The sequence below is a fragment of the Rothia sp. HMSC065C12 genome (genome assembly GCF_001812085.1).
GTDB lineage: Bacteria > Actinomycetota > Actinomycetes > Actinomycetales > Micrococcaceae > Rothia > Rothia mucilaginosa.
In genome coordinates this window covers 57,672-115,342 of the sequence record NZ_KV807670.1, presented here as the reverse complement: position 1 = coordinate 115,342, position 57,671 = coordinate 57,672, and the positions used below count along the sequence as shown (strand labels likewise).

General features: G+C 57.9%; 50 protein-coding genes and 2 tRNA genes (2 of these 52 cut by a window edge). 15 read left to right on the top strand and 37 right to left on the bottom strand.

The genetic code is table 11. The features are described 5' to 3' along the window. From HMPREF2836_RS00720 to HMPREF2836_RS00710, 3 genes are all read left to right on the top strand, one after another. On the top strand, positions 1–426 hold the final stretch of the coding sequence (locus HMPREF2836_RS00720) for a tyrosine-protein kinase domain-containing protein (RefSeq protein WP_070616748.1). 1,047 nt of this gene lie to the left of the window's left edge; 426 of the gene's 1,473 nt are visible here — the last part of the coding sequence; its start codon lies beyond the left edge, outside the window; it ends in the stop codon at positions 424–426. 112 nt (positions 427–538) lie between these two features. Further along, entirely contained in the window at positions 539–1,396 is an 858-nt protein-coding gene (locus HMPREF2836_RS00715; RefSeq protein WP_070629153.1) for a nucleotidyltransferase family protein, read from the top strand. Next, complete coding sequence (locus tag HMPREF2836_RS00710) at positions 1,393–1,701, top strand: PqqD family protein (protein ID WP_070629050.1); 309 nt, start codon at positions 1,393–1,395, stop codon at positions 1,699–1,701. Before HMPREF2836_RS00715 ends, HMPREF2836_RS00710 begins: the two co-directional genes overlap by 4 nt. An 83-nt stretch (positions 1,702–1,784) precedes the next feature. Here the strand turns inward: HMPREF2836_RS00710 and HMPREF2836_RS00705 are convergent, their stop codons facing one another. The 11 genes from HMPREF2836_RS00705 to HMPREF2836_RS00655 form a co-directional block, all read right to left on the bottom strand. Next, positions 1,785–3,032: a glycosyltransferase gene (locus tag HMPREF2836_RS00705; protein WP_070629048.1), complete on the bottom strand. Its 1,248-nt coding sequence runs from the start codon at positions 3,030–3,032 to the stop codon at positions 1,785–1,787. 12 nt (positions 3,033–3,044) lie between these two features. Continuing rightward, positions 3,045–3,992, bottom strand: coding sequence for a glycosyltransferase family 2 protein (locus tag HMPREF2836_RS00700; protein ID WP_070507832.1), 948 nt, complete (start codon positions 3,990–3,992; stop codon positions 3,045–3,047). 64 nt (positions 3,993–4,056) lie between these two features. Continuing rightward, positions 4,057–5,106, bottom strand: coding sequence for a glycosyltransferase family 4 protein (locus tag HMPREF2836_RS00695; protein WP_070616737.1), 1,050 nt, complete (start codon positions 5,104–5,106; stop codon positions 4,057–4,059). 168 nt (positions 5,107–5,274) lie between these two features. After that, on the bottom strand, positions 5,275–6,603 hold the full coding sequence (locus HMPREF2836_RS00690) for a hypothetical protein (protein WP_246822786.1): 1,329 nt from the start codon (positions 6,601–6,603) through the stop codon (positions 5,275–5,277). Then, positions 6,603–7,727: a glycosyltransferase family 4 protein gene (locus HMPREF2836_RS00685; RefSeq protein ID WP_070629047.1), complete on the bottom strand. Its 1,125-nt coding sequence runs from the start codon at positions 7,725–7,727 to the stop codon at positions 6,603–6,605. Before HMPREF2836_RS00685 ends, HMPREF2836_RS00690 begins: the two co-directional genes overlap by 1 nt. Positions 7,728–7,744: 17 nt before the next feature. Beyond that, positions 7,745–9,988 carry an N-acetylneuraminate synthase family protein gene (locus HMPREF2836_RS00680; protein WP_005508905.1) on the bottom strand — a complete coding sequence of 748 codons (2,244 nt, stop codon included), beginning with the start codon at positions 9,986–9,988 and terminating at the stop codon, positions 7,745–7,747. 90 nt (positions 9,989–10,078) lie between these two features. Further along, the gene (locus HMPREF2836_RS00675) at positions 10,079–10,807 is read right to left on the bottom strand and encodes an acylneuraminate cytidylyltransferase family protein (RefSeq protein WP_070629045.1); all 729 of its coding nucleotides are present in this window, start codon (positions 10,805–10,807) and stop codon (positions 10,079–10,081) included. After that, on the bottom strand, positions 10,807–11,907 hold the full coding sequence (locus HMPREF2836_RS00670) for an RNA-binding protein (protein ID WP_070616731.1): 1,101 nt from the start codon (positions 11,905–11,907) through the stop codon (positions 10,807–10,809). The genes HMPREF2836_RS00675 and HMPREF2836_RS00670 overlap by 1 nt, the downstream gene beginning before the upstream one ends. Beyond that, the gene (locus tag HMPREF2836_RS00665; protein ID WP_049327938.1) at positions 11,898–12,896 is read right to left on the bottom strand and encodes a CgeB family protein; all 999 of its coding nucleotides are present in this window, start codon (positions 12,894–12,896) and stop codon (positions 11,898–11,900) included. The genes HMPREF2836_RS00670 and HMPREF2836_RS00665 overlap by 10 nt, the downstream gene beginning before the upstream one ends. A 259-nt stretch (positions 12,897–13,155) precedes the next feature. Next, entirely contained in the window at positions 13,156–14,076 is a 921-nt protein-coding gene (locus HMPREF2836_RS00660) for a glycosyltransferase family 2 protein (RefSeq protein WP_070616729.1), read from the bottom strand. 103 nt (positions 14,077–14,179) lie between these two features. Next, a complete protein-coding gene (locus HMPREF2836_RS00655; protein WP_070616727.1) occupies positions 14,180–15,997 on the bottom strand; it encodes an ABC transporter ATP-binding protein in 1,818 nt (605 codons plus the stop codon). Between the two features lie 309 nt (positions 15,998–16,306). On the opposite strand from HMPREF2836_RS00655, the gene HMPREF2836_RS00650 reads away from it, so the two are divergent. Continuing rightward, positions 16,307–17,437, top strand: coding sequence for an arsenate reductase/protein-tyrosine-phosphatase family protein (locus tag HMPREF2836_RS00650; RefSeq protein ID WP_070629043.1), 1,131 nt, complete (start codon positions 16,307–16,309; stop codon positions 17,435–17,437). Positions 17,438–17,573: 136 nt separating this feature from the next. Here the strand turns inward: HMPREF2836_RS00650 and HMPREF2836_RS00645 are convergent, their stop codons facing one another. The 3 genes from HMPREF2836_RS00645 to HMPREF2836_RS00635 form a co-directional block, all read right to left on the bottom strand. Continuing rightward, positions 17,574–18,554, bottom strand: coding sequence for a ribose-phosphate diphosphokinase (locus HMPREF2836_RS00645; protein ID WP_070629040.1), 981 nt, complete (start codon positions 18,552–18,554; stop codon positions 17,574–17,576). 20 nt (positions 18,555–18,574) lie between these two features. Continuing rightward, positions 18,575–20,029 carry a bifunctional UDP-N-acetylglucosamine diphosphorylase/glucosamine-1-phosphate N-acetyltransferase GlmU gene (gene glmU / locus HMPREF2836_RS00640; protein ID WP_049352072.1) on the bottom strand — a complete coding sequence of 485 codons (1,455 nt, stop codon included), beginning with the start codon at positions 20,027–20,029 and terminating at the stop codon, positions 18,575–18,577. 87 nt (positions 20,030–20,116) lie between these two features. Further along, positions 20,117–20,187, bottom strand: a tRNA-Gln gene (locus HMPREF2836_RS00635). Between the two features lie 234 nt (positions 20,188–20,421). Here HMPREF2836_RS00635 and HMPREF2836_RS00630 point away from each other — a divergent pair. The 3 genes from HMPREF2836_RS00630 to HMPREF2836_RS00620 all read left to right on the top strand — a co-directional run bounded on the left by HMPREF2836_RS00630 (position 20,422) and on the right by HMPREF2836_RS00620 (position 23,821). Continuing rightward, positions 20,422–22,251, top strand: coding sequence for an ABC-F family ATP-binding cassette domain-containing protein (locus tag HMPREF2836_RS00630; RefSeq protein ID WP_070629038.1), 1,830 nt, complete (start codon positions 20,422–20,424; stop codon positions 22,249–22,251). A 150-nt stretch (positions 22,252–22,401) separates the two neighbouring features. Next, entirely contained in the window at positions 22,402–22,884 is a 483-nt protein-coding gene (locus HMPREF2836_RS00625; RefSeq protein ID WP_070629036.1) for an acyltransferase, read from the top strand. A gap of 1 nt (position 22,885) precedes the next feature. Then, positions 22,886–23,821: a glycosyltransferase family 2 protein gene (locus tag HMPREF2836_RS00620; protein WP_070629034.1), complete on the top strand. Its 936-nt coding sequence runs from the start codon at positions 22,886–22,888 to the stop codon at positions 23,819–23,821. Positions 23,822–23,939: 118 nt separating this feature from the next. Here the strand turns inward: HMPREF2836_RS00620 and HMPREF2836_RS00615 are convergent, their stop codons facing one another. From HMPREF2836_RS00615 to rsmI, 7 genes are all read right to left on the bottom strand, one after another. Further along, a complete protein-coding gene (locus HMPREF2836_RS00615) occupies positions 23,940–25,133 on the bottom strand; it encodes a glycosyltransferase (RefSeq protein ID WP_070614635.1) in 1,194 nt (397 codons plus the stop codon). A 77-nt stretch (positions 25,134–25,210) separates the two neighbouring features. Further along, a complete protein-coding gene (locus tag HMPREF2836_RS00610) occupies positions 25,211–26,227 on the bottom strand; it encodes a 4-(cytidine 5'-diphospho)-2-C-methyl-D-erythritol kinase (RefSeq protein WP_070614636.1) in 1,017 nt (338 codons plus the stop codon). A 68-nt stretch (positions 26,228–26,295) separates the two neighbouring features. Then, entirely contained in the window at positions 26,296–27,168 is an 873-nt protein-coding gene (rsmA, locus tag HMPREF2836_RS00605; RefSeq protein WP_070614637.1) for a 16S rRNA (adenine(1518)-N(6)/adenine(1519)-N(6))-dimethyltransferase RsmA, read from the bottom strand. A 456-nt stretch (positions 27,169–27,624) separates the two neighbouring features. Next, on the bottom strand, positions 27,625–28,446 hold the full coding sequence (locus HMPREF2836_RS00600; RefSeq protein WP_070629032.1) for a glycosyltransferase family 25 protein: 822 nt from the start codon (positions 28,444–28,446) through the stop codon (positions 27,625–27,627). Between the two features lie 11 nt (positions 28,447–28,457). Further along, positions 28,458–29,282: a glycosyltransferase family 25 protein gene (locus HMPREF2836_RS00595; protein ID WP_236146153.1), complete on the bottom strand. Its 825-nt coding sequence runs from the start codon at positions 29,280–29,282 to the stop codon at positions 28,458–28,460. Positions 29,283–29,556: 274 nt separating this feature from the next. Further along, a complete protein-coding gene (locus HMPREF2836_RS00590) occupies positions 29,557–30,630 on the bottom strand; it encodes a TatD family hydrolase (protein ID WP_070629030.1) in 1,074 nt (357 codons plus the stop codon). Positions 30,631–30,680: 50 nt separating this feature from the next. Beyond that, positions 30,681–31,610, bottom strand: coding sequence for a 16S rRNA (cytidine(1402)-2'-O)-methyltransferase (gene rsmI, locus HMPREF2836_RS00585; protein ID WP_070629028.1), 930 nt, complete (start codon positions 31,608–31,610; stop codon positions 30,681–30,683). A 184-nt stretch (positions 31,611–31,794) separates the two neighbouring features. Here rsmI and HMPREF2836_RS00580 point away from each other — a divergent pair, with 184 nt between their 5' ends. Then, positions 31,795–33,441, top strand: coding sequence for a dolichyl-phosphate-mannose--protein mannosyltransferase (locus tag HMPREF2836_RS00580; RefSeq protein ID WP_070629025.1), 1,647 nt, complete (start codon positions 31,795–31,797; stop codon positions 33,439–33,441). 120 nt (positions 33,442–33,561) lie between these two features. Here HMPREF2836_RS00580 and HMPREF2836_RS00575 read toward each other — a convergent pair whose 3' ends face one another. The 3 genes from HMPREF2836_RS00575 to HMPREF2836_RS00565 all read right to left on the bottom strand — a co-directional run bounded on the left by HMPREF2836_RS00575 (position 33,562) and on the right by HMPREF2836_RS00565 (position 35,708). Next, positions 33,562–34,896 (bottom strand): DUF1461 domain-containing protein, encoded by a 1,335-nt coding sequence (locus tag HMPREF2836_RS00575; RefSeq protein WP_070629024.1) that lies wholly within the window; start codon positions 34,894–34,896, stop codon positions 33,562–33,564. Positions 34,897–35,043: 147 nt separating this feature from the next. Beyond that, positions 35,044–35,271, bottom strand: a complete 228-nt coding sequence (locus HMPREF2836_RS00570) for a DUF3499 family protein (RefSeq protein WP_070614652.1) — start codon at positions 35,269–35,271, stop codon at positions 35,044–35,046. A gap of 20 nt (positions 35,272–35,291) precedes the next feature. Continuing rightward, positions 35,292–35,708 carry a WhiB family transcriptional regulator gene (locus HMPREF2836_RS00565; RefSeq protein ID WP_070629020.1) on the bottom strand — a complete coding sequence of 139 codons (417 nt, stop codon included), beginning with the start codon at positions 35,706–35,708 and terminating at the stop codon, positions 35,292–35,294. A 662-nt stretch (positions 35,709–36,370) separates the two neighbouring features. Here HMPREF2836_RS00565 and HMPREF2836_RS00560 point away from each other — a divergent pair. Continuing rightward, entirely contained in the window at positions 36,371–37,174 is an 804-nt protein-coding gene (locus HMPREF2836_RS00560; RefSeq protein ID WP_070629019.1) for a TIGR03089 family protein, read from the top strand. A gap of 107 nt (positions 37,175–37,281) precedes the next feature. On the opposite strand, the gene HMPREF2836_RS00555 is transcribed toward HMPREF2836_RS00560, so the two are convergent. Then, positions 37,282–37,899 carry a GtrA family protein gene (locus HMPREF2836_RS00555; protein WP_070629018.1) on the bottom strand — a complete coding sequence of 206 codons (618 nt, stop codon included), beginning with the start codon at positions 37,897–37,899 and terminating at the stop codon, positions 37,282–37,284. A 339-nt stretch (positions 37,900–38,238) separates the two neighbouring features. On the opposite strand from HMPREF2836_RS00555, the gene HMPREF2836_RS00550 reads away from it, so the two are divergent. The 3 genes from HMPREF2836_RS00550 (at position 38,239) to HMPREF2836_RS00540 (ending at position 41,188) form a co-directional block, all read left to right on the top strand. Continuing rightward, positions 38,239–39,429, top strand: a complete 1,191-nt coding sequence (locus tag HMPREF2836_RS00550) for a 5-(carboxyamino)imidazole ribonucleotide synthase (RefSeq protein ID WP_070629017.1) — start codon at positions 38,239–38,241, stop codon at positions 39,427–39,429. A 99-nt stretch (positions 39,430–39,528) separates the two neighbouring features. Next, positions 39,529–40,167 carry a 5-(carboxyamino)imidazole ribonucleotide mutase gene (gene purE, locus HMPREF2836_RS00545; RefSeq protein WP_070629016.1) on the top strand — a complete coding sequence of 213 codons (639 nt, stop codon included), beginning with the start codon at positions 39,529–39,531 and terminating at the stop codon, positions 40,165–40,167. A gap of 19 nt (positions 40,168–40,186) precedes the next feature. After that, entirely contained in the window at positions 40,187–41,188 is a 1,002-nt protein-coding gene (locus HMPREF2836_RS00540) for a lipid II:glycine glycyltransferase FemX (RefSeq protein WP_070629014.1), read from the top strand. Positions 41,189–41,339: 151 nt separating this feature from the next. On the opposite strand, the gene glpX is transcribed toward HMPREF2836_RS00540, so the two are convergent. Next, complete coding sequence (glpX, locus tag HMPREF2836_RS00535; protein WP_049355000.1) at positions 41,340–42,347, bottom strand: class II fructose-bisphosphatase; 1,008 nt, start codon at positions 42,345–42,347, stop codon at positions 41,340–41,342. Positions 42,348–42,764: 417 nt separating this feature from the next. On the opposite strand from glpX, the gene HMPREF2836_RS00530 reads away from it, so the two are divergent. Together HMPREF2836_RS00530 and HMPREF2836_RS00525 are read left to right on the top strand one after the other, a co-directional pair. Continuing rightward, positions 42,765–43,484 (top strand): carbonic anhydrase, encoded by a 720-nt coding sequence (locus HMPREF2836_RS00530; protein WP_005508935.1) that lies wholly within the window; start codon positions 42,765–42,767, stop codon positions 43,482–43,484. 224 nt (positions 43,485–43,708) lie between these two features. Further along, positions 43,709–45,115, top strand: a complete 1,407-nt coding sequence (locus tag HMPREF2836_RS00525) for a class II fumarate hydratase (protein ID WP_049338717.1) — start codon at positions 43,709–43,711, stop codon at positions 45,113–45,115. 133 nt (positions 45,116–45,248) lie between these two features. Here the strand turns inward: HMPREF2836_RS00525 and HMPREF2836_RS00520 are convergent, their stop codons facing one another. The 5 genes from HMPREF2836_RS00520 to mca form a co-directional block, all read right to left on the bottom strand. Next, entirely contained in the window at positions 45,249–46,520 is a 1,272-nt protein-coding gene (locus HMPREF2836_RS00520; RefSeq protein WP_246822785.1) for an MFS transporter, read from the bottom strand. 417 nt (positions 46,521–46,937) lie between these two features. Continuing rightward, on the bottom strand, positions 46,938–47,444 hold the full coding sequence (locus HMPREF2836_RS00515) for an NUDIX hydrolase (RefSeq protein ID WP_005506863.1): 507 nt from the start codon (positions 47,442–47,444) through the stop codon (positions 46,938–46,940). Between the two features lie 126 nt (positions 47,445–47,570). Then, the gene (locus tag HMPREF2836_RS00510) at positions 47,571–48,098 is read right to left on the bottom strand and encodes a prepilin peptidase (protein ID WP_005508942.1); all 528 of its coding nucleotides are present in this window, start codon (positions 48,096–48,098) and stop codon (positions 47,571–47,573) included. Between the two features lie 146 nt (positions 48,099–48,244). Next, positions 48,245–49,054, bottom strand: coding sequence for a polyprenyl diphosphate synthase (gene uppS, locus HMPREF2836_RS00505; RefSeq protein WP_070629009.1), 810 nt, complete (start codon positions 49,052–49,054; stop codon positions 48,245–48,247). Positions 49,055–49,334: 280 nt separating this feature from the next. Further along, a complete protein-coding gene (mca, locus tag HMPREF2836_RS00500) occupies positions 49,335–50,306 on the bottom strand; it encodes a mycothiol conjugate amidase Mca (protein ID WP_070614677.1) in 972 nt (323 codons plus the stop codon). 432 nt (positions 50,307–50,738) lie between these two features. Here mca and greA point away from each other — a divergent pair, with 432 nt between their 5' ends. Further along, positions 50,739–51,236 (top strand): transcription elongation factor GreA, encoded by a 498-nt coding sequence (gene greA, locus HMPREF2836_RS00495; protein WP_049355875.1) that lies wholly within the window; start codon positions 50,739–50,741, stop codon positions 51,234–51,236. Positions 51,237–51,384: 148 nt separating this feature from the next. Here the strand turns inward: greA and ilvA are convergent, their stop codons facing one another. The 6 genes from ilvA to HMPREF2836_RS00465 all read right to left on the bottom strand — a co-directional run. Beyond that, positions 51,385–52,638 (bottom strand): threonine ammonia-lyase, encoded by a 1,254-nt coding sequence (ilvA, locus tag HMPREF2836_RS00490; protein WP_005506856.1) that lies wholly within the window; start codon positions 52,636–52,638, stop codon positions 51,385–51,387. Positions 52,639–52,848: 210 nt separating this feature from the next. After that, positions 52,849–54,075, bottom strand: coding sequence for an AI-2E family transporter (locus tag HMPREF2836_RS00485; protein ID WP_070629006.1), 1,227 nt, complete (start codon positions 54,073–54,075; stop codon positions 52,849–52,851). A 172-nt stretch (positions 54,076–54,247) separates the two neighbouring features. Next, positions 54,248–55,255, bottom strand: coding sequence for a Bax inhibitor-1/YccA family protein (locus HMPREF2836_RS00480; protein ID WP_070629004.1), 1,008 nt, complete (start codon positions 55,253–55,255; stop codon positions 54,248–54,250). A gap of 197 nt (positions 55,256–55,452) precedes the next feature. After that, positions 55,453–56,337: a Cof-type HAD-IIB family hydrolase gene (locus HMPREF2836_RS00475; protein ID WP_083309134.1), complete on the bottom strand. Its 885-nt coding sequence runs from the start codon at positions 56,335–56,337 to the stop codon at positions 55,453–55,455. Positions 56,338–56,643: 306 nt separating this feature from the next. Beyond that, a tRNA-Leu gene (locus HMPREF2836_RS00470) sits at positions 56,644–56,717 on the bottom strand. A 289-nt stretch (positions 56,718–57,006) separates the two neighbouring features. Then, a protein-coding gene (locus tag HMPREF2836_RS00465) for an NAD(P)/FAD-dependent oxidoreductase (protein WP_049355866.1) crosses the window boundary here: on the bottom strand, positions 57,007–57,671 show its 3' end. 721 nt of this gene lie beyond the right edge of the window; 665 of the gene's 1,386 nt are visible here — the last part of the coding sequence; the start codon falls outside the window, past its right edge — the gene reads right to left on this strand; its stop codon occupies positions 57,007–57,009.

Below are 57,671 nucleotides of genomic sequence, written 5' to 3'. Positions count from 1 at the left end.
GGCGATTCGAACCTCTTCGTCCTGCCCGCAGGCCGCATCCCCCCGAACCCCTCCGAGCTTCTGGGCTCGGATAAGATGCGCCAGCTGATCAACGAGCTCTCCGAAGAGTTCATCGTGGTCGTCGACGTTCCGCCGCTGCTGCCCGTGACCGATGCTTCGCTGCTCTCCCACTCGGTGGATGGCGTAATCCTCGTTGGTTCTATCGGTCGAAGCCACCGTGAGCAGATGACTGAGGCTGCAAGCACCCTGAAGAAGGTCAACGCTAACCTCTTCGGTATGGTTCTGAACCGTGCACCCCGTAAGGGCCTGGGTAACTCCTACTACGGCTTCGGTTACGCAAGCTCGTACGTCGGTTACTCCACCTACTACGGTTACAGCAAGGACGGCGACAAAAAGTCGTCGAAGAAGTCCTCGGCTAAGAAGTAATAACGTAATTAGCGCCCTAAATCATAGGGAGCGACTTAGGGCGGGATGGGCAGTATTTTCTGCCCATCCCGCCTTATACTTATCTGGTATACATGTGCACCGAAAGGCTATTGTGACCACTCACTCACCCAATACCCCGGAGCCGCAGACCACTCCTCTTGCGGCACGGATTCGGCTTGCGCACGCCTACTTCCAGCGGATTGCCGACATGCATTCCATCGATATTCTGCATGTCAAAGGCTACGCTTTCTCCCAGGAAATTTACCGCAAGGGCAGGTACAGCTCCGATGCCGACCTGCTCGTCCGTCCCTCTCACGTGGACCGCTTTGTAGAGATCCTTCTGGCAGATGGATGGCGTATCCAAGCCCACTTCGAAACAGGCTCTGTCTTCGAGCATGCAATGACGCTCTACCACGCTTCGTGGGGTCTGACTGATATTCATCGTTTCTTCCCCGGTCTAGGACGCCACGGCGACTATGAGAAGGCGTTTGACCGTATCTGGGCGGCGCGTAAGACCCGTATGATCGCTCACCGTCCCTGCGTTGTACCCAGCGATCTGGATGCGCGTCTTCTCGTGGTACTTCACCGTGCCCGCGCAGCGTCACGCTACAGCGCTGATATTAACTACTTGGTCTCTCTGCTCTCCTACAGTGATTGGGAGCGTCTGCGAGCCCGCGCGGAAGAACTTGACTCCTCCCTCGCATATAGCGCGGCCATGGGCGGCTTGGAGCAGTATCGTGGCGACCGCGACTACCTGCTGTGGCTGTCGGTCTCGCAGGACGTCTCCCACTATATTCAGTGGATCGGACGCCTGCAATCAGCAACGACCCTGCACGATAAGCTACGCACCCTCAAAAATATTTTCTTTGTGAATAAGGACCATTTGGCGATGCAGCTGGGACGCACCCCCACTAAGGCAGAGATACGTGCAAAGTTCTTTGAGCGTTTCGGAATCAAGGTGAAAAAATGAGCAATCCGATAGATTCCCGTCAGACCGTATACGGCATCCCAGAGAACATCGCGTACGTTCATTCTGAAGAGTTCGCTAAGTACTCCCCCACGGCAACTTATCTCGCGAATCTTGCCAACGGTGAGCTGTCTGTTCTTCAGGATTCTGCCTCCATTATTTGGAGTATTTTTGAGGACCCGATGTCTCTGCAGGATGCTATCGCTGAGCTCTGCGAAATGTATGAACAGCCCATAGAGACCATGGGACCACAGATTGAGGGTTTTATTCCTGAACTGCTCTCCAAGGGGCTCTTAGAAGCCCGCTAAGGCCCTCAGAACGAATAAAGAAGGCGGGGCGGTAGAACTTATATAGTTCTACCGCCCCGCCTTCTTCTATGGGCCGAGCTCTTTTAGTCTTCGGGCAAAGCCTGCACGTAGGTCTTCAAGCGGCTGATAAAACGAGCCTCCGAGAAACCGTCAACGTGCTCACGGATATAGTCCGCGTCCCAGTCGTCCGGGTTGAAAGCCTTAAGAGCTTCCACCAGCTGCTCCACGGTCGGCTGGTTGATGAACATGCCGGTCTTGCCTTCCTGAATGGTATCCAGGAAGCCGCCCGCACGGTAGGCAATCACGGCCTTACCACTAGCACCCGCTTCCAGCGGAGTAATACCGAAGTCCTCATACGAGATAGCCAGCAGTGCCAGGCAGTGACGGTACGCGTAACGAAGCTGCGCGTCTGAAACACCCGAAGCAATACGAACAGTCGGGCCCGCAAGCGCTTCCAGACGTTCCTTCTCCGGACCGCGGCCAATCACCAGCAACTTCTTACTCAACTCATTGCAGGCTTCAACAGCCTTATCAACATTCTTGTAGGGCAGCAGGCGAGAAACAATCAGGAAATAATCGTCCGATTCGGTGAACTCTTCCAGACCCGGAATAGGCTCAACCGGTGCGGTGGTGTCTACCGAGTGCGGCGGGAAGAAAATCGGAACATCCTTCTTGCCGTACACGTTCTCGATGCGCTTCTTAATCACGCTCGCGTTCGCCACATACACCGCCGAGCGGTGAGCCGCCCAGTGATCCCACAACATCAGTGCAGGACGCAGGGTTTTCAACAGCAGAGGTACGGGGCCGGTACTCTTCTCGCCCAGGTACTGATCGCTCAGGTACAGCCAACGCGCCGGCGAATGGCAGTAGATGAACTTGCGGCCGGCGAAGTTGAAGCCGTGCGCCCAACCGGTCGTTGATACCACAGTGCGCTCAGCCGGCACCTTCATGAAAGAAGAAGCAAACGGCAGAATCGGCAAAGCCATGCGGTGGTTACGGCGCAGATAACCAATCTTGTTCAGCGGGCTGGTTATAATCTTCGCGTCTTTGAACTCGGGGAAGGTGCCCTCCGGGTCGTACAAAGTCGTGTAAATCGGTGCATCCGGGAACGCACGGTGCATTGCCAGCACAACACGCTCCGCGCCGCCGCGCTGAGTCAGGTAGTCGTGGGCAATTGCGATCTCTTCAGTAGCCTCAGGTTTAACCAGCGGCACGTAACGGCGCACCAGGCGGCCAAGCTTCTTGAGGCTCTTCGGGATATCCGCGAGCACCGCGTCGGGGTTCTTCGGCCCGGTAAACGGAGCGGAGGTCAAGAGCTGAGTGAGTGACATTTTCTTTTCCTCCTAGAAAACTTTCTGAGCTCGCTCAGGATAGTGAATACCGGCGTAAGATGCAGCCTCAACCTGCAAAGCCACAAGCTTCTCAGCCGCCTTAGCCGGCAGTTTGAGCAGAATCTTATCGCTCGCATCCCCCAGAGCCTTGATGGTCTTCTCGGTGGTGAAACGAGCGAGGGTCTTGACCAAGAAACCCCAGGGACCGGTCGGGTTCGGGGCAGGGTGCGCCGCATCGCCGTGCTTACGCACGAAGATGGTGCGAGCAGAACCCGAGTGCAGGGCACGCAGGGCACGCACCGCAGTGGTGGTAGCCTCAGCATAGTGCTTGACCTCAACCTCATCAGAGATGATGATGCGGCCACCAGCGTCATGGACCATTTTGCCCATGTCTACGTCTTCCCACCCGTAGAGGCGGTACGCAGGGTCGTATCCGCCAGTACGGTCAAAGTACTCCGCAGAGATAGAAGAGTTGCCGTTCCAGTACAGCCAACGGCCTTCTTCAGCTACGCTGAGGGCTCCCTCTTTGAATCGGGCATCGCGGAAGTTACCGTACACACGAGAATAGGGAGTGTCCGGGTACACGTTCTTCAAGGTACCAATCACACCGTCATAATCACGGTGCAGGCGAATCTGCGCCTCGACATAGTCAGCAGCAGGCTCAAGATCGTCATCGCAACGGATGAGGATATCCGCATCAGCCGCACGGTGACCAGCGTTCAGCGCTGCCACACGACCGCGGTTCTCCTCGAAAACGATCTTGGTCAGGTTCAGCTTGCCTTCCGCAATATAGCGGTCAAGTACAGCTTCGCTGTTGTCAATATCGCCGTCGAGGACCACGATAACCTGGAAGTCCTTCTCGGTCTGGGCGGCAAGCGCATCCAGCGGGTAGTGCAGAATATCTGCACCACCGCGAGAGGGGATGATAACCGCAGCCTTGTAACGGTGGGTAGTCGTCATAATTTTCCTTCGGGTTTGAGTGAGAGGATATCCGTTGGGAATGATTTATAGGGTTAGAAGCACCTTAGCGGATAAAACGTTCCAGAATCTCACCAACACGGACCTTACCTGCTTCAGGCGAGTAATTCTCCTGCCAACGCCAGAACAGCTCGGAGGTACGTTCTGCCAGCTCTTCAGTCTCTTCACGGATTTCCTGACCCAGCTTCTCAATGGCCTGAGCAAGTACCTGCGGCTGGTTCACCGGGACGATGTAGGGGTAGGAGCCGTTGCCGCCCACGACCTCCATCAAGGGTGCAGCGTCGCTGATAACGACAGGAATGCGTGCGCTCATCGCTTCAGCAACCACAAGGCCGAAAGACTCTTCAGCACCCGCCGAGGGGACAACCAGCATGTCAATGTTAGAGAACAGGCGGTCCGGAGTGGTCCAGCCCAAGCGAGTGCTGAACGGTGCGACACGGGCCAGAGCAGTCTCAACCTCAGCACGGCCCTCTTCAGAAGCGAATACAGGCTCGCCACCGATGATGAAGTCGTAGATAATCTCGTCCTTGTTGAGGATACTCAACGCCTCGCACAAAGTAGGAATACCCTTAGCAGGAGTCAGACGACCCAAGAAACCAACACGCAGACGACGATCGCCAACGTGATGGTCCAGCTCAGTTGAGACACCGTTGACCCAGTTAGCGAAAACCTCGCTACCAGGGCATGCACGTGCGACGTAACGGCTAGGCACCAAAGTAACCGATGCATTACGACGAGCGAACGGTACCAGCTTGGCATTGATACCAGTAGCGTACTGATGCAGGTGTACGATGCGGTTCTTACGGCCACCCGTTGCTACTGCGGGAACCAGACCATTGCACCAGAGCAGTACGTCCTTGTTCTGGGCATGCCATGCACGCAGAGCAAGCATGTACTGTGCGCGGTTCTTAGCAGGCAACATAATGCGAGGGAAACCCTCATCCGCGGCAGCTTCCATGAGTTGCTTCGGTTCCGAGGGGCCCACAATGGTGACCTTGTACCCAAGGTTACGGGCTGCGCGGGCAATGTTCAGAAGCATGACCTCGCCGCCACCAATATCACCGTTATTGGTAGCAATATACAGTTCTTTCTTCATTGTTCTACTCCTAGAGCAATTCACAAGGGGAAGGGGATATTGTTCTTCTACAGAACCGTCTAGGTTCCCCGGATACGTCAGAACAAGGCGCTCCAATAAGCGTTGCGCGCTATGCTCAAGACATAGAGAAACTACCTGTCGAGGCAGAGGATACAAAGTGAATATCCTCTACGCCTTATGGGCGTTCTGGGCAGCTAGTACGTGGTTATCGGCTTCTTCAGCATCACGAACCTCAATCCGCTCGTCAAAGCCTTCGATACTTGCCTCATCGTGGCCGGTACCCAAACGCTGTTCACGCTCAAGCAACAACACGCGCAGAGCAAGACCGCATGCAATAGCCCACGGCCAGGTGTAGAACACCTCGCCCAGACGGGATGCACAAATCATGATGGCAACGCCAGCGCCCTGCACAACATAGAACTTCGGCGGCAGAGTCTTTTTGCCGCTAAACACGTTCACGATAAAGAGCAGGGTGATGGTAACAACCAGAATCATCCATGGCCAGCCGCCCTCAATCAGAGCAGACCAGTACGAGTTATGGAGGAACCAGGTCTTCGAACCGGTATGTGCCAGGTATACGTATGCCTCACCCAAGCCCTGGCCGAAGAAGCCAGAAGCCTGAACCTTAATCTCAGATGCCTGGTCAATCAGTGAACGAAGCGCATCCGTACCGGTACGGTCCGCAAAGACGCCGGACTGCGCGTAATCACTAGTCAAGATATCAATTAACCAGTACAGCGCTACACCCAACGTAATACGACCAAAGGTCTTCATACGGTGAGCAACAACGATCCAAATCAGACCCGCTGCATACGCCGCGATAGAGGTACGAGAACCCGTAGCCCATAGCAGCCCGGAGAAAACAGCAATAGTGCCGATAACTTCAATTTTGTTACGGGCAAAGCTCAGAATCAACAGACCAAACAGACAGTACACCAGACCCGAGAAGTTCTTGTCATTCAACCAACCGGTCAAAAAACCGTAATAACCAGTCACCGGCGCAAACCCAGCAAAATAAGCTACTGCGTTAAACATAATCGCTAGTGAGTAGCCCAGAATAATCGAGCGGATATGCAGACGCCCAGCGGCAATAGTCCAAATCAATACCGTTGCCGCTACAAGACGAAGCAAACGACGCGTCCAATCCGATGCGTCCTCGGAATGTACACCGTAGAACGAGACAATTGCGAGGTAACCCATTGCAATAAACATAATTGCGCGCAGACCCGAAAAATGACTCACGTCAAAAGTTGGCTTACGGGTCAGACCGTACAGCGCCAGCAAAAGAATGATTACCTGGTTAAAGGGCAAACCAACACCCGGTACCGCCTCGCCAAAAAGCAAGAGGAATGCCATTATGAACTCAGGCATACGAATCTGGCTGGTCTGATGGCGGACGTAATTACTACCGCGAGACACAGTTTCAGAGAAACGCGAAACCTCTGGCTTCTCGGTGGGTTCGTTCAGATGCGCGTAAACCTGCGAAGTCTGGCTCATCATCGGCCTCCTCGAAGTACACGAGTGTAAATATCAACCGTCTGAGCAGCCATCTGCTCATTCGAAATCCAGGTGAAAGGCTCAGACTCGCCCTTCAGTAGCTGCGCGCGCATAGCCTGCAGAACATCCTGAGTCAGGGTTGCGCTCTGGCGGTCCACCAGCTCGTCGGCGCCCAGGATCTCCGGGTTGCCGCCCACAGCGGTAGCGACCGTCTTCAGACCGGCTGCCTTAGCATCCAGCAGAGTGTAGGAGCAGTTCTCCCACACCGACAGTTGAACAATCATGTCGCTACGGCCCATCGCCTCAATCGGGTTAACGAAGCCGCTGAAGGTCACCGATTCCCCCAGGTTCAGACGCTGAGCCTGAGCCTGCAACTCGGACGCCAAATCGCCAGAGCCCGCAATCTCAAGATGAGCCTGCGGGTAATCAGCACGAAGCTGCGCAAAAGCGTCCAGCAGCACGTCAATGCCCTTCTCAGGGGACAGACGGGACAGCGAGAGAATACGCGGACCTCCCTCTGCGGGAACACGTTGTTGCTCAACAGCCGCGTGTACCTCAGGGATATCCACGCCGTTGTACACCAGCTCCACGCCACGAGCGCCCCACTTGGCACGCATCTGATCAGCGGTAGAACGAGAAACAGCAATCGCCTGATCGGTACCCCACAGGCGCACACGATGCACGGTCTCCATGAGCTTAGAACGCCAGGAGCTACCGTGGTACACCGAGTCATTACCGGCAATGCCGTGCTCAGTGGTCAGGAGCTTCGGCACGCAGGTGCCGCGCTTGATAACGCTACGGATACGCAGAGCATTCACCACAGCGGTTGCGACAACGTCCGCATATGCCAGGTGGCTGTGGACGATGTCCGGGCGGAGCTGCTCAACAGCCTTCTGCAAAGAAGCAAAAGAAGTCTTAAAACCGTAGTCGGGGCCGAACTCAGCCTTGATGACGGTGACGCCCAGTTCCTCAAGACGGCTCGTGAGCTTACCCTCGGGTGCGAGAACCACCAGGTTAAAGCCGGGGAGCCCGGCACGTGCCATATCGACAACGTGCCGAGCTACTCCACCAAACTCGGGAACCGGAACGACCCACAGGGCCGTGGGAACTCCGTTTGAATTCATAAGTGAGTGTCTACTTTCTACAGCCACTTCTCGAGGCGGTCCAGTGCAGTGAAGAAGCCCTCACCGTTGTTGATGTGGCCCTGCCAGATCTCGGGAATGAAGGATGCCTTCGGTGCCAGCTCACGCAGCTGCTTGCCCAGGGATGCCCAGTCGACATCGCCTTCGCCGACCTGAACGCCCTCACCGTCAACGCCGGTGCCGTCCACCAGGTGCAGGTGGATGGACAGCGGTGCCAGCTGCTCAACAGCCTCCGACAGCGGAATGTTCAGGAAGTTACATGCCAGCATGGTGTGGGAGATGTCCAGGCAGAGCGCGGTGTCGAACGCACGCGAGAACTCTGCGGTGTCCTTCGGATCCAGGAACAGGTTGTGGTACTGCTGACCACCCATCAGCCAGGGGTACGGGGGCAGAGTCTGAGCCGCAAGGCGGACACCGGATGCGTCCAGACGCTTCAGCGCCTCACCGATACGCTCGTACTTCTCAGCACGTGCGGATGCGGGGATGTGCTTGTCCTTGGTGAAGCCACCCATGGTCACGACCATGACCGGATCCTCGTCTACGGTGAAGTAGCGGGTCAGGTCACGGGTGATGTCGATGGTGCGCTGAACCTCGGCGATGGAGCGCTCCCACACCTCGGGGTCCTTGGATGCCAGGTCCACCAGGAAGTCGCCTGCGAACAGGTCGGGCAGGTGGGTGGTGAAGCCCATGTCCAGCTTGGAGTCAAAGACGTCGTCGATGTTAATCTCGAGGTCCTTGTAGGAGAAGTGGAACTCCAGGAAGTCCGGCTTTGCCTCTTCAATCAGCGGCTTGTAGTCGTGGTAACGAACCGGCAGACCCCAGGGACGGTCGAACTTGAAGTCGCGGCGGGTCACCAGGTCGTCCTTCAGGTCGCCCTCGAAGAAGAACGAGCCTTCTTCAACGTCGCGCTGCATGGTGCGGCCCAGCAACTGCGGCAGGTAGTTCGGCTGCAGACCGCGGCCGGGGGACTTCACAGCAACGTCAGCCTCGGTCACGACCTCGCCCTTAGCAATGTGGCGGGTAGCAACCAGGGACTTAGCCAGGTTCACGCGGTTCATCAGCTCACCGGTGGACACCTCACGAGGAGCAGCAGAACCAATAGCCGCCTCAACCTCACGGATCTGCTGGACCATTGCCTTGAATTCCTCAGGCAACAGGGAGACGGTGTGGTCGTTACCCTCGAGGGTCTTGTCGGTGGTGAAGTGCTTCTCGATGATCTTCGCGCCGCGAGCAACAGCAGCAATCGGCACGTGGTAGCCACGCTCGTGACCGGAGTAACCGACCAGGCACTGACCAATCTCAGCCAGGCGGTCCATGTACGCCAGGTTGACGTCCTTGAAGGGTGCCGGGTACGCGGACTGGCACTGCAGCAGAGCGTAGGATGCGCCAGCGTTACGCAGCAGAGCCACGGACTCGCGGATCTCTTCCTCACGGCTCATACCGGTGGAAACCAGCATGGGCAGGCCGCGGGAAGCCACATCGCGCAGTAGCTCGTGGTTGGTCAGGTCAGCAGAAGCAATCTTCATGCCCTGGATACCGTAGTCAACCAGTGCCTGAACGGAGGGTGCATCCCAGGGGGTGCACATGATGTCCATGTCGTGCTGCTTGACGTGGTCGAAGACCTCGTACATCTGGTCAACGGTCAGGGAGAAGCGGGACAGCAGGTCCAGGGTGTACTGAACGCCCAGGTCCTCACCTGCGGTTGCTGCGCCGCGCTGGCGGTACAGAGCGTCCATGTCACGCAGCTGGAACTTCACAGCGTCCGCGCCGGACTCAACAGCCAGGTCCACCAGTTCCTTAGCGAAGTCAACGCTACCCTGGTGGTTGTTACCAATCTCAGCAATGATGAAGGAGGGGGAATCCTCGCTGATGGTGTGCTTACCAATACGCAGGACGTCCTGCTCATCCATCGCCAGTGCCACGAGGTGACCGCGCTCGTCGGTCAGCGGCACGTGGTTGATACCCTTCGCGAAGTATGCGCGCAGGGTCTCGGGATCAGCATCAGCCGGTGCGGTCTGCGGGTTGGTGTTTGCAGCGTCCAGGGCGCTGGTCTCCAGGGATGCGGTCGGGTTAGCAATCAGCCAACGACGGAAGTCACCGTCAGAGAGCGAACCGCGCAGAATACCGGACTCGTTCACCAGGAAGATGATGCGCTGGCCGTTAGCAGAAATCTTCTGCAGGGCGTTGAGAATCGGGTCTTCAGCGAAGACCACGTAGGGGGCAATATTGCGTTCAATAATCACGATTTTGACCTTTTCGTTTGAGTGTTTAGTTGAATGCCTGAGTGCCGGTCAAGCCGGGAGCAGCAGACGAGGTACTGCCGCTGGTGAAGGCTACTTGCCTTCGGCCAGGATCTGAGTGAGCTGATGCTCTGCCACGGAGAAGTCAATCGGTGCGTCAATGTCGACGCCCTCGACCTCGTCCAGCATGAACAAGTCAATAGTACCGCCGGGGTAGCCCGCCAGGCGGTTGTGGCGGTCCATGTACACGTGGGTCTTAGTAATGTACATCGAACCGTTCTCGCGGTAGCGGAAAGTTTCCTTGGTCAGCTCCTGGCGGCGCGGGCGAGCCATAATCTCGAACGCCGCGGTGGGCTCACCGTCAGCGTGCCAGGTCCAGATGAACGGACCAATCGGAATCACGCCGACCATGGAGTCCTTGCCGTTCTCCGCGAACTGGCGGACCGCACGAGCCAGAGTACCAGGCAGACGCACCGGGCTGGTTGCCTGCAGCAGCATGACAGCCTCGGGTTCCCAACCGTTTTCGGTGTAGAACTCGATGGCGTGCTCGATGACCGGCTCGGTTGCGGTGGTGTCTTCAGCCAGGTGTGCCGGACGAATGAACGGTACCTCAGCACCGTACTCGCGGGCGATATCAGCCAGCTCAGCATCGTCGGTGGAGACGACAACACGCAGCTCGTGCTCGCCGGCTACTTCTTCCTTAGCAGCCAGTGCCTGCTCGATGGTCCATGCGACCAGCGGCTTACCCGCGATGGGGCGCAGGTTCTTACGCGGAATGCCCTTTGAGCCACCGCGCACGGGGATGACGCAGAGAATACGCATTATGCCTCCAAAGTTTCAATCATGAGTTCAGCGATACGCTGTGCCGGTTCCTTCTTCGGCTGAACCGGTGCCGGGGTCGGTTCCTGACCCCACTGGTTCATGCCGTAGCGGTCCCAGAATTCCACAAGCCATGCCGGCGGTGCCGGGTGGTAAACCCACGCCGGGATACCGCGGATTGCAGCCTCCAGAACACCGGTAGAGAAGATGGACACCACCGGGTTCGGCACCTCGTTCAGCGGGGTACCGGAGCGGTCAATGCGGATACCTTCCTTCTCCCACAGCTTGTGGGTCAGCACCGACAGCTTATCCTTCTCGCTCGGGTGCGGGCGGTAGGTTCCACCAAACTTCTTCAAGAAGGAGTGCGAAGCGTACGCGAAGGATGCGCGCGGCAGTTCCGCACCGTGCATCTGTCCCAGGAAGATCGGTTCCAGGTCGTTCTGCTTCTGTGCCTCAGCACCGGCAGCCTTCTGCGCCGCGAGGTAGAGCAGCTGCGAACCCACCGCGTGAGTGGTGACATCGCGGCGACCCGATGCCCAAAATTCTGCGTCAGCTTCGCTGAAAGCCAGCAGGGTGCATCCGACCGGTAGCGGCGGCGCCTGAGGCACCAGCAGGCCGTGCTGAACCACCCAGTACTCAGCGCCAATCGCGCGAGAGAACTCGTAGGCTGCCGCACCGCGTGCCAGGTAGTGGCCCAGGGAGAGAACTACGCGCACACCGGGCAGGAGCTCCTGCAACTGGTCTCCTGTCGCTTCCTGCTCGCTCCAGGCATCGCGGTCGTAACGTTCAGTGGCGTACTGGCCGTTGAGGTACTCCGAAGCGTCCTCAGGGACCCACAGGGCCACACCCACGTTTTCGAGGTACTTGAGCGGCTCCAATAGGGAGTTACGGCTCGTCGGCGTGAACGAATCGAGCACGATGAGCACGCGGGGTACGGCACCGCGGGTGTACAGCACGCCGCCGACGGGGCCTTCCTGTTCAGCCGCGCCTGCGCGCAGACGTCCCACAAGAGCGCGAGCCTCGCTCTTAGCCCAGCGCAGGGTGTTTTGACGCTTCTGCCAGGCAGCCCATGCATCAATATCAACGGGATAGGTTAGGCCCATAGCTGCTCCAAAATCTTGACACGCTGATCGAAGGTGTGCTCAGCCAGAGTACGCTTCTGACCGGCTTCACGAATCTGACGAGCCCACTTCGGCTCACGGAAAATACGGGTACAGATCTCAATGAGCTCATCAATGCTCTCGTAGACCAGAACCTCTTCGCCAGGGATGTAGTAGCGATCCACATCAGCACGGTCAATCACCTGCAGAGCGCCCACACCGGGAGCCTCAAAGGTACGCATGGTGAAACCATCCTGATTATTGTGGATGTTCAGCGTTGCCGGGGAGGACGCCATAATGCCATACGCCTCAGAGCGGTCAATATCGCGGCCTGCGGGCACGCCGGAATCCTTGAACTGCTTAGTGCGCAGAATATCGTAGGGGTGACGCGACCAAGCACGACCGTAGGCACGCACCGGCAGACCGGCAGCGACCAGCGCCTGCAGGGTCTCCTCACGGTTGGGGTACTTAGCGCCGACAAAGTTGATGGAGTCCTCGCGCATGGGGACAACCGGGCAGTGGGTGTCGTAGGCGTTAGGCATGTCGAGCACCTCGAAGCCCTGCTCACGCAGGTGCTGTGCATCCAGCGGGCTGTAGCTTGCCAGCGCGCCCAGGTGGTGCAGGTCCTCTTCGGTGTAGCTCATGCGGCGCATTTCGTCGTAGAGCCAGGTGCCGTAGCGAACGCCGGAAGTCTCCAGCAGGTCCCACCATTCGCGGGAGAGCATATCGCCCTTAATGACCAGCACAATATCGGGGCGGAATTCGTTGAAAGCGTCAATAGCCTTACGGGTTGCCTGCGCTGCGAAGCTTTCGGGGCGGTACTTCTCGGGCAGTTCGTGGGCAAGCTTGTTGAGGATGCGCTCGGGCAGAGTACCCGGGGCATCGTAAATGTGGGTGCGCACTTCGTATCCGTGCACTTCCAGGGATGCCTGAATTGCCTTCCAGTACCCGTGGAACGCGGGTGAGAGCAGTAGAAGTTTGGGCTGAGTCATATGAGGATTGAATCCTGTCGGCGTTTGCTATATGAACCCGCAGGGTAGAACCGTGCGGTGCTATGTGTTGGAGTGAAGAGGAACGGAAAGTTTCACCTGCTACTTAGAGGCAAAACATACCTATTGAAATTTTACAACGAAAGCAGGAGACGACACACTCGAGTGCACTGTGTCGCCTCCTACGTTCTATGTGAGCCTTCTTATGAAGAGCGCTAGAAATCTTGCGGAACTACCGCTGTAGATTCCGCACGTTTCGCGCCTAGTTCTCGCGGCGCTCTGCCTTGGCGATACGATCCAGCTCGGTGGCGAGGAATCCACGAGCGTCCACATCCTTATTGCGCAGGCCGCGCACCGAGTTCACCAGGAAGTTCGCGTAGCTGGTAGCACGCAGAGCAACAGCAAGCTTCTTCTCCCAGCCCCACTTATCCGCATAAATGAAACGAGCAGTGGTCAGCCACTGTACACGGCGCTCGGAGGGTGAAGACCCGCCTCCCTCGTGGGTGACGGTTACCGAAGGAATCAGGTAACGATCCACACCAGCGTTCGAGAGGCGGTACTGGAAATCCACCTCTTCGCTGTTCATGTAGAAACGCTCATCCATGCCACCAATGCGGTTGAAGGTCGCACGAGGAACGACCATGCATGCGCCCATAACCCAGTCGACCTTCGCGTCCGAGGTGCCGGTGCATGCCTCAACGTCGTGGCCAACGCCGCGGTGCCACCAGTTAGTCGGCTTGAAACGAGCCAGCGGAGTGAACCATTCCCACGCAATATGCGCTGCGGTGGGGAACTTGCGTGCGACCCACTGCTGCTTGCCGTCGTGGCCAATAATCTGCGGGCTAGCCAGCACCTCGCCGTGGCGTTCCACGGCTGCGAGCATGCGCGAGACGAAGGTGTTATCCAGTTCCAGGTCGCTGTTGAGGATGAAAACCCATTCACCGGTCGCGGCAGCAACACCGGAGTTCACAGCTTTACCGAAACCACCGTTAACAGGGCGGCGAACCACGGTCACGCCCTCAACCTCGGGGAAGGGGGTGGGCGAAACGTCATCCGAGACGACGATTTCAATATCGGCGGGGTCAACACCCTGCTGAGCACGCAGAGTGTCAATAATGGCAAGAACCGGCTCCGGCTCGCCGTAGAAAGGAATAACCGCAGATACGCGGGGGGTATGAGTCACAATATGTCCTTTTGAGTGAGGTGCCTGAAAACACAAGCTATAGAAGGCTAAATATGGGGGCGACCGTATCTATATCTCTATACGATCACCCCCATAGTTACAATTAGTCGGGCAGCTGGCCCAGGCGAACGAGGTTCGCAAATTCTTCGTTTGCAGCCTGAACTTCCTTGAAAGTTCCCTTATTCGCGATGCGTCCCTGGGAGAGGTACACCAGCTGATCAACGTTACGCACCGTGGAAAGACGGTGAGCAACAATAATCACGGTTATCTCCTTGGAGATGCGGTTAATGGTCTGAGTAATCTTGTGCTCAGTCTCATTGTCCAGTGCACTGGTTGCCTCATCCATAACCAACAGGCTCGGGTTGCGGTACATCGCACGCGCAATACCCACACGCTGACGCTGACCACCGGAAAGGCGGTTACCATTCTCACCAATCGAGGTGTTGATGCCGTCTTCCAGGGTCTCGACGACGGGCATCAGCTCCGCCAGCTCGAGGCAGTAGATCACACGGTCATCATCAATGTGCTTTGCGGGGATACCGAAGGCAACTGCCTCACGCAGCGTGCCGTTACCCAGGTAGGGGTCCTGAGGGACATAACCAATCTTCTGGTACCAGGAATGCAGGTCAGTATGGATGTCCTTACCCTGGCTAGAGATCGTACCGTTCGTCGGGGTCAACAGACCAAGAATCAAGTCAACCAGAGTAGTCTTACCCGAGCCGGAACCACCCACGAAAGCAACCGAGGTACCAGCCGGCACATCCAGCTGAATGTCCTTGAGAACGTCCTTATCACCGTCCGGGTAACGGTAGACCAGGTTATCAATCTGAACATCCACGGGCTCAATACCCGAGTTAATGATGGTTGCCGGATCAATTTCATCCTTGAACTCAACCATCTGCAAGCGCTGCTCTTCCGGGCTCATCGAGCGAATAACCTTAGCAACCTCTTCACTAGCGAACTCGTTCGCGCGAATACCACCCAGGGAAGCAATCATACGGGTCGCATTCGGAAGGATGCGGATACATGCGGTTGCGAAAAGCATGAGGAAAGGAAGACCATCAGCACCCTGAGTTGCGGTCACCAGAGCCAACAGACCTGCGATACCCACAATGAAAATAACTTCAAGGGAGTACTTGGGGAAGTCATTCAGGAACGAGAGGTTAACGTCGCTTTTAACGCTTCGTGCTGCGGGCCCGCGGTACTGCTCGATAGCAGCCTTGTGTGCATTCGTAATACGAATTTCGCGGAAGCCCCTGATGTCATCCAAGAGGAAGCGCAAAGCGTCTCGACCCGCACGTGCCGTTATCTCACCATACTTCGCGTTACCGCGGCGCAAGAAGAACTGCATGACAGCAATGGTGATGCCGAAGTATGCGAAAGCGATCAGCGCCGGAACCGGCATGACGCAAAGAATCATGATGAGCAACACCATGATAGACAGGAAATCGCCCACAAAGTTAATAATCGATCCCACAAAACCGCGGTATGCAAACACCACGTAGGTGCTAATCAGGAATGCGGTTTCTTCAGGCTGAGACTTCCTGTGGTTAAAGTAGCTATCCTTCATGTAATGATTGAGGATTGTCGTCGACGTCGCCAACTGCTGGTAACCCGTAAATTTCAGGCTCCAGCGCTTAAAGAGGAGTGCAGCAATACCCTTAATAACAAAGGCGAGCACCAGAACGATACCCAGATAGACCACCAAATCAGAACGCTGAGGGTTGCCAAAGATATCGGAAAGTACAGCCAGGTAACCGGTAAGTTCCGCACCCATCGCAATATTCACAATAGGAAGAATTGCAGCAACACCAACCATCTCCATCAAAGATAGGAGGAACAGGCCGATCAGGTTAAAGACAAGCAGCGTAAAGCTTCGTCCCGGGAAAAGCAGGCGAAGCTTAGTATAAATACTCTTCATTGGTCCTCGTTGGTGGGTGTACTCGCTGGCTCCTGAGTGAGAAGAAGACCAGCATTTCACGCCAATTTTAGCACGCACCCTCTAAACATTTTCGGCATCAAGCTTGTACTTTTGGTCATCTTTAGTCGAAAGAAGAACCTCTACTTCATAGCTAAAACATAAGACATTTATGGGTATTCGCCACACACAGGAAAAGGAACCGCTGAAGGTGCAAGTAACTCGGTATGATAGATACTATTCATTCAACCAACCCGACACTTCCGGCTTCCCTGTTCACTGTTGGGTACGTCAATTAGAAAAGGCTTTTTGATGGGCATCTTCAACATTAAGTCCCTCAAGGACAAGTACGCGTGGGGCTCCTCCGAGGACAAAACCAACTCGGCAGAAACCGCTGAGGAGCACCCGGCGACCGTTGCTTCTTCCTCCGCAAATATTGCCGACGGAGTCCGTTCCCTCATTAAGAGCAACCCCGAACTGGCGGGCAAGAACCGCCGCGGGGTAGCCAGCCGTACCATCACCCCCGACGGTTCGCTCCGCGAAGCCATCGAAGACTACGAAGTCCGTTCCCCCGCCGAGGTAGCCAGCCAGGAAGTCACTCCCGAGGAAGAGCTCAGTGCCGACGGCACTGCAACCGTCTCCGCACAGCCCCTCACCCACACCAACATCGAGGCCACCCCCGGCGACATCCTCGACGTAGGCGGCAAGACCACCGGCCCCAGCATCATCCGCGTGGGCCACCACAACGCGCCCACCGTTGATGCCGAAGAGCTCGCCGACCCGAAAGAAGCCAACAGCCAGAGCGCAGGAAACGCGCAGCCCTCCCCCGCTACTAACACCCGCAGCGAACGCACCCCGCAGTTCAAGCTCTCCCCCAAAAACCTCAACCGTACCGGTAGCACTAGCGGTGACGGCCCCTTCGAAGCTGTCTTCGTCTGCACCGGCAATATTGCCCGCAGCGCATCCGGCGAGGTCATCTCCAAGCACCTTGCCGCCGAGTACGGTCTGGAAGACAAGTGGATCTTCTCCAGCGCAGGCACCGGCGCCCTCGTCGGCCACGGCGTCTACGAACACGTAGCTAACGAGCTCATCAAGCGAGGCTACAACCCGGAGGGCTTCGCATCTCGCCAGCTCAACGAGCAAATTATTGAGAACGCCACCATCATCCTGGTCGCTGAGAAGGTACACGCCGACTGGATCGTGCGCGAGTGGCCCCAGCATCACTCCAAGATCAAGCTACTCAAGCAGGTTGCACGTATCCGTGAGGAAGCGCGCCGCGCCGAGCCGCTTTCCTACCTCTACTCCTACGGTGCCCGCCCGCTCGATATCGACAGGTTGGAAGACCCCTACCGTCGTGGCCCCGCAGCAGCAAAGGTCGCAGTGGACGAAGTGGAACAGTCCCTGCGCGTGATTCTGCCCTGGCTCGCACAGGCACACCACTAAGCACACGGCGCTAAATACAGCACTAACCCGGCAGGAACAGATATCTACTCCTGCCGGATTAGCTTTAGCCTCATACAACAGAAAGTCCCCCACCGATCTAACGGTCAGCGGGGGACTTTCTTTAGGCTTTAGAGGCTTAGTGCTCAAAAATCTCGGTCACAGAGCCCTCGTCGAAGACCTCACGGATAGCGCGAGCAATCAACGGAGCAATGGAGAGAATAGTCAGGTTATCGAACTGCTTCTCTTCCGGCACGGGCAGGGTGTTAGTCACGATGACCTCCACAGCACCGCACTGAGACAGACGCTCAGCAGCCGGATCGGACAGAACCGGGTGGGTAGCTGCGATAATAACTTCCTTTGCACCCTTGTCCATGAGGACCTTCACAGCGCCAGCAATGGTGCCGCCGGTGTCAATCATGTCGTCAATCAGCACACAGGTACGACCCTCGATGTCACCCACAACAGTCTTAGAAACAGCATGGTTGGGGACGTTAATGTCGCGGGTCTTGTGCACGAACGCCAGGGGTGCGCCGTCCAGCAGATCAGCCCAGTGCTCAGCCACGCGGACACGACCGGTATCCGGGGACACAACGGTCACGTTGGACAAGTCTTCCACGCGCTCGCGGATGTGCTTAGCCAGAACCGGAATCGCGAAGAGGTGATCCAGCGGGCCGTCGAAGAAGCCCTGAATCTGCGAAGTGTGCAGATCCACGCACATCAGGCGGTCAGCACCAGCGGTCTTGTACAGATCCGAAATCAGACGTGCCGAGATGGGCTCGCGGCCCTTGTGCTTCTTGTCCTGACGAGCGTAGGGGTAGAAAGGAGACACCACGGTAATAGAGCGAGCAGATGCACGCTTAAGTGCATCAATCATAATGAGCTGCTCCATGAGCCATTCGTTGATGGGTGCCGGGTGCGACTGAATCACGAAAGCGTCCGCACCGCGCACCGACTCCTCAAAACGGACGTAGGTCTCGCCATTGGCGAAGGTGTATGCGGAGGTGGGCAGCAGGTCGTGGTCAAGAGCCTGTGCGATCTCCTCGGCAAGCTTGGGGTGTGCTCGACCGGAGACCACTACAAGCTTGCGCTCACCGGGGTTGGTAATCTCGCTACTCATGGTGTTGTTCTTTCCTCGAATTAGGATTCTGCCGGTTCCTGAGCGCCAGCAGCCTTGGCGGCTTCGGCGGGTTCGGTACCAGCACGGTTCTTCAGGACCCAGCCTTCGATGGTGCGCTGGGAAGTCTCAGAGTAGGCGAGGGCGCCCGCAGGAACATCCTTACGGATGAGCGCGCCCGCGCCAGAGTAGGCACCGTCACCAACGGTAACAGGTGCGACGTAAATACCCGCGGATCCCATGCGGGCATGTGCTCCAATAACGGAGCGGTTCTTCACCAGACCGTTATAGTTCGCAAAAATAGAGCCTGCACCAATGTTTGCGCCTTCACCGATGGTGGCGTCACCAACGTAGGACAGGTGCGGGACCTTGGCACCATCACCAATCTGCGAGTTCTTAGCCTCGCAGAAAGTGCCAAGCTTAGCGCCCTTGCCCAGGGTGGTACCGGGGCGCAGGTATGCGAAGGGTCCAACAGTTGCACCTTCGCCGATGACAGCACCGAAACCGTGAGCGCGGATGACAGTAGCGTCAGCCTCAACGGTCATATCGGTCAGGGTGGTGTCCGGGCCAATGGTGGCACCGGTAGCAACGGTGGTGGAGCCATGCAGTTGCACGCCGGGCAGCAGGGTCACATCGTTCTCAATGGTGACGGTAACGTCAATCCAGGTGTTCTGCGGATCAACGATGGTCACGCCGTTGCGCATGTGTGCCTCAAGGATACGGTTGTTGAGCATACGGCCCAGCTGAGCCAGCTGCACGCGGTCGTTAGCGCCTTCAACCTCCCAGCGGTCCTCAATAGCCAGAGCGGAGGTGCGGTGGCCCTTCGAACGAGCAATGGACAGAACGTCGGTAATGTACTTCTCGCCCTGTGCGTTGTTGGTGGTCACCTCGAGCAGTGCCTCACGCAGAACAGCGGCGTCAAAAGCGTAAATACCGGAGTTGATCTCGGTAATTTCGAGCTCTTCGGGGGAAGCGTCCTTCGCCTCAACAATAGCGGTCACTTCGCCAGCCTGGTTACGGACAATACGACCGTAGGCGCCGGGCTCATCAATGTGGGTGGTCAGGACAGTTACGGAGTTCTTGTCTTCCTCGTGGAAGGCAATCAGTTCGCGCAGAGTCTCGGGGCGCAGCAGAGGAACATCGCCGTAGGTCACCAGGACGGTGCCGGAGACGGGTGCCTGCGCATCCAGAGCGTTCAGACCGACCTCAACAGCGCGGCCGGTACCCGGAATCTCATCCTGATCAACGATGGTTACCTCAGGGTCAAACGCAAGCACATGCTCAGCAACCTTATCGCGCTGGTGACGTACCACAACAGCGAGGCGCTCAGGGCTCAGGTCGCGTGCAGCAGCGACAGCGTGCTCAACCATGGAACGACCACCAATGCCGTGCATGACCTTGGGGGTCGCGGACTTCATGCGCGTACCAGCGCCTGCGGCGAGAACGATCACTGCAGAGGGTGCCAGTTCAGTGTTCACTGGGAAGACTCCTTAGACGAGGTTGTAAGAGTGAGGAGTGAGCGCGGACCGCCAACTCTCTATCAACGGTGCCGTTGAGTGCTTACGCTCCGCCACTAGGACTCGAACCTAGACAAACGGCTCCAAAGGCCGCTGTGCTGCCATTACACCATGGCGGATTATCCATACATTCATATGAGTTCCCAGCTACGGGCCCCCATTGTCATTGACCGCCATTTTGGGCACAGAACAGCGCAATGCAGGAAATGCTTTCCTCAGTTTATCAAATATCTGTGCTCAACTTAGCCGCGCACCCCGCAATCCCCACAGCTTTTCTCAGCACCGCCAAGTACCCCCTCATCAAAGCTTGGAGCGCTACTTGAACTGAAGGCTCACCCTGTACCCTAGAAGGCGTGGCACATCTACTTGGCGGCGAATCGCTGCACCTCGAATTCCCTACCCGAACCATCTTTGAGGGCATCACGGTCGGTCTGAACGAAGGCGACCGCATCGGCATCGTCGGTCGCAACGGCGACGGCAAGTCCACCCTCATGAAGATCCTTGCTGGCCGGCTCGAACCGGACTCCGGCCGCGTCACCGTGCGCGGCGGCACCCGCATCGGCTACCTTGACCAGTCCGATGTTCTTGACGACGACCACACGGTTGGCTACGCGATTGTGGGCGACACCCCCGAGTACGAGTGGGCCTCGCAACCCCGTATCCGCGACGTCATCTCGGGCCTGGTTTCCGATCTGCCCTGGGATGCACCCGTCTCTTCGCTCTCTGGCGGTCAGCGTCGACGCGTAGCGCTCGCCTCCCTGCTCGCGCAGGAGTGGGACGTGCTGATGCTCGACGAGCCCACCAACCACCTGGACGTTGAAGCCATCACCTGGCTCGCTAACCACCTGAAGTCCCGCTGGTCCAAGAATGCTGGCGGACTCATGGTCGTCACCCACGACCGCTGGTTCCTCGACGAAATCTGTACCGACACCTGGGAAGTGCACGACCGCATCGTCGAGCCCTTCGAGGGCGGCTACGCAGCGTACATCCTGCAGCGTGTGGAGCGTGACCGTCAGGCAGCCGCAGCGGAGGCGAAGCGTCAGAACCTGATGCGCAAGGAGCTCGCTTGGCTGCGCCGCGGTGCGCCCGCGCGTACCTCCAAGCCGAAGTTCCGCATTGATGCCGCCAACGCCCTCATTGCGGACGTTCCGCCGGTGCGTGACACCGTGGAGCTGAAGAAGATGGCGGTCTCCCGCCTCGGCAAGGACGTGGTCGACCTCGAAAACGTTTCCGTCGTCTACGACGACCCCTCAATGCCCGGCGGCAAGCGCCCGGTGCTGAAGAAGGTCACCTGGCGTATTGCTCCCGGCGAGCGCACCGGAATCCTGGGCGTGAACGGTGCGGGTAAATCGACTCTGCTCTCCTTGGTCACCGGCGATTTGAAGCCGACCGAAGGCCGCGTCAAGCACGGTAAGACGGTGAAGATTGCAACCCTCACCCAGCAGCTCGACGAGCTCAACGAGGTCGCTAACGACCGTGTCTCGGATGTGATTGGCCGCAAGAAGCGCAGCTACATTGCCGATGGTAAGGAGCTATCCCCCTCGCAGATGCTGGAGCGTCTGGGCTTTACGAGTGCGCAGCTGTCTACCCCGGTCAAGGACCTGTCGGGTGGTCAGAAGCGTCGCCTGCAGCTCATGCTGATTCTGCTGGATGAACCGAACGTGCTGATTCTCGACGAGCCGTCCAACGACCTGGACACCGATATGCTCGCCGCGATGGAGGACCTGCTGGACACCTGGCCGGGCACCCTGCTGGTGGTCAGCCACGACCGTTACCTCATGGAGCGTGTCACCGATCAGCAGTACGCCGTGATTGACGGTTCGTTCCGTCACTTGCCCGGCGGCGTGGACGAGTATTTGGCGCTCTCAGCAGCTGGTGCTGGCGGTTCTGCCGCCGGTAGCGTGCAGGCGCGTGCCGCCTCCTCGGCGCAGGCTTCTGCTGAGCCGGATACCCCGAAGGTCTCCGGTGCCGAGCTGCGTGCGGCGCAGAAGGAATCCGGTGCGATTGAACGCCGCCTCGCCAAGCTCGCTGCAGAACAGGAGAAGCTCTCCGAGCAGATGAGCGCGCACGACGCCTCCGACTACGCCGGTTTAGCGGCACTCGGCGAGCAGCAGCAGGCACTTCAGGATGAGATTGACGAGCTAGAAATGCGCTGGCTCGAGCTCTCCGAGATACTGGGCTAACGTCTACTTTATGTGCTATATATAACAGTGGGTTTCTTATCTACTTCTGCGGGATATCGCCTCGTCGGGGCGATATCCCGCTACCATTAGATAGTAACCTTTAATACTTATAGGGAGCATTTTTCCCTGCCCACCCTTATGAAGGTATTCATGCTCAACACTCTCAAACAGCTCAAGCATCAGCATTTTCTGAAGCAGAAGACTAAGCGCCGCGCGGCACGCATCGAAAAACTCCGCGCCGCCGGTGTCTCCATTGGTGATAGCACCTACGTGTGCCCCACCGCCGAGATTCTTCCAGGGGCTCGGATTGGCTCCGGTTGCTGGATCAACCGTGATATCTTTATCGACTGCGCAGTCCAGATAGGCGACCGCGTCTACCTGGGCCCGCGCGTCACCCTATGCACCGCAAGCCACGAGATGGGCCCCTCACGCCAGCGTGCAGGAAAAAATGTTGAGGCTCCCATCGTGATTGGTGACGGTTCCTGGCTCGGCCAGAATGTGTCCGTCATTGCTGGCGTCACCATCGGCGCCGGATGCATGATTGCCGCAGGTGCTGTGGTGGTCTCCGACTGCGAGCCGAATGGCCTGTACGCCGGTGTCCCCGCCCGCCGCGTCAGGGAACTCGGTGAATAACATGAGCGAACAGTACGCGTACGAAGCCTCCGTCGTGATTCCTGTCTACAACGGCGCCGCATTCATTGAAAAGCAGCTACAAGCCCTGGCTGAACAGCAAACTAGCCGCTCTTTCGAGGTGCTGGTCAGCGACAACGGTAGCACTGATAATACCCGCGCACTGGTAGAGAGGTTCAACGCCCCCTACCCGTTGCGTTGGGTAGATTCCAGCAACATTAAGGGCCCCGCTAATGCCCGTAACGTTGGTGCGTTGGAAGCCCGAGGCAAGATTCTTGTCTACTGTGACTCGGACGACTACGTGGAAACCGGATGGTTGGAAGGCCACCTAGCGGTACACGACAGGCACAGCCCCGCGCTCGTTTCGGGAGCTAACCTGCACAATACCAATCCCACTGAGGTGCTCAAAGCCTACGGCGTGCCCCTCGATTCTGACGAGAAGGTCTTAGAGAACAGCTCCCTCGTGGAGACCGAAGACCAGGTACCTCCCTTCGCGGGTTTCCTGCCCTCAATTACCGGTTGCAATTTCTCCGTCCCGCGCGATGTATACATACGTAACGGCGGCATGGATTGTAGCTACATCGCGGGGTCCGAAGAGACTGATTTCTCCTGGCGCGTGAGCCTAAGCGGCGTGCCCTTCTATAAGACCTACGCCTCGCTGGTACGCTACCGTCTTCGCTCCACCCCAAAGCAGATTTTCCGTCAGCAACGTAACTACCAGCACTACCGCATGCTCCTCTGGGCTCGTTTCAAGGACCGGGGTATGACCGGCCCGAGCATCAAGTACTCGGTTATTGCTCTGGCGAAGTCCCTACCGCTGCTACTCTTCCCTGCTACTCGTTTGGTGGGTGCACGAGAAGCCGGTGCAAACATAGGCGCTCTCAAGGGGATGCTCCAATACCGTTTCCATGCGGTCCCGGAACGTCAGCTCATGGGATAATAACGTATCTTTCGATGCACCTCTAATGGTTAGCCTGCAGAGGATATAGAAGAATGCCGGTTCTAGAGTAAATCTAGAACCGGCATTCTTCTATATAAGCATTCCTCGGTGCTTACAGCTAACGGTGGATAGAGCCAAAAACCTTCTCCCAACACTGAACAATATATTCGGGAGAGAAAATAGAGGACTTCTCAACGCACAAAGCAGATTTTTTAGCTCTCAATTCATCATCACCTATAGCCAGGCGTAGCTGCTTCGTCAGCGCCTCAACGCTACGTTCTTCAGCGAGATAGCCGAATTCAGGCAAATAGTCCAACAATAGATAGCTGGAGGGATAAGAAACCAAAGGCGTACCAACGCGCATGCCCTCTTGCAAAGACATGGGGCCACCCTCAAAATCAGAGGCACAAATGGTCAATGATGCTTCAGCATAGGCTTCAAGCACCTGCTCGGAGCTCAGGGGTCCACCCACCACGATACGCTCGGCGAGGGCAGGTTCAAGGGTCTCGAGAAGTTCATGCATCTGACGCTCAGTCTCGTCATTTCCGCTGCCGTTGAGCTTCAAAGTCCATTCAGGGAACTCCGGCGCACACGCAATGAAGCTCTCCAGAATGCGCATGAGACCCTTCTCAGCCCCATAGCGGCCAATATACTGAATAACTGGCTTCTTCTGCTGAGCTATGCCCATAATCTTCTGCTGAATCTCAGGGGTGATATAAACGTTAGGGTTAAAGACAGCGTCAACCGGGCGGTTCAGCCATTCAGCAAAGAGGCGCGCGTCTCCTTCAGAAAGCGCGATGAAGGAGTCGTAGTAGCGCCCAATATCCTTAAGGGTCTTTTCACGAGTTGTGCGGTGAAAGCTGTCGAAAGCGCTGTGGAATTCGTAGAGATACCCGATCCCCTGCTTCCGCCCCTGTCGCGCATAGTCCACCAGATACTCAGCAATGTCGGTCATCGAGGTCAGAACAACGGTATCTTTGCCCAGCGACTGCAGGTAACGGCGGGTGCGCACTGCGTTATAGCGGTCCCACAGGACGGTAAATGCCTTCTTAGCCGCCAGCACGGCACCCAGCGGTCCGGGGTTGTTGTACACCAGCTTATTATGGGTGGTCTTCGAGACAAGCGAACCGGCGCGGATCACAAAATCCGGGGTCACAGCGTCAGGGTTATCTCCCGTATTGTCGTAGAGCGCCAGATAGCTAACGTTGTACCCGGCTTCTTTAAAGGCCCTGCCCAGGATCCTGTTAACGGTCGTAATACCGCCAAGAAGGCTAAAACGGTCCTGGGCGATAACAATATTTTTAACCTTCATAAGATTCTCCCTTTCCGCCAGAGAATAATAGAAGTCAGTGAGTGATAAATCGTTATCTAGTGTGACAGATATATGAGCTACGCACTAGTAACTTCGGCAGCTACGGCGTGGTGGCCCTCAACACGGAGAGAGGTAGCGAGAGCCTCTGCTCGTGCTTGAGAAGAGGCCAGTAGCAGCACGGTCGGACCGGAGCCAGACACCAGAGATGCGTGCACTGCCCCGTCATTGCGCAGGGCCAGGGTTTCAGCCAGCTGCGGGGCGCACGAGAGTGCGGGTGCCTGCAGGTCGTTACGCAACAGGGCCGCTAGGGAGGCGAGCGCCGCCTCCGAACCGTCATAAGAGTTCAGGGCTTCCAGAAGCTCTAGGGGTTCCACCAGCTCGCCGGAGGCGGGATACTCACCGGCGGCACGGCCCGCGTCCAGCTGCTTGAATACGCTGGGGGTGGAGAGGCCAAACTGCGCGGCAACAATCACCAGGTGCAGAGGTTCCCGAGGCGCCGCAATATTCTGCAGCTCGGTACCGGTCCCCTGCCCCAGTGCGAGGGCCTGCCCGAGCGCGGCACGCACGCTAAAGGGAATATCGGCGCCCAGTTGCGCGGCAAGACGTTCATAATCCGTCTGGGTCAGGAGCGCACCGGTGCGGCCGGTTGCGTGCAGATAGCGGTCCGTAGCAATGAGGGCGGCAGCCGCGTCCGCTGAACCGCCCGCCATGCCACCGGCCACGGGTACAGCCTTCGCAATGTGCAGGTGCAGCGCCGGCGTGGATTCAACGCCGTGCCCAGAAATACCGTGTTCGGCAAGAATCAGCTCGGCGGCACGGTATACGAGGTTCCGCTCGTCCATCGGCACGTCGGCGGGATCGAACTGGCCAGCCTGCATCTGCTGATCCACCAGGGAACCGGGCACAATATCCATGCTCAGGCTCAGGCCCTGAGTCTGCCCTTCAGAGACGGTGACGGTCTCGGTCAGAGAAACCGCAGCAAAAAGCGTGGTCAGCGGATGGTAGCCGTCCGGGCGAACGTCCCCCACAGCAAGGTACAGGTTTACCTTTCCGGGGGCATCAACCGAAATAGCAGTCTGGGAGGCGGTACTCATCAGCGCATACACCTTTCGCGCGGAAACTCGCTTAAGAACATCAATGAAAAATTCGGTGCAGGAGGAAACTACTCTGCGGCAGGCTCAGCCGGGACGGTCAGCGAAGCCTCCGCGATACGGATAAAGCCGTGGATGTCCAGCTTCTCACCGCGCTCGGTCGGGGCGATACCGGCAGCCACCAAAATCTGCTCCGCACGCGCACCCGAGCCCGCCCAGGAGCTCAACGCAGCGCGCAGGGTCTTACGGCGCTGGGCGAAGGCCGCATCGATAATCGTGAACACCAGGTCACGGTCCACGGTTGAGAGAGGCTCCTCGCGCATGCGGAAGCCCACCAAACCGGAGTTAATCTTCGGGGCCGGCCAGAACACATTCTTGCCGATAACACCCGCCTTGTACACCTCGGCGTACCAATTGGCCTTGACCGAGGGAACACCGTAAATCTTCGAACCCGGAGTCGCCGAAAGACGGTCGGCAACCTCGTCCTGAACCATCACCAGCGCGTGACGGATGCTCGGGAACTGCCCGAACAGGTGCAGGAGCACCGGCACCGCCACGTTGTAGGGCAGGTTCGCTACCAGGGCGGCCGGGGTGCGGGGAAGCTCGGTCACCTTCAGCGCATCCATCAGCACCACATCGATATCACCCGCCTTCTCGGGACGGAACTTCTCAATGGTGTGCGGGAGTTGCCGAGCCAGCGGCGGATCGATCTCCACCGCGACCATGTCCTTCGCCGCGTCCAGAATACCGAGGGTCAACGAGCCCAGACCCGGGCCGACCTCCAGCACCGTCTCCTCAGATGAAATCTCCGCGGCATTGACAATACGACGAATCGTATTGGGGTCAATCACAAAGTTCTGCCCAAGAGTCTTCGTGGGTCGAATGTCGAGGCTCTCAGCGAGCTCGCGAATCTCGGCCGGTCCGAGCAGGGGCAGATTGTTCACAGTATTCCTTCGGTTAGGTGGAGGGTGCTACCTTCCAGGTTACCGTGCCAGGCGGTGCTTCACATCTTCAACGGTAGACAACCAAGCGGTCTTAGCTATGGCCGTACGTACCTTCAGAGCCAGCAGGACACGCGGGAAATCAACGATATTGTTCGTCTATAGACCTTAGACGGCGTTTCAATATGGCGAATATTTGAGGTCGGTGATGAGGCGCGGGATTATTCCCAGCCGCGCAGATTGGGCTACGCGTAGCGCACATCCGCGCCCAATGCTGAATACAACATGCACCAATCTCAGATGTTCCAAGAATAAGACGCCATATGTTGCAGCTCTACTGGTGCCTAACAAACGAGTACCCCCTCCCTATCGTGTGTGCGATAGGGAGGGGGTAAAAGTCAGGCAGAAGCCCCACATATCAATTTTTATGTGATAGCAGTAGCCCATTCCGTCTCTGGGTTACCGTCCCAGGTGCCGCTTCAAATCCTCAAAAGTTGCCTCCAGGACATTCTTTGCATTCTGCAAACGCTTCCTCGGCGCCAGGGCGATGCGCAACCGGTCGATAAAACCGGTACCATACTGCGTGCTCTTGAGACTTTCTAAGTGACGAACGCCAGAAGTTTGAATGAGGCTAGTACCTTCCCAACCGCACAGGCCGGGCTGCACCAAATATACGTCTACTCCCCATTCTCGGTAGAGAGAATAATCATCAGCAACAACGCCGGGAACCGTCTCGCCATAACATTCTACGAGTCGTTCAGCTCCAGAGCGCGAAAGAAGATACAAGGCAGCACCGTACAGAGGCTTTGAACCATAGGTACGACCCATACGGTACTTGCCGTACACAAAAGGAGCAAGCAACGAAAGACGGGGATAATCAACCTGCGGGTTAAACTTGCCAGCTTCAGAAGCGTAGATATCGCCCAGATTAACCATCTGCACGTGAGGATACTTTTCGATAATCCTCTCCACTACAGGCTGCAGGTCAGGGGAAATGAGGACATCGTCCTCTGCTAGCAAAGCCCAGTCGGCATCTGAAGCGAGGAAGTCCTTCCACATGTGGTAGTGGCTCAAAGCGCAACCCTTTTCGGCAGGCCTCGGCTCTTTACCGTAACGAGTCAAGAACAGCTTGCTATCGAATTGTGCATCAGTGAGGTGATCATCACGGTTATCCACCGCAGAATAACGCTGGAAATCTTGAGCAGGTGCCCCCACCGAGAAGAAAGAATCAAACCGGTTAGCGCCGTCCAGTCCCAGAACGTATTTCAGAATTTTTGCCATGAATTTCCCCTTTACTCCGCCTTACCCAGGCGGTGCTTCACCTCATCAAAAGTGGCTTCCAGAGCATTCTTAGCATTTGTAATACGCTTCTTGGGCGCCAAAGCAATACGCAAACGGTCAAGAGGGCCAGTACCGTGTTGGAGACTATTCACCTTATCCAGATGACGCTTACCAGATTCCAGAATAACGCTACTACCCTCCCAGCCGCACAGACCAGGCTGCACAAAACGCACATCCACGCCCCACTGCTGGTACAGCTTATAGTCATCAGCCACAGTACCCGGAACCTTACTCTCGAATTGCTTGAGCAACAGCTCAGCACCCGATCGGGAAATCAGATACAGGCCAGTACAAACCAAAGGCCAGCTACCGTACGGCTTACCCATACGGTACTTGCCGTATACGAAGGGAGACAACAACGACAAGCGAATATACTCCACGTGCGGATTCAATTTGCCAGCGTCATTCGCAAAAGAATCACAAAGGTTCACCAGTTGTACCTGCGGATACTTCGTGATAATTGCGTTCACCACCGCCTCAGCGTCAGGAGAAATAAGGATGTCGTCTTCAGCAATCAGCGCCCAATCAGCGTCACTAGCGACGAAGTCACGCCACATCTTCACGTGGCTGAGCATACACCCCTTCTCAGCGGGGTTAGGGTCACAATGCCAACGACTACGGAAAAACTCTACGTCAAACTCTTCATCGGTGACGTGGTTATCGCGGTTGTCCACCGCGGAGTAACGGACAAACCCCTGTGCGGGAGCGCCCACAGAATAGAACGAGTCAAAACGGTTAGCACCATCCAGGCCCAGAACATATTTAGTAATTCTCATCAAAAGAATTCTCCGATTTCATGATGACGTCGCATGGGGAGCACATAGTGCTTAGAGGGGAACCCGGACATGGCACATGTCGTGCAAACGTCAGGTGGTTGGGGTATCTCTATCTACGACTTCCGGAAGAGAATATTTATTATGAGAGTGAATAATATGAAACTATCACAGAAACATGCACATTCGCTAATAAAAAGATAATGCACAATTGCAACTGTCATAGAACATCGTACTGAAAAATACACTCGCCTCATAACCTAGCAGACTAATCAGCCTACCACTGACCGTACACACGCTCCGAATTTTCGCGAATGCGGCGGCACAACGCCTCCAGCTCCTCACCGCGGTGAGCCGCCATAAAACGCACTGTGTAATTTGTCATATAAGACGCATTCGGGCGACCACGGAACGGATGCGGGGTCAAGAACGGCGCATCCGTCTCAGCCAGAATCAACTCGGGACGAGCCATCGCCAGCGATTCCTGAATACCCTTCGAGTTCTTGAAGGTAACCGTACCCGAAAAGCTCATGTACCAGCCGCGCTCGTTACAGATTGTGGCCAGCTCGGGCCCACCCGAGTAGCAGTGGAACACGGTACGTTCCGGCGCACCCTCTTCATCCAGGATCCGCACAACGTCCTCGTGCGCGTCACGGTCGTGAATCTGCAGCGCCAGGTTATGCTTCTTTGCCAGACGGATGTGCTCGCGGAAGCTGTAGTGCTGTGCTTCCTTACCCTCATCTCCGGTGCGGAAGTAGTCCAGGCCGGTCTCACCGATGGCGCGCACGCGGTCGGCGGTGGCAAGCTCGTCGAGGGTGGCGATCGCCGCCTCCAACTGTCCGGCTGCAGCCAGCTCGGGGGCGGTGTTCGGGTGAATGGCGACGGCGGCCAGCACACGCTCGTCAGCCTGGGCGGCGGCCACGGCGTAGAGGGAGGAGGGGATATCGCATCCGACCTGCACGATGGCGCCGATGCCGAGCTTCTCACCGGCATCGAGCGCATCGCGGGCACTGATTTCTACCTCGCCGTCGAGCAGGTCCATGTGGGTGTGGTTATCCACAATCGGGTACGGTAGCGGCTCGGGGGCGGGCGGGAAGACCAGGTTGCGGCTGCGACCGTTCTCGCCGGTGGTGGAGCGACGGCGGGTTCCCTCTCCGCCTTCGGCGTCGCTGATGCCGGTGTAGAGTTCCGCCTTATAGGGTGCGGGTACTTCACCGGGCACCGGCTCCCAGCCGTTAGGCAGGGCGGTTGCCTGGAGTGCCGCGGGGGTGGGCAGGGTGTAGTTCGCCAGGGCGGCGAGGGAGTTCAGGTACTCCTGGGTGATTTCAGGACCGGGGTGGCTCTGACACATTGATAAATCCTCGGGATAAAACTGCGGGGTAAAACTGCGGGTGTTTTGGGTTATTCGGAGCGGGCAGCCAGGGCTGCCTCGTACAGGTCACGCTTGGAGGTGCCGGTCTCGGCAGCGACCGCGGCGCAGGCGCTCTTGAGGCGCTCGCCGCCAGCCACACGGTCGAGGACTAGCTGCACGACGTCCCGCGCTTCGGGGGTTTCGGGAGCTTGTGTGCCCTCAACAATAATGACGATTTCGCCTCGGACGCGTTCAGACTCAGCCCATTCGGCAAGCTCAGCCAGGGTACCGCGTCGAACCTCTTCGTGAAGCTTAGTTAGCTCACGGCTGACCGTTCCGCGGCGGTCAGCGCCGAAGATCTGCACGAAGTCTGCCAGGGTTGCGGCAGTGCGGTGCGGGGATTCGTAGAAAATCATGGTGCGTTCCTCCCCCGCCAACGATGCAAGACGGCGGGTGCGCTCGGAGCCCTTGCGGGCGAGGAAGCCTTCGAAGGTGAAGCGTCCGGTGGGCAGGCCGGAGAGCGCGAGCGCGGTCAACGCAGCGGAGGGGCCGGGCACCACGGTGACGGGCAGGTCGGCTTCCGCGACGGCTGCGGCGGCAACGTAGCCGGGGTCGGAGATGGTGGGCATGCCTGCATCCGAGAGAAGGAGCACGCGCTGGCCGTCCTGCACCGCCTGCACGATGGTTGCGCTACGTTCTTCTTCGTTATGGTCGTGGTTGACGATGACGCGACCGCGAGTGCGCACGCCAAGCCCGGAGGCGAGGGTTCGTAGCTTGCGGGTGTCTTCAACGGCGATGAGGTCTGCGGTGGCAAGAGCCGAGCGCAGTCGATCGGAGGCGTCAGCGAGGTTGCCGATGGGGGTGCCGCCGAGGATGAGCACGCCGCCTTCTTCGGAGGTGACAGCGACGTCAGCCTGGGGTGCCTCGACCGTTTCTGAGGGGTCGACGATCTCTTCGGTGTATTCTGCGGGTGCGGTCATGGCAGGCCTCGTGTCTGTGTCTGGTCTTCGTGTACCCACTAAGTGTAACGCCCGCGCTCTGTCCGGCGCCGGGTGATCTTGCCGGGCGGGGCGCTGCGTCAGGCGCAGGTTCAGGGTGCTTCATATAAGCCGTTCACGGGCTGAAATGGTGCATCGTGCGTTCTGACCCTTTAGGATTGATGGGGTGAAGATACCTAAGCTACTTTCTCCCGCATCTGCCGCTCCGGTTGGTCCGGCCGATTTGACCCGTTCTTCGTCTGAACGCGGTCGTTACGGCCTCGATTCTCTGCTGGATGCGCTCGCTGTTGCCTATATTCGTGCCCCGCGTTGGGGTTGGTTGGCGCCTGCATTGATTGTGCTGGTTGCCGGAATTCTGCGTTTTTATAATTTGGCGCATCCGAATGCCATTGTTTTTGATGAGACGTACTACGCCAAGGACGCCTACTCGTATGTGTATTATGGCTATGAGTTGAGCTGGTCGAAGGACGCTAATGCGTCCTTTGCTGCCGGTCACCCGTCGGGTCTGTTGACGGATTCGCCAGAGTATGTGGTGCATCCACCGTTGGGTAAGTGGATGATTGCCGCGGGCATGGCGATTTTTGGTGATAATAATCCCTTTGGTTGGCGTGTTTCTGCTGCGGTGATTGGCACCCTGTCGGTGGCTTTGATTGCCTATGTTGGCTGGTTGCTGTTCCGTTCGATGACGGTGGCGACTATTGCGGCGTTGCTGGCTGCTGTGGATGGTCTGATGCTGGTGGAGTCTCGTCTGGCTCTGCTGGATATTTTCCAGATGTTCTGGATTCTCGCGACTTTTGTGTGTCTGGTGCTTGACCGTATTCAGGCGCGGCGCGTGTTGGCGCGCAATATTGCGGAGGCGGCACGCCAGAATAGCGGTGTGCTTCCGCCGATGCCGTGGGGCCCGAGCATGGGCCTGCGCCTGTGGCGTTTCGCTGCCGGTGTGTGTGCCGGTGCCGCGGTGGGTGTGAAGTGGAATTCGCTGTTCTTTATTGCGGCGATGGGTCTGCTGACGGTGTTCTGGGATATTAATGCTCGCCGTATTGTGGGCCTGGACAAGTGGGGTTTGACGGCGCTGGTGCGTGACGGCATCCCCGCGTTCTTCCAGATGATTGGTGTGGGTCTGCTGGTGTATTTGAGCACCTGGGCAGGCTGGTTCCAGTCGTCGAATGCGTATTTCCGCCGTTGGGCTGTTGAGAACCCGGGCAAGGGTGTCATGTGGCTTCCTGAGGATCTGCGTTCCCTGTGGGAGTACCATGTGTCGGCGTTTAAGTTCCATTCTGGTTTGAGTAGCCCGCATACGTATGCTTCGCAGGCGTGGCAGTGGCTGGTTTTGGGTCGCCCGACCTCGTACTACTATGAGTCGCCGAAGCTGGGTTCTTCGGGTTGTACCGTGAAGTCCTGTTCCGAGGCTATTTTGAATATCGGTAACCCGGCGATTTGGTGGGCGTTTATTCCGGCGATTATTGTGGCGCTTCTGGTCCTGCTGTTGAAGCGTGATTGGCGTTTTGGTGCGCTGCTGGTTGTGTTCGGCGCGGGCTATTTCCCGTGGTTTATGTACCCGACCCGCACGATGTTCTATTTCTACGCGCTGTCCTTTGAGCCATTCCTGATCCTGCTGTTGGCGGGTGTTTTGGGTCTGGCGCTGTCGGGTGCTCGCGGTTCGGTGTTGCGTGCCCGTTTGGGCGTGACGCTGGTGGCGATTTACCTGGTGGGTGTGCTCATGTTGAGTGCGTACTTTATGCCGCTGTGGACTGCTCAGGTGATTCCGTATGAGCAGTGGTATTCGCACATGTGGTTTAAGTCCTGGATTTAGGGCTCGAGCGATACGAGCTTGGGTATAGCGAAGGGGGCTGGGTTCTACCGTGTGGTAGAGCCCAGCCCCCTTTGTTGTGCCCTTTCCGCGCTGGTTTGCACGGTGAAGCGGCTGATGATTTTAGTTCTCGCCGACTCGTGCGGAGGCGAGCTTGACGCGCAGTTCCTGGCGTTCCTGGCGGCGGCGTTCTGCCTTGAGCTTGCGGTATTTGGTGGGCCAGGTGGTCACGAGCAGGAGCGTAATCTGCGCTGCTACGAGGACCGCTACGGCGATTGCCGCGTCGATCCAGAATTGCGGCGGGTAGAGGCGAATCAGGGAGCTTCGTACGGAGAATTCCCAGTTGCCCTGCGGGAAGAACACCTGGTGGAAGGTGGTAAACAGCCATTCCCAACCGAAGACGCCCACAACGCCGAGCACCGCGATGAGTCCCAGGGTAATCCACGCGCCACAGAAGAGGCTACGGCGGATGGTGCCGGGGGCGCGCTCGCGCAGGGAGATGCTGCTAAAGAGCGTCAGCAGGAAGAATGCGGCAACGGCTACGGTGGCGATGAGCAGTACCCATTTCACGTCGTGCATGTGGTTCACTTCTGCTTCGGTGAAGGCGAGGGTGTTGTCGGCACCGGTGGTGACGCGGGCGAGGTATTCGCGCGGCGCGAAGTTGTTGATGTAGTCCACGCCATAAGAGCCCAGGCGCATCCTCTCGACGAGGTAGTAGCCGTAGCTGTCTTCGGGGAATCCGGGGCGGTGGTATTCGAGCCAGAGGAAGGGCGCGGAGGCTACAGCGCGGATTGCGATCATGAGTACGGTCAGCGGTACGGTGAGCGCGATGAGGGTTGCGCGGAGCTTGAGGAAGCGCGGGGTGTCTTCCACGGCGTCTTCGCGGGCTGCGGCGCGTTCTGCAGCTTCGGGCGAGGCAGCCAGGGAAGATAGCGGTGCGTTGGGGTCCGCGACTGCGTGGGTGTGACCGGTGCGAGTGGTTTCGGTGCGGTACTTGCGTCCGGCGGTGAAGGCGCTTGCCGCCTCCGCGGTAGCGACGGTTTCTGCTTCAGCCGCATTTTCAGCTTCTGCTGCTGCAGCTGCTTCTGCTTCGGCTGCCCTCTGCATGGTTTCGCGGTTGAGGTCGCTGAGGGTCGGGTTTTTGGGGGTGCTCTGCGAGTCGCGCACGAGGGGCACGAAGCCGGTGGAGACGTTGGTGCGGGTGCGTACGCGGGTGCCGACACCCTGTTCGCGGAGTTTGCTACGTGCGGGGACGACGGGTACGGAGCCGGTAGGCAAGTCGGGTTCTTCGGCGACGGTGGGTACGTCTGCTACGATGCGTCCGAAGGCTCCGGTGTGCGGTGCAGGTTCGCTAGTCACGGTCTCTGCTCGGCGAGCTTTGAGGAGTTCTTCGGCGCTATTTCGACGGATGGCCGGGCGCAGTGCGCCCCACATTCCTCGGTGTGTTTCTTTGCTCATGGATCTCGCGTTCTTTTCGAGTGAATGGTGTTTGAGTGAGTTGCGGGTGTCTGTACTATCTGCCAGTTTCTCATACGCAAAGAACCTTCCGCATGAATTCACGGAAGGTTCTTTGCATTCGGGTGTTTAAATTCTTGGGTTCGAATTCTAGGATTCGGTGGTGTCCGAACCCTGGACGGGTACCTTGTAGACCACTCGCCAACCCTGCGGTGCCGTCAGCCGTGCAGCGTGATCATCGCAGAGGTCGTAGGCGTGGGGCTCACGAAATTCAGAGAGAGCGCCGATGATGGCCGTGGAGTCTGCGTAGGAGTACTGGAGAGTAACAGTCGCCTCTCGCTGGCAGGTCTGGCGGGAGCACAGTCGTGCGGTCTGCATGTGGGTGGTACCTTCCTGGCTTAGTTCGCCTGCTTACGCAGTCGGCGGCGTTCACGTTCTGACAGGCCGCCCCAGATTCCGAAGCGCTCGTCATTGTCCATTGCATATTGTAGACATTCTTCGCGCACGGGGCATACACCGCATACCCTTTTGGCGTCTCGGGTGGAGCCACCTTTCTCGGGGAAGAAGGCTTCGGGGTCGGTTTGGGCGCAGAGCGCTTCAGCTTGCCAGGCGAGTTCTCCGTCTTCGCCTTCGGTTCCGTAGAGTCCTGCCGCTGCGGTCCATACGTCGGTGCAGGCAGGAGCGTTTCGTTCTGCGTCTGATAGAAAGGCGTCGGCGGCTTTTTCGAGGGATTGAGTGGGATTCATGCTACGGTGCTGAGCGCCTGATGCGCGCGCGGCCGCGATGGAGCGGTCCGATGCAATGTAGGAGCCCATGGGTTTTCCTTCCGTGTTCTCATTGTGAGCTTAATGAGTCTGCGGATCCGTCGTGGACGGAATCTTAGTGTGTATGGTGTGGCATGGTTTGCTCTGGCCTCTACGGTCCCCCAAAGCAAACGTGCTTATATATCTATTAGACGTGCGACACGCCGATTCGTCAAACTAGACTTAAACAATATTTAGATGTATGTGTTGCGGGCGTCATATTTAATGTAAATTTGACCTTTATACATTTTTACGCCTGCCACCCCTTCTTGCTTGCAACCAAGGGCTACCTCAAGTTTTCCACTCCTCATATTGGCACCCACTAGGGCAGTAGCCCACAGAAAATCCGCATTCTGACCGCAAATATAGATCCCCGGTTTAGGTGTCCACACCACCTCTGCAGAAACAAAGAAGATAATTAGATGAAAAAAGTTTATCTTTTTTCACCATGCAGTTTCTGAATATTTTTTCGGGGCATTGCGAAGCATTTACATTTCAAATTCATATTTATGCCATATTTCAAATGCACTTTAGATCTGTCAAATATTTTCAGGTATTAGGTTTTTACAAGCCCCTTAGGAGCTTTTGCTTTACGCCTGTATCTTTAGCCCAGTGTTTCGCGTCCTTCCCAATGCCCTCAACCAGCGCGTTAGAGGTGCTGTAGAGTGAAACACATGGTTACTCTCTCCCCCGCCGGCGCATCCATGCCCACAACTCTGAATCGCTTCTTTGAGAAGCTCAGCAGCCAGCAGACCCCCGCCCTCATCTGGTACTCAGCAAACGGCGAGCGCATCGAGCTCTCCGGCAGGGTCATCATGAATTGGGTTGATAAGAGCGCAAACCTGCTGGTTGAAGAATGCGAGCTGGAGCCCGGTGAGGGTTTTGACCTCCAAGCACCTCTGCACTGGCGCACTATTGTTCTGGGCCTGGCGGTACTGCGCGTGGGCGCTCTCCTCGATCAGGATGAGCCGCTGGTTGCCGCGGTCTGCACCGAGCAGGAGGCGGGCTACACGAATGACCCCGCGTACCTTCTGGCGGTTGACCGTGCACCGCTGGCGCTTTCCTACACCGGCGATCTGCAGGCGCTGGCTCCGCACGCCGAGGAGGTGCTCGATTACTGCGCCCTGGTGCGTAGCTTTGGCGACCAGTACTCGGGTCTACTTCCCGATGATTCGGTAGAAATCATTGAGGGTTTCAGCTACGCGGAAGCCTACGAGCAGGCTCTCACGCAGGCACAGGCCTATCGTACGGCGGGCTATACGCTACCTTCGGGGCAGCGTGCGCTCGCTTTGGAGTTGAGCCCCGACTACGGTTTTGATGCCTCGGAGGCGACCTTGAGCACCCTGTTGGAGGTTCTGGCGATTTTGCTCTCCGGTCATGCGGTGTTTGTGGCTGACCCGAGCGTCAACTGGCAGGGTGAGCAGCTTGCATCCCTGATGGCGTCCGAGCGTGCGGCGGAGATTCCCCGCGGCGAGTGATTCTTCCAAGTTTCCTGGATTTTAAAAAACTTATCCCCCGATACGCGCCGTATCGGGGGATAAGTTTTTAGAACACGTCTTAGCTGATGGTCGGTGTTAGGCGGGGTCTAGGAGTGCTGCGAACCGGGATTCGCCTGTGGCTCGGGTGCGGCTGCTTCAGAGGTAGCCTTACGTGCTGCAGGCTCTTCGCCGTCGAGAATGGCGGCAGCTTCGTCAAACATTCGGCCGAGCTCTTCGTGGTCGGTGCCTTCACCTTCGTCAACCTTCTGGCGGTGCGAACCGTAGACCCAGAAGCGGTAGAGGAAGTAGCGAAGAATGGTACCCAGGATGGTACCGATAATCGTACCGGAGATGAAGGACGCCTCGGGGGTGCGCAGGTTCAGCACGTAGGTACTGAATGCCACACAGCCTGCCTCAACGAGGATGCCGAGCAGGTTCACCAGACCAAATTCGATGGCTTCGCGCTTCCAGTTTTCGGAGCGGGAGTCGCGGAAGGTCCACAGACGGTTCATGAGCCACGAGAAGATGGTTGCAACGATACTTGCAATAATCTTCGCCTTGGTGTGAGCCTCCGACATGACGGTTATCATCAGCACCCACACCGTCACAGAGTTCACGATGAAGGCGGCGCCGCCCACGGTACCGAATTTGAGAACCTCAATACCGTAGCTGTCCCAGAGGGATTTCAAGCGTTCGGTGAGGGTCGGTTTCGTCTGTGCGCTCATGCGGGACCTATCTAGAGGAGTTCAGGGGAAAGAGCTGGCACTGTTACGGTGGGTGTCATTCATGCCGCCACTATGGAGTGCGTCAGCCTCTTTTACAAGCTCTTATATGTTATTACAGTCCCGGTTGGTTGTTTGTACCTTTGAGAGTTTTTCCACAGACCTCCCAGCTAACGAGACATTCCCTTTCATCTCACGTTGACTGGGCAGAAGGCAGGTTTTTACGATTTCTTCCGGCTTTTACGCCCAAATATTGGGCTCTGCCGCCCAGCTAAACCCATTCTGTGACCTTAATGTGGTCTTGCTCCCATAAGCACTCTGAAACCGGTACACTTAGGTGCTGTGACTTACCCTGTGACTGGACCCGTAATTGGCGTCATCGGCGGAGGCCAGCTGGCCCGCATGATGGCTCCCGCAGCAACTAACCTTGGCCTGAACCTGCAGATTCTCGCGGAGGCGCCCACCGTCGGCGCCGTGGCAGCGGTACGTACCGCCCCCGTCGGGGACTACAAAGATCTGGACACCCTCCGCGAATTTGCTCGCGGCAAGGATGTCATCACTTTCGACCATGAGCATGTGCCCACCGAATTTCTGCGCACCCTCATGGCGGAGGGTGTGAATGTTCAGCCCCGTCCCGAAGCTCTCCAGTACGCTCAGGACAAGCTCCTGATGCGCGCCGCTATTGAGCGTCTGGGCCTGCCGAACCCCCGCTGGGCTAAGGTTTCTACCCTGGACGAACTACTCGCCTTCGGCGATGAAATCGGCTGGCCCGTGGTGCTGAAGACCCCGCGCGGCGGCTACGACGGCAAGGGCGTACTCGTTCTGGATTCCCCCGAGGAGGCTCGCGAGCGCAGCGCCGAATGGTTCGAGCAGCTGCCTTCCCGCACCGATTTCTCCGCCCTACTTGCCGAGGAGAAAGTACCCTTCACCCGTGAGCTCTCCGCTCTAGTGGCTCGCCGTGAAAGCGGCGAGGTGCGCCCCTGGCCGGTCGTTGAGACCATCCAGGTGAACTCCATCTGTGACGAGGTCATTGCACCCGCACAGGACCTGGACCCCGAGATCGCTGAGGCTGCCGCAGCCGCTGCTGTGTCCATTGCCTCCGAGCTGGGCGTGACCGGTGTAATGGCGGCTGAGCTTTTCGAGGTTCCCGGCTCCCCCGCCGGCTTCTACATCAACGAGCTGGCGATGCGCCCGCACAACACCGGTCACTGGACTCAGGACGGCTCGGTGACCAGCCAGTTCGAGCAGCACCTGCGTGCGGTACTTGACCTTCCGCTGGGTGATACCTCCGTGTTGGAGGGTGTTGCCGTGATGAAGAACTACCTGGGCGGCGAGAACGAAGATATCTTTGGCGTCTACCCGCTGGCGCTTTCGGCTGAACCGCGCGCAAAGATTCACTTCTACGGCAAGGAAACCCGCCCGGGCCGCAAGATTGGTCACGTGAATATTTCTGGCACGGTGGCTGAGCTTGAGGCGTTGCGTCATAGCGCCGCGAATGCCGCCTCCATTTTGCGTGACGGCCGCCCCCTGTAGCCCTATTTTTAGCCGGTGCGTGGGGTGAGAGCATCCTGCGTATCCGACGCACCCTATTGATGGTGGTTCGCCACCGCATCCTGAAAGGATATGAGGATTATGTCTCAGTCTCCCTATAATTCTTCCCAGCCCATTGTTGGCATTGTGATGGGTTCGGATTCGGATTGGTCGGTCATGGAGGCCGCGGCCGAGGTTCTGGACGAGTTCGGCATCCCTTACGAGGCTGATGTTGTTTCTGCACACCGCATGCCCGAGGACATGATTGAGTACGGCAAGAAGGCTCACAGCCGCGGTATTCGCGTGATTATTGCCGGTGCCGGCGGCGCCGCTCATCTGCCCGGTATGCTCGCTTCCGTCACCGCTCTGCCTGTGATTGGTGTTCCGGTGCGTCTGAAGAACCTCGAGGGCATGGACTCGCTGCTGTCGATTGTTCAGATGCCCGCCGGTGTTCCGGTAGCTACCGTCTCCATTAACGGCGCTCGCAATGCGGGTCTGCTGGCTCTGCGTATTCTGGGTTCGGGCACCGATGCGTTTGCTCAGCAGGTTCACGCTGATTTGCGTCAGTTCTCTCAGAATCTGCGCCAGACCGCAATGGACAAGGGAGCCGCTCTGCGCACCCGAGTTGCCGAGGCGAAGGCAAAGGCAGCGGCCGAGCGCGAGGCGGAGGAGAGCTCCTCCGCACCCCGCCCCGTTTCTGCTCCCGAGGCTTCGTCGGAGCCCCAGGCTTACGTTCCCTAAGCTCGGATACACTAGAAGGATGAGCAATATTCTTCAGTCCGATATTTGGGCACGTTTTCAGGAATCTAATGGTCACACCGTAATTCGTAAGAGCGGTAACGGCTGGTCGTACCTTGCAACCGTTGAGGGCGGCGCTACCGGCCGCTACCTGTACAGCCCGTACGGACCGGTCGCCTCCAGCGCTGTGGCTTTTGATGAGGCTCTCGCGTCGTTGAAGGAAGAGGCCGCGAAGCTTCGTTGCCTGTTTGTGCGCATTGAGCCTACTGAATCCGCTATTTGGGGCGATCAGGATGCGGCTGCTTTCTTGGCTCGTCGCGGTGCGGTTCTGGCTCCTCGCCAGGTGCAGCCTTCGCACACTCAGATTATTGATCTTTCGGGCACTGAGGACGAAATCCTCAAGGGAATGAGCTCCAGTTACCGTAATCGTCATCGTAATCTCCACAAAAAGGGCGTGACCGTTGAGGTGTCGACCAATCCCTCGGATATGACGATTCTCTTCGGCTTCCTCGAGGAAACCGCGGACCGTAACGGTTTTAACCGTCAGCAGGATGAGTACCTGATGCAGGTTGCTCGCGTGCTGATGCCCGCCGGTGCGGCGTCCCTGTACATTGCGAAGCTGACCGATGAGAACGGTGAGAGCACCCCGATTGCGGCGGCGTTTGTGTACGATTCGGATGACACCCGCACCTACGCGCACGCTGCGGCTTCCTTCGAGCACCGCAACCTTAGTGCAGGTGTTGTGGTGGTGACGAACTTTATCCTGGACGCTAAGCGTAAGGGCCTGAAGTACGTTGACCTCTTCGGCATCGCGCCGGAGGATCAGCCGGATCACGAGTGGGCCGGTTTCACGAAGTTCAAGAAGTCCTTCGGCGGCGAGTCCGTGGAGTACCCGGGTACCTGGGATGTGCCGGTCACCTCGCTGGGTTACCGCGCCTACACCCTGGCGTACAAGGCTCGTCCTGCGGTTTGCGATGCAGTGGCAAAGGCGAAGGCAAAGGTTCAGTCCTTCCGCTCTCGCTAACGACTTCAGGCGCCCCAATCTGGGTAGGTTCTGAGAGCTAAAAGCTAAATATACGAGCTCAATATACGGGCTAAATATACAAAGGAGCCGCCTCCGACCGAATCACTCGGTCGGGGGCGGCTCCTTTATGCTTGGGGGCTACCTCAAGGGCTTATGCTTCGCCGGGGCTCTTGGTGTGCGAGAGGATCTCGCGCAGGCGGGAGAGGCGGTGCTCAGCCTCAACGGTGCGCACGGTGCCCGAGGAGGAACGCATGACCAGCGACTGGGTGGTCACAACGTTCTTGCTGTAGCGCACGCCGCGCAGCAGCTTGCCGTCGGTGATACCGGTTGCGGCGAAGAAGCAGTTGTCGCTGGTGACCAGGTCGTTGGTGGTCAGCACGCGGTCCAGGTCGTGACCGGCTTCCAGTGCCTTCTCGCGCTCAGCCTCGTCGGTCGGTGCCAGACGGCCCTGAATCACACCGCCGGTTGCCTTGATAGCGCACGCTGCGACGACGCCTTCGGGGGTGCCGCCGGTGCCGAGCATCAGGTCCACGCCGGTGTTCTCGCGGCAAGCTGCGATAGCGCCTGCGACGTCACCGTCGAGGATGATGCGGGTACGGGCGCCTGCCTCGCGAATCTCCTGGATCAGCTTGGCGTGGCGGGGGCGGTCCAGCACACAGACGGTCAGCTCGCTGACCTTCTTGCCCTTAGCCTTAGCGACCAGGTGCAGGTTCTGCTTGACGGGCAGGCGCAGGTCCACGAACTCTGCGGCTTCGGGGCCGGTGACCAGCTTCTCCATGTAGAACACTGCGGAGGGGTCGAACATGGTGCCGCCGTCTGCCACAGCAATCACGGAGAGGGCGTTGTCCATGCCGAGTGCGGTCAGGCGGGTACCGTCGATGGGGTCCACTGCCACGTCGAGGGAGGGGCCGGAGCCGTCGCCGACGTTCTCGCCGTTGTACAGCATGGGAGCCTTGTCCTTCTCGCCTTCACCGATGACGACGGTGCCGTTGAAGTTAACGGTGGAGAGGCGGTAACGCATGGCGTCGACAGCTGCGCCGTCTGCGAGGTTCTTTTCACCAGCGCCAACCCAGGGGCCTGCGGCGATAGCTGCGGCTTCGGTGGCACGCACCAGTTCCATTGCGAGGTTGCGGTCGCCGTGGTTATTGTTCGTAGTCATAGACTCACCTTCGAGATTTCTGAATACACTGTCGGCTGGCTGGTTCTTTCCAGCGCGAAGTCGCCGACGCAGTAGTGCTCCTTTCAGGATAGCGCGCTCAGGCTTCGTTTTTCTTGTTCTGAACGAGTTTGCGTGCGTGTTGACTGTAAGGTGAGCAGATGCGGCATATTGGTGAGGGCTGCGTCTCCCTTCGACACTTCATACGCTCTGAGGTGCTGATTTTGGGTGTTGTGAAGGCGCGCCAAACTAGCTATTTTTCGCATATTTAAGGCATATTTGAGGTAGGTTCTTTCTCCGGGAGGCTCCCGGCGAGAAACTCAGCTTCAGCGCAAGCGCCTGAAGCCCCACATACCCGTTCGCAGATTCGCTGGCTCCGACGGCACGCGTTATCTGTATTTGTCCGCTAAGGAGCATCACATGGCTGGCATCCAACCGACTCCCGCAGAAGCATGGAAGCGTCTGAAGGACGGTAACCGCCGTTTTGTTGAGGGTAGCAATGAGCACCCCAACCAGGACACGATTCGCCGTACCGACCTGGCATCGGGTCAGTTCCCGTTCGCCTCGATTTTCGGTTGCGGTGACTCTCGCCTCGCGGCAGAGATTATTTTTGATCTGGGCCTGGGCGACGCGTTCGTGGTGCGTACCGCCGGTCATGTGCTGGAGAATGCCGCGCTCGGTTCGTTGGAGTACGCGGTTGATGAGTTTGAGACCCCTATCGTGATGGTTCTCGGTCACGACTCCTGCGGTGCTGTGACTGCGGCCAGCAAGTCCCTGGAGTCCGGTGAGATGCCGCACGGCTTCATCCGTAACCTGGTGCAGCACATCCTGCCTTCGGTGATGTCCCCGAAGCTGCCGGAGAACCCGGTCGTCAACGACATGGTGCGTGAGCACACCCGCCAGACCGCCATCCGAATTATTGAGCAGTCCCACATCATTTCGGATGCAGTGGTTGAGGGTAAGGTCGCCGTGATTGGTGTCTTCTACCATCTGAAGGAAGGTAAGGCAGAGCTGGTGTTCAGCTCGCAGGACCTGACCCTGCCGGAGGAGAAGAACGACGCGCAGAACCCGCCGACTCAGACGCTTCCGGTGGTCGTGAAGACTCCCCCGCGCGTTGTGGTTGCCGAGAACCTGGACTAGGTTTCCTCTTCTCCGCTCATTACGAGCCTTAGCGCGAGAACCCACATGCTCGCACTTAAGAACAGATTTTTCTATGGGATACCCCCGCCACGGTAGCGTGTTCGCACATCTACCGGGGCGGGGTTTTTACGTGCCTTCTCACGCCTCAAAATTTATGAGCGTTTTTCCTCTTTTGACACCTTTTCGAGGCGACGTAAGCCACTTTGAACGCCTATCCTAGAGGTATGGCTGAAAACATTGAATACCGCATTGAACATGACACCATGGGCGAAGTTCGCGTTCCGGCTGATGCACTCTACCGTGCACAGACCCAGCGCGCAGTCGAGAACTTCCCGATTTCGGGTCAGACCCTCGAATCCGCTCATATTCGTGCGCTTGCCCTCGTGAAGAAGGCAGCCGCGACCGCCAATGAGGAACTCAAGGTGCTCGACGCTGAGCGTGCCCAGGCTATCCGCGACGCAGCGGATCTGGTAGCAACCGGTAAGTACGACGCCCACTTCCCCATTGACGTCTTCCAGACCGGTTCCGGTACCTCCTCGAACATGAACGCGAATGAGGTTCTGGCAACCCTGGCAACCCGTTCCCTAGAGTCCAAGGGCATTGAGGTTCACCCCAATGACCACGTGAACGCTTCCCAGTCCTCCAACGACGTCTTCCCCACCTCCGTGCACGTTGCTGTGACCGAGGCTCTGGTGAAGGACCTGATTCCCGCTCTCGAGGTGCTCGCTGAGTCCCTGGAGCGCAAGTCCGCAGAGTTCAAGGACGTTGTGAAGTCCGGTCGTACCCACCTGATGGACGCAACCCCCATCACCCTGGGCCAGGAGTTCTCCGGCTACGCCGCAACCGTACGTTACGGCATTGAGCGTGTGAACGCTTCCCTGCCTCGCGTGGCTGAGGTTCCCCTGGGCGGTACCGCTGTGGGTACCGGCATTAACACCCCGGACGGCTTCTCCGCTCGCGTGATTGAGCTGCTCGCTGAGGAGACTGGCCTGCCCCTGACCGAGGCTCGTAACCACTTCGAGGCTCAGGCTAACCGTGACGGCCTGATTGAGGTTTCCGGTCAGTTGCGCACCCTGGCATACGGCCTGATGAAGATCAGCAACGACATCCGCTGGATGGGTTCGGGCCCGAACACCGGCCTGGGCGAGCTGCACATCCCCGATCTGCAGCCCGGCTCCTCGATTATGCCCGGTAAGGTCAACCCCGTGATTTGTGAGGCTACCATCATGGTTGCCGCTCAGGTTATCGGTAACGACGCAACCATTGCTTTGTCTTCCACTAACGGCGCGTTTGAGCTGAACGTGGGTATCCCGGTGATGGCTGCTAACCTGCTGCAGTCGATCCGCCTGCTCGCTAATGTTTCTCGCGTTTCGGCTGAGAAGATGATTGACGGTCTGACCGCTAACGTTGACCGTTGCCGCTTCCTGGCTGAGGCTTCGCCGTCGACCGTGACCCCGCTGAACAAGCTGATTGGTTACGAGGCTGCTGCGAAGATCGCTAAGTACTCGGTGGCTCACAAGGTGACTGTCCGTGAGGCAGTTGTGGCTCTGGGTTACGTGGAGCGCGGCGAAGTGACTGAGGAGCAGCTGGATGCGGCTCTGGACGTCACCAAGATGCTGGGCAACTTCTAATCTCACCCCGCCTGAACCTCGCCTGAGGTTCGCGGCTTAACCATAGAGGGAGGGGCGACTCGCCATGACGGCGGGTCGCCCCTCCCTCTGTATGTGTTCTCTGCCCCGTCATTGAGTTGGTAGCGGGTTCTCACTATTGTTCAACAATATTGAACACTTTGAACTGTTTATAGTGGACCAGCGTGTAGATGAGGCAGAGTACAGCCGGGATACTGACGACAAGCGCAGCGTTGAAGGAGCCGAGATGGTCAAGCATCAGTGCTACCGCGCCCATGGAGTACAGCGTTCCTAATCCAAACACGGCACCGTCAAGGGAGCTGGCACGCCCCAGTAGCTCATTCGGTGTAATGCAGTCACGCAGATTGTTGGAGAAGATGAAAGCTGATGCCCATCCTACGTCCAGAATGAAGAGCAAGGCTCCGAGCACTACGGGGTTATTGCTGATGGTGACGAGCGGTATTCCGAGCAGGGATACGACATTGGCGACCAGCAGCATTCCTCGTGTGTTCTCGAAAGAGAGGAAACGATCGATGATGAGCGCCGCGACGATACCACCGATACCGCTGCAGGCCATAATCATGCCTACCACTGAGGCTTCAAAAGTGAGCTCCTCATACAGGCGGTAAATAATGATGAGTGAATACGATGCCGTAGCTGCCGCCAAGAAGAACGTGTAGACAAGGATAAGTCTCTGCGGGGCACCGGAGAACATGTATTGGATACCGTCAAACATGCGGTGAATAAACCCATGTTGTACGGTTTCGCGTTGCTCAGTTTTAGTTTCCATCTCTACGGATGGCAACGTTGCGTATGAAATAGTTGCCGCTCCGAAAAGGAGCACCGGGACGATAAGACCGACCGTTGCACCCGCGACAAGAACAATAAATCCTGCTGTAGGGGGCGCAATGATTGCGGATATTCCCTCACAAATTTCACGACGTGCATTGTACGAAAGAAGGTTTTCTCGTCCGAGAAGCTGCGGAATATATCCTGCTTCTGAGGCAGCAGCCAGCTCGGAGAAGACACCGCTCACAAATCCTAGTGCGGCGATGGCGAACCATGACAGCACATGCTGCTCAATCATCAACGCCAAGGTAAGGATGCTGAGGATGTTTACTGCCCCGGCAATCACAATCATAGGTTTTCGAGGCAGACTATCAGATAGGGTTGCTAGTGGATATGCCAAGGCGATATTGGGGATTTGCATGGCCACCGCCATTACGCCAGCCAACCCAATTTCGCCTGTACTAGCGAGAATCGCAATGGGTAGGGCGAAGGAATATATTCCTGTACCTACCAGAGAGCCAATAAGGGCTACGTAGATTCTCCAGGGTATTTTATGTGTTGTCATGCTTTGCTCCTTCCAGGACGCATCAAAATAGCGCCCAAGAATTGCGATGAACACAATGAGCCTAGTTCACAGAAAAATAGCATGCCTTAAAGATTTATAGGCAGAGTAAAAGGAAAGCGACTACGCTCACCAGAACATCACGTGAACGAATCTTTCTCGGGTTACTGACTAATACGGGGCCGTCACTCCCAATGTAACCCGCGTCATATATAAAGCATCTCATGCGCACCACTCATAACTCGATATACAGGCACAACTTAAGGTAAAAAAGACAAAAACAAAATAAAACCACGGCAGCCTTTAGGCTTCCAGTCCCCCACTCCCACAGAAAAACAGGAAGAACCACCCAATACCATGTAACAAACTGTCATAAAAATGCTGGGAGGGGCGACTCGCCATGACGGCGGGTCGCCCCTCCTTCTGTATCTACGTGCCTCATTCGGCGGCTTTTACTCAGTCCCAGTAGCCGGTCTAGTACTCTTCCGGCGGCACCGACTCCAAACCAAAACGGCAGTGGCCATCATAGTTCAGCGCCGCATCAATACGGTCCAGCATCCGCTCAGAAAGCAACGCACGCTCCGCCGGGTCAGACACATCCACCCAACGCACCTGCGAGGACTCCTCATCATTCACCTTCGCCTCACCAGAAACCCAGCGGCACAAGAACGTATGATCCAAGAACTGGCAGCGGTCACCATTACCGAACTGCATCGGCGGGTCAGCCTTCACCTGCGCCAGCTCCAGCACCTCAATCTGCACGTTCGCCTCCTCCTGCGCCTCACGCAGGCAGGTCAGTGCGGGGCTCTCCCCCGGGTCCACAATGCCCGTGATCGGGGTCCACGCCCCGTTATCGCTACGGCGCACCAGCAGCACCTTAGAATCCTGCTCACGGTACACCACAGCCGTCGCACCGGACAGCCACAGGTAATCCGAACCAATCCGCTCACGCAGCTTACGGATATAGGGAGGAGTAGGCATAACATCAACCTTTCAAAAGCCCCGGCAAATCTACCGGGAATAGGTGCTAGAGAGCAGAGCGAACAGCCGCGGGCCGCACACAGAACGAACCCGCCATTTAGCCGGACGGTCACCCTACTTCGGAATCTACCACAGAGAATACGCCGGAGCAGCCAACGCCACCAGCGCCCCCAGAAGCATAAACGGACCGAAGGCAATGCGGGTGCTACCGCGCGCCTTCGTGAACAGCACCAGAGCCAAAGACACCAGACCACCGGCAAGGAACGTCACCAGCGACGCCCAGCCCAGATTCGCCCAGGACAGGTACCCGAGCACGCCGCCCAGAATGCCGGCAAGCTTCACATCCCCGCGGCCCAGCGCCCCAAAAGACAGGATACGCAGAAGCAGGTAGCAGAACCACAGCACCAGACCGGCACCAATCACACGCCAAATATCGGCGGGGCGACCGGCAAAAAGCAAAGACACCGGCAGCGCCGTATAGGTGGCAATAGCCAAAGGAATCAGGATGCGGTGCGGCAGACGGTGCTCCCGCACATCAATACGCCACAGCCGCAGGGCGCACCACAGGAAATACAGCAGGTAGCTGCCGAGCACCAGAGCGGCAATAACGGAGGCGCCTCCAGCGTTGTAGAGGCGGGAAAGCTCAGCGAGCATAGAACGTCCATTCTGTATTGCTGGAGGCTGTACTACCGGAGGCTGCTAGCCAGGAACCAGTCACCAGCCAGCCAGCCGAGAAACACGAGCCAGCGGCGCTAGAGCACATAGGTTCTAGAGCGCATAGGCGCTAGAGCATCTAAGGTCTAGGAGCCGAATCGGCGGGAACGGTTAGCGTAATCCCGCAGGGCACGCAGAAAATCAACGCGCGTGAAATCCGGCCACAGGGCTCGGCAGAAGTAAAACTCAGAATACGCGCTCTGCCAGGTCATAAAACCGGACAGGCGCTGCTCACCCGAAGTACGAATCAGCAGGTCCGGGTCGGGCATATCGGCGGTGTACAGGTTCGAAGAAATATCCTCCACGCTCAGCTGTTCGGCAAGCGAGTCCAAGGATGCCCCCTCAGCGGCGGCCTCACGCAGAACCGAGCGGACCGCGTCCACAATCTCCTGGCGGCCGCCGTAGCCGACCGCAATGTTCACGCGAACACCGGGCAGGTGCGCCGTCTGCTCAATCGCCCAATCCAGGCGCTCGTGCAGCTGGCGAGGAATCAGGTCAATATTGCCGATAGCGCGCACCGGACCGCAGGCGGACTCCACCAGACGCACCAGAAACGCATCAATCACAGCGACCAGACCGGTCAGCTCCTTCTCGGGGCGCTTCAGGTTCTCAGTGGAGAGCATGTACAGGCTCACCTGCGGAATCGACAGCTCAGTACACCAGGCCAGAAAATCAATAATTCGCTCCGCACCGGCGGCGTGGCCCTCACGGGTGCTCAAGCCGCGCTGAGCCGCCCAGCGGCGGTTACCGTCCACCAGCACTCCAATATGTGCCGGCAGGGATTCAGGGCTCATCGAGCGCGCCAGAGCCTGCTCATAGACGGTAGGCTCAGTGACAGTGCCGGGGTTGCTGGCGTGGCCGTGCACAGTAATCACGGGCAGGGCGTTGGCGCTCATAGCTCATACCTCATTCGGCTGTCGTGGCAGATAATTCAGCGGGCTCATAACGAAAGAGTCCAAGCTCTTATTCTACGCCGCCGCGCCGTACCTTCGCGGCAATCAGCATCGCGGTTGGGCTGAGAATCGGCTCAAAATTTGTGGCGGCTGGTGGCGGTATCCGGGGGTGCGTACAGGGGCTGCACGCATCGCGCGCCTAAGAATGGATGATGCCCTTCACCTACAACTCATATCGTGGGTGAAGGGCATCATTGTAACGCGCGGGGCGATGCACCCCAGCCTAGATAACGTAGTAGTCGCTCAGGCCCTCGTCCAGGCTAGATTCGGGCAGCTGAACCTCAGCGTGCGAGGCAGCCAGCGTGTAGTCCTCCCAGGGCCAAATATCCTTCAGCTGCTCACTGGGCACCGCAAAGAACACGCCATTCGGGTCCACCTGCGAGGCGTGCGCACGCAAAGCCTGATCTCGCTGCTCAAAGTGCTCAGTCACCAGGATGCGGGTCGTAGTCTCGTGGCGAGGCGCCTCACCCGACGTTGCGCGGTGCGCAATGTTCTCAATCCAACCGCTCAGCAGGCTCTCACCGTGCGTATCGAGCAGGTGCTCGTGCAGGGCGAGGGTGCGTTCCGGGTTGAACGCGCGATCGTAGTAGAGCTTCAGCGGGGTCCAGGGCTCGCCCTCCCCCACATACGCCTCGGGGTCGCCCGCCTTCTCGAATGCCTCCACAGCAACCTTGTGGGTCATGATGTGGTCGGGGTGCGGGTAGCCGCCAATCTCGTCATAGGTGATGATGATGTGCGGGCGGTACTCACGCACCAGACGCACGAGCGGCGCGGCGGCACGATCCAGGGGCATGGTGCCAAAGCTACCGAAGGGCAGAGGCGGCATGGGGTCACCCTCCGGCAGACCGGAGTCGAAGAAGCCAATCCAGCGGTGCTCAATACCCATAATCTCGCGAGCAGCCGCCATTTCAGCGCGACGCAGACCCGGCAGGTCACGGTGTGCACGCGGACTATTATCGATCTCCTCATTCAGGATGTCACCGCGCTCGCCGCCGGTCATCGTCGCCACCATGAAGCGAGCACCACGGGCAATATACGCCGAAGCGGTACCGGCGCCCTTAGAGGACTCGTCGTCCGGGTGAGCGTGCACCGCGAGGATGCGCAGACCGGTGTAGTCCTCATCCAGCGGTTTGAGGGAGTCCACGGGAGGGTGAGTCGGCAGGTTTGCCTTCAGCTGTTCGATGGCTTCGCTCACGGTATGTGTCCTTTAGTTGATGCGGCCAGCGCGGATGGGCGGCTGATGTGTCTGTGATTCGCGAATGCGAGCGCCACACTGCGGAAATTTTACGTGTGTAGCTTCTCGTATGATACCCAAGGACAGCGCCGGTACACTAGCGCAGATGACGCCGTGTGACATCGTGAAATGTACCGTCATATCCGCGCAATCACATGGTAACCAGCCGACAGAAACCGCCACCAGGTTCAGCTACCGGCATGCACCCCGGCGAGGATGCGCTCAGAGGGGAAGATACGACCGGCATAACAGCCGAAAATCCTCCGGTGCTCTAGAATAGGTCTGTTGATTCATTCCGTTACCGGCATCGCCGTCCCCTTTCTGAACGCGGCACGCGGTAGCGGGTTTATTCGTTTCGCACCGGCAAAGCCGGCGCATAAGCAAAGGACACGCATGGCTGAAAACACCGGTGCATGGCTCACTCAGGACGCCTTCGACCGCCTCACCCAGGAGCTGGAGTACCTCTCCGGTCCGTACCGTCAGGAAATCGTTGACCGCATCGCGCAGGCACGCGATGAGGGCGACCTCCGCGAGAACGGCGGCTACCACGCGGCACGCGACGAGCAGGCTAAGAACGAGGCGCGCATCAAGCAGCTCAAGCACCTGCTCGAAACCGCACAGATTGGTGAGGCACCCGTTGACGACGGCGTGGTCAGCCACGGCATGGTCATCGAGGCTGAGGTTGCAGGCCGCACCCTGAAGTTCCTGCTCGGCTCCCGCGAAATTGAGGACACCCTCCCCGCAGGCACCGATCTGAAGGTCTTCTCCGAGAAGTCTCCGCTGGGCGCCGCAATCATGGGTGCTAAGCAGGGCGACGAGGTTTCCTACACCGCTCCGAACGGTAAGGAACTGAGCGCCAAGATTGTCTCCGTGACCCCTTACCAGGGCTAAAAGACAAAAGTAGTTTTACAACAAAACAGTGCGGGGTGCTGAACCGAAAAGGTCAGCACCCCGCACTGTTTTTTATCTATTGAATTGCGTTCTGCCGATAAAGCTCAGGAGTAACTATTACAGCTCGTCGGCTCATAAATATATCGGCTTAGTAGACGATGATGGGCTTGAAACCCTCATCCTCCAGGGCAGAAATCACCTGGCGGCAATGCTCCACGCCCTTGGTCTCCATGTCGATGGTAATCGACACGTCGCCCATGGAGAGCGAGCCACCCACGCGGGTGTGGTCTACACCGGTCACGTTCGCGTCGTTCTCAGAGATAATGCGGGAGATGGTCGCCAGCTCACCCGGGCGGTCAGAAAGCATCATCTTCACGGTCATGTAGCGGCCAGCCGCAGACAGACCGCGCTGAATCACCTTCAGCATCAGCATCGGGTCAATATTGCCGCCGGAGAGCACGCACACGACCGTACCCAGGTCGCCGTACTCTTCCTTCAGCTTGCCGTTCATCAGCGCCGCCACGGGCACCGAACCGGCAGGCTCCACCACAAGCTTGTTACGTTCCATCAGGAAGATCAGGGCGCGAGCAATATCATCTTCGCTCACGGTCGCCACATCGTCTACCAGCTCCTTGATGATGGAGAAAGGCATCTGGCCGGGGCGGCCCACCGCAATACCGTCAGCGATGGTGGAAACCTTCTTCAGCGGCACCAGGGCATCCGCAGCCAGCGACAGCGGGTACGCCGCCGCGTGCTCCGCCTGAACACCAATAATCTTGATCTTCTTGCCGAGCTTCTGCTCCTTCGCGCGGATAGCAGCGGACAGGCCAGCCAGCAGACCGCCGCCGCCAACACCCACAATCACGGTGTCAACATCCGGAACCTGCTCCAGAATCTCCAGACCAATCGTGCCCTGACCGGCAATAATGTCTTCATTGTCGAAGGGGTGCACGAACACCGCGCCGGTCTCTTCGGCGTAGCGCTTTGCCTCCGCCAGAGCCTCATCCACGGTCACGCCGTGCAACTCAACCTCAGCACCGTGATCACGGGTCGCGGTAATCTTCGGCAGCGCCGCACCCAGCGGCATATAAATACGGGCCTTAATGCCCAGACGGTCAGCAGCCAGAGCCACACCCTGAGCGTGGTTACCCGCGCTCGCAGCCACAACGCCGCGCTTCTTCTCCTCCTCAGAAAGCTTCGCCATACGCACGTACGCACCGCGCACCTTGAAGGAACCAGCACGCTGCAGGTTCTCGCACTTAAAGAAAACCTCTGAACCGAGGCGCTGGCTCAGCGCACGCGAATGAGCGACGGGGGTGCGTTCAATAACGCCTTCGAGCAGCTCTGCGGCACGTTCAATGTCGGTGAGGGTCACGGGCAGGGAGTCGAGATCTACGCTCACGAGGTTTCCATTCTGATGGTACGTATTCTGGCGGCACCTAGCCCCGCACGCTAAAAGGCGCGCGGTGGCACAGTGCACACTCCATTCTAGAGGATGCACCGGCATAAAGCAGGGGCCATCCCCGCACTCTCAGCAGATAGTGCAAGAACGGCCCCCAATCTAGGTTATGTGTGGGCGTCTAGCCCGCGGTTAATCACAATGAACTGAGTTCTAAGCCTTCTCAGATTCCTTAGATTCTTCAGAGCTTTCGGAAGTCTTAGCTTCCTTCGCCTTTTCAGACTCTTCAGCCTTCTTACGGCGCTCCAGCTCATGCGGGAAGAGGAACTCCTCCTCACGAGGCGCCTCCTTCTCCCAGCCACGATTCGCCAGGTAACGCACCACCGCGTTGACCACAGCCAGAGTCGGCACGGCGAACAGAGCACCCACCGCACCAAAAATCATGGAGCCACCAGCCACCGAGAAAATAACCGCCAGCGGGTGCAGGGAGACAGCCTTACCCATAATGAGCGGCTGCAGAATGTGGGATTCGAGCTGCTGAACCAGCAGAACAATACCGAGCATAATCAGCGCCTGCACCGGACCCAGAGCAACCAGCGCCAGCAGCACAGCCACAGCACCGGAAATAAGGGCACCAATCACCGGAACGAAAGAACCGAGGAAGACCAACACACCCAGCGGGATAGCCAGCGGAACACCCAGAATTGCGGCACCAATACCGATGCCGATAGCGTCAATAGCCGCCACCAGAATCTGAACGCGCACGTACGCACCCAGGGACTTCCAACCCGCGCGACCCGCACCGTTGACTGCGGCACGCGCGTCCTTCGGGAAGAGGCGGGTGACGAACAGCCAGATACGCTCGCCCTCCATCAGGAAGAAAACCAAGGTAAACAGGGTCAGCAGGGTACCGGTCGCAACCTCAGCCGCAGTCGAACCCACCTGAGACACACCGTGCAGCACGGAGCTGGGGTTATTAGTTACAGCGCTCTCCATCTGATCCAACAGCTGGTTCATCTGGTCGGCACCGAACTCGTAGCCGAGGTTCTTCAGCCAACCAATCAGCTGCTGGTAGCCCTGCACCGCCTTATCCGCCATGGACACAAAACCACGCAGAATCTGCTGACCGGTCAGCGAAATAATACCGGCGAGCACCAGAATCATACCGATTTCGGCAATAGCCGCCGCGCCACCTGCACGAACACCCTTCTTACGCAGAAGCATCACGGCGGGGCTCAACAGAGCCGCCAGAAGCAAAGCCACCAGAAGAGAAATAACCAGCAGGGAGACGTGCCCCAGACCCTTCCAAAGAATCCAGCCGGCACCGGCAATCATAATGATGCGCCACGCCCAAGCACCGGCAACTTCCATGGCAAAAGGAACCCGGTAGCCGCGCTCCTCCTCGGCTACATGCTCTTCTGCAACAGGTGTAATTTTCACGGTGTCTCCAAATCATTATCGGTGTCGCACTCGTGCGGGGCAGCTTTCGGCAGCCCCAGCGGAGGCGGTGTGGTGTTGTTATTGTGTGCTCTCCCCCGCGCCTCGATGCACCGGGGAAGTAAAGCGGCAAAGGCGGCGGCACCATCACGGTACCGCCGCCTCAAAGCGAGCTTTAGTCGTTGCTAAAGATGCTTGCCAGGTACATGAGAACACGCAGGATCTCAACGTACAGCCAGACCAGAGAAGCGGTCAGGCCGAAAGCAAGGCGCCAGGACTCACGCTCGGGCAGGCCAGCCTCCACAGCTTCGGAGGTGGTGGTGAAGTCCAGCAGCAGAGAGTAGGTTGCCAGCGCAACAGCGAACAGGCCAACCACCAGGCCCAGCGGGATACCACCGATAGAGAAGCTGTTCAGCGAGGAACCGAAGATACCCGCACCCAGAATCGAGATGAAGCCGTACGCCATGTAACCAATAGCGCCGATCATGAAGATCTTGTTGAGCTTAGGAGTTGCGCGCAGCTTGCCATTTGCGAACAGAGCCAGGGTGGTACCTGCCACCACGAGGGTTGCCAGAACCGCCTGAATTGCCACGCCGGGGTAGCGCATATCCACAACAGCGGACAGGCCACCGAGCAGCAGACCTTCCATAAGCGCGTAGGTCATGACCAGAATCGGGGAAACCTTCTTCTTGAAGGAGTTCACCAGACCCAGGACCAGACCACCAACCAGGCCCAGGAGCATCAGCACCGGTGCATTCCATGCAACAGCGGCACCGACAGCGACCAGGCCCAGGTTGATGCCGGTCTTAACCATGACATCGTTCATGGTCAGACGCTCACCTGCGGGGATGGGCTCCGAGTAGGTGGGGGTTGCTACGCCGTAGTCAGCCTCACCGTACGGCTGGCCGTACTGTGCCTGCTGACCGTACTGGGGCTGGCCATACTGCTGACCATAGGGCTGCTGGCCGTACTGCGCCTGCTGACCATACTGGGGCTGGCCGTAAGCATTCTGACCGTAGCCCTGCTGGTCATACTGCTGCTGACCGTACTGGCCGTAGGTCTGCTGCTGACCGTACTGCGCCTGCTGGCTGGTCTGCTGAGGCTGTGCACCAAAGCGACCGAAACGAGAGTCACCCTGAGTGACATTCTTCGTCATCGAATTCAGAAGCGGGTTTCCCGCCATCATGCTCTCCTTAAACGGGTACAAAACTAATTCTGTTAATTCTATCGGATAGATTCTGCGCTCACGGGCGCTGTTCGTTACCAGCAGGGGCTTCTAGCAGCTTTGCCAGAATATTTCAGGGCGGTGTTTACCTGAGGTTCACCCAGGTCCGCACCGCCCCGCACGCAAACGCTTCTGCGCGTCTCTTGGTGAAGCGTCTATTGCGAAGCTTCCAAACGGTCAAGGAGCTGCTCCAGATACTCCAGAACTGCCTGTTCCTCGTTCGAGCCAATCACCTCGTCAGCAGCATTTCGCACAACCTCCGGGGCGTTAGACATAGCAACGCCCCAGCCCGCGTAGCGGAGCATCTCCATGTCGTTCTCACCGTCACCGAAGGCAAGAATGCCCGCCGGGTCGGCGTTCAGACGCTCGCATAGGTCCTTCAGACCGGTCGCCTTGTTGACACCGGTACGCACCAGGTCAATGGCGCCGAAGCCACTCACCATCGGGGTGACGGTCTGCGGAAGAGCCTCACGCAGGTAGACGCTCAGCTGCTGCGTCTGCTTCGGCGGGGTCAGCAGCGGGAACTTGATGGGTGCACCCTCAAAATCTTCAATAGAGTCAACCATGACCGAGCCGGGGAAGAAGAACGCCGCAAAGTCCTCCAAGGTGAGGGTTTCGGGAAGCTCCTGACCGGTGTCTTCAAAATAGCCGCGAATCATGTGCACAATCTGGTCACAGCGGTCCTTAGGCAGGTAGATACCCTCGGTAGTGCAGACCAGCAAACCAATCTGATCCAGCCCCTGGACTATCTCAATGATGCGCGGCACATCCTCTTCCACAAAGGGATGCACGGCAAGCTGACCGCTCTCATCAGCAAGGTATGCCCCATTTTCAGCAATATAGGTAAGACCTCGCCCTTCAAAGCCGCGCATATAGTCCCGCAGCTTGGCGTAGGTGTTTCCGCTCGCCACAACAAAGTGAATTCCCTGCGCCTGCAGGCGGGATAGGATGCGCGAGAAACGTTCGGTGTCGAAAGTTTTGGAGTCGGTGAGGAAGGTGCCGTCCATATCGACAGCAATGATGGAGGGTATAGTCTGCATGCTGTGCCTTTCTGACTCTGCTGCCCCATTCAGGCTGGGGTGCATCTGTGGCTGCGTCTCTTCTAGGGTCTCACGTTTTTGAGCTCCGGAAGACGGTATGCGGGCGTTTTTGAGAGTGGAGCCCACGGGTACCATCGCTTCCTTCGAGCAGGTGGGCATCCCCATGGCAACCGAACTGGTCGGGGGCATCGCCTTTTAAACTCCAAACACCACACCCCAGACATGTAAACCCTCAGACACACAAGCGGCGGCCCCTCCCCCACGGGAAGAGCCGCCGCCTATCTGCACCTACGCGTGTCTACGCAGTGCCCCCACTGGGACTCGAACCCAGAACACAAGGATTTTAAGTCCTCTGTCTCTGCCAATTGGACTATGGGGGCGCACCCCGTATACGTCGGGGCACAAACACCTATTATTCCACGAAAACGCACCCGAACCTAAGCGGAAACACATTTCAAACGGTTCCCCGCGCTCAGCCGCAGCAATCACCATGCAAAAGCACAGGTGGGCGGCTAAGCTAGACGGCCCGCACGCGCCCAGACACAAAAACCCAGACACAAAAACCTAGGCGCAAAATGGGCGGTGCAGAAGACTAAAGTCTTCCACACCGCCCATTGCTTTATCTCAAGTGCGCTATCTCAGGGAGATAGACCCCTAAGTCAGGCTATTTTAGAGCTTTGCCTTCTGGCGTGCCGGTGCAGTACCGGTTGCTTCCTGGAATGCCAGGCGCGGGGAGCGCTGGTGGCGAATCGAGGAGGTGTCGCGACCGAAGATCTGGTTCAGAGCCCAGGTGGTCATAACGCGAACGGTACGCTCGGTGGTGGGGATTGCAGAGCCGTGGTAGCCGCGGTGCATGATCCATGCCAGCGGGCCGCCAATGGTCTTGCCCTTGAAGTTTGCAACACCCTTCCACAGGCCCAGACCTGCCACAACACCGATGGTCTCGTGGTAGTAGTCGGTCAGGGGCTCGCCGCGGCGAGCAGCCAGCAGGTTCTTCGCCAGAACAACAGCCTGGCGGGAAGCGTGCTGAGCGTTGGGAACGCAGAAGCCGCCCACGCCGCCGCCGGAGAGGTCCGGAACAGCTGCGTTGTCGCCTGCAGCCCATGCGCCCTCGACCACGCCGTCGTCGCCGGTGACGCGCAGGTCTGCGCTCACGCGAACGCGGCCGCGCTCGTCGATCGGGAAGTCGGTGTTCTTCAGCATCGGGGATGCCGCCACACCTGCGGTCCAGATCAGGGTGTCGGTCTTGATCTCGCCTGCGGGGGACTTGTCAGCCATGTTGATTAGCTGCAGGTTGCCGTCGGTTGCGTCGGAGAGGGAGGTGTTCAGCAGGA

Coding starts and splice junctions, on each gene's coding strand:
- HMPREF2836_RS00710 (WP_070629050.1), top strand. CDS start 1,393: ATGAGCAATCCGATAGATTCCCGTCAGACCGTATACGGCATCCCAGAG.
- HMPREF2836_RS00705 (WP_070629048.1), bottom strand. CDS start 3,032: ATGTCACTCACTCAGCTCTTGACCTCCGCTCCGTTTACCGGGCCGAAG.
- HMPREF2836_RS00700 (WP_070507832.1), bottom strand. CDS start 3,992: ATGACGACTACCCACCGTTACAAGGCTGCGGTTATCATCCCCTCTCGC.
- HMPREF2836_RS00695 (WP_070616737.1), bottom strand. CDS start 5,106: ATGAAGAAAGAACTGTATATTGCTACCAATAACGGTGATATTGGTGGC.
- HMPREF2836_RS00690 (WP_246822786.1), bottom strand. CDS start 6,603: ATGAGCCAGACTTCGCAGGTTTACGCGCATCTGAACGAACCCACCGAG.
- HMPREF2836_RS00685 (WP_070629047.1), bottom strand. CDS start 7,727: ATGAATTCAAACGGAGTTCCCACGGCCCTGTGGGTCGTTCCGGTTCCC.
- HMPREF2836_RS00675 (WP_070629045.1), bottom strand. CDS start 10,807: ATGCGTATTCTCTGCGTCATCCCCGTGCGCGGTGGCTCAAAGGGCATT.
- HMPREF2836_RS00670 (WP_070616731.1), bottom strand. CDS start 11,907: ATGGGCCTAACCTATCCCGTTGATATTGATGCATGGGCTGCCTGGCAG.
- HMPREF2836_RS00665 (WP_049327938.1), bottom strand. CDS start 12,896: ATGACTCAGCCCAAACTTCTACTGCTCTCACCCGCGTTCCACGGGTAC.
- HMPREF2836_RS00655 (WP_070616727.1), bottom strand. CDS start 15,997: ATGAAGAGTATTTATACTAAGCTTCGCCTGCTTTTCCCGGGACGAAGC.
- HMPREF2836_RS00650 (WP_070629043.1), top strand. CDS start 16,307: ATGGGCATCTTCAACATTAAGTCCCTCAAGGACAAGTACGCGTGGGGC.
- HMPREF2836_RS00645 (WP_070629040.1), bottom strand. CDS start 18,554: ATGAGTAGCGAGATTACCAACCCCGGTGAGCGCAAGCTTGTAGTGGTC.
- HMPREF2836_RS00625 (WP_070629036.1), top strand. CDS start 22,402: ATGCTCAACACTCTCAAACAGCTCAAGCATCAGCATTTTCTGAAGCAG.
- HMPREF2836_RS00620 (WP_070629034.1), top strand. CDS start 22,886: ATGAGCGAACAGTACGCGTACGAAGCCTCCGTCGTGATTCCTGTCTAC.
- HMPREF2836_RS00615 (WP_070614635.1), bottom strand. CDS start 25,133: ATGAAGGTTAAAAATATTGTTATCGCCCAGGACCGTTTTAGCCTTCTT.
- HMPREF2836_RS00610 (WP_070614636.1), bottom strand. CDS start 26,227: ATGAGTACCGCCTCCCAGACTGCTATTTCGGTTGATGCCCCCGGAAAG.
- HMPREF2836_RS00600 (WP_070629032.1), bottom strand. CDS start 28,446: ATGGCAAAAATTCTGAAATACGTTCTGGGACTGGACGGCGCTAACCGG.
- HMPREF2836_RS00595 (WP_236146153.1), bottom strand. CDS start 29,282: ATGAGAATTACTAAATATGTTCTGGGCCTGGATGGTGCTAACCGTTTT.
- HMPREF2836_RS00590 (WP_070629030.1), bottom strand. CDS start 30,630: ATGTGTCAGAGCCACCCCGGTCCTGAAATCACCCAGGAGTACCTGAAC.
- rsmI (WP_070629028.1), bottom strand. CDS start 31,610: ATGACCGCACCCGCAGAATACACCGAAGAGATCGTCGACCCCTCAGAA.
- HMPREF2836_RS00575 (WP_070629024.1), bottom strand. CDS start 34,896: ATGAGCAAAGAAACACACCGAGGAATGTGGGGCGCACTGCGCCCGGCC.
- HMPREF2836_RS00570 (WP_070614652.1), bottom strand. CDS start 35,271: ATGCAGACCGCACGACTGTGCTCCCGCCAGACCTGCCAGCGAGAGGCG.
- HMPREF2836_RS00565 (WP_070629020.1), bottom strand. CDS start 35,708: ATGGGCTCCTACATTGCATCGGACCGCTCCATCGCGGCCGCGCGCGCA.
- HMPREF2836_RS00560 (WP_070629019.1), top strand. CDS start 36,371: ATGGTTACTCTCTCCCCCGCCGGCGCATCCATGCCCACAACTCTGAAT.
- HMPREF2836_RS00555 (WP_070629018.1), bottom strand. CDS start 37,899: ATGAGCGCACAGACGAAACCGACCCTCACCGAACGCTTGAAATCCCTC.
- purE (WP_070629016.1), top strand. CDS start 39,529: ATGTCTCAGTCTCCCTATAATTCTTCCCAGCCCATTGTTGGCATTGTG.
- HMPREF2836_RS00540 (WP_070629014.1), top strand. CDS start 40,187: ATGAGCAATATTCTTCAGTCCGATATTTGGGCACGTTTTCAGGAATCT.
- glpX (WP_049355000.1), bottom strand. CDS start 42,347: ATGACTACGAACAATAACCACGGCGACCGCAACCTCGCAATGGAACTG.
- HMPREF2836_RS00530 (WP_005508935.1), top strand. CDS start 42,765: ATGGCTGGCATCCAACCGACTCCCGCAGAAGCATGGAAGCGTCTGAAG.
- HMPREF2836_RS00525 (WP_049338717.1), top strand. CDS start 43,709: ATGGCTGAAAACATTGAATACCGCATTGAACATGACACCATGGGCGAA.
- HMPREF2836_RS00515 (WP_005506863.1), bottom strand. CDS start 47,444: ATGCCTACTCCTCCCTATATCCGTAAGCTGCGTGAGCGGATTGGTTCG.
- HMPREF2836_RS00510 (WP_005508942.1), bottom strand. CDS start 48,098: ATGCTCGCTGAGCTTTCCCGCCTCTACAACGCTGGAGGCGCCTCCGTT.
- uppS (WP_070629009.1), bottom strand. CDS start 49,054: ATGAGCGCCAACGCCCTGCCCGTGATTACTGTGCACGGCCACGCCAGC.
- greA (WP_049355875.1), top strand. CDS start 50,739: ATGGCTGAAAACACCGGTGCATGGCTCACTCAGGACGCCTTCGACCGC.
- HMPREF2836_RS00480 (WP_070629004.1), bottom strand. CDS start 55,255: ATGGCGGGAAACCCGCTTCTGAATTCGATGACGAAGAATGTCACTCAG.
- HMPREF2836_RS00475 (WP_083309134.1), bottom strand. CDS start 56,337: ATGCAGACTATACCCTCCATCATTGCTGTCGATATGGACGGCACCTTC.